At 69.4% G+C, this 55,955-nt stretch carries 52 protein-coding genes (2 of these 52 cut by a window edge); 28 read left to right on the forward strand and 24 right to left on the reverse strand.

Annotated elements, in window-relative coordinates; translation table 11 throughout:
- A protein-coding gene (gene hemC / locus AC1DMS_RS11465; RefSeq protein ID WP_478181014.1) for a hydroxymethylbilane synthase crosses the window boundary here: on the reverse strand, positions 1-72 show its 5' portion. 855 nt of this gene lie to the left of the window's left edge; the window shows 72 of its 927 coding nt (coding positions 1-72); the start codon lies at positions 70-72; the stop codon falls past the left edge of the window.
- An 82-nt stretch (positions 73-154) separates the two neighbouring features.
- Here hemC and ppc point away from each other — a divergent pair, with 82 nt between their 5' ends.
- From ppc to AC1DMS_RS11480, 3 genes are all read left to right on the forward strand, one after another.
- Positions 155-2,998 (forward strand): phosphoenolpyruvate carboxylase, encoded by a 2,844-nt coding sequence (gene ppc / locus AC1DMS_RS11470; RefSeq protein WP_062362804.1) that lies wholly within the window; start codon positions 155-157, stop codon positions 2,996-2,998.
- Positions 2,995-3,570, forward strand: coding sequence for a hypothetical protein (locus AC1DMS_RS11475; protein WP_027729587.1), 576 nt, complete (start codon positions 2,995-2,997; stop codon positions 3,568-3,570). Before ppc ends, AC1DMS_RS11475 begins: the two co-directional genes overlap by 4 nt.
- A gap of 159 nt (positions 3,571-3,729) precedes the next feature.
- Complete coding sequence (locus tag AC1DMS_RS11480) at positions 3,730-4,968, forward strand: MFS transporter (protein ID WP_018903235.1); 1,239 nt, start codon at positions 3,730-3,732, stop codon at positions 4,966-4,968.
- Here AC1DMS_RS11480 and AC1DMS_RS11485 read toward each other — a convergent pair.
- Positions 4,949-5,890 carry a LysR family transcriptional regulator gene (locus AC1DMS_RS11485; RefSeq protein WP_018903234.1) on the reverse strand — a complete coding sequence of 314 codons (942 nt, stop codon included), beginning with the start codon at positions 5,888-5,890 and terminating at the stop codon, positions 4,949-4,951. The genes AC1DMS_RS11480 and AC1DMS_RS11485 overlap by 20 nt on opposite strands.
- A 49-nt stretch (positions 5,891-5,939) precedes the next feature.
- On the opposite strand from AC1DMS_RS11485, the gene AC1DMS_RS11490 reads away from it, so the two are divergent.
- Complete coding sequence (locus tag AC1DMS_RS11490; RefSeq protein ID WP_018903233.1) at positions 5,940-6,473, forward strand: GNAT family N-acetyltransferase; 534 nt, start codon at positions 5,940-5,942, stop codon at positions 6,471-6,473.
- Entirely contained in the window at positions 6,460-7,716 is a 1,257-nt protein-coding gene (locus tag AC1DMS_RS11495) for an MFS transporter (protein WP_478181015.1), read from the forward strand. Before AC1DMS_RS11490 ends, AC1DMS_RS11495 begins: the two co-directional genes overlap by 14 nt.
- A gap of 22 nt (positions 7,717-7,738) precedes the next feature.
- Here AC1DMS_RS11495 and AC1DMS_RS11500 read toward each other — a convergent pair whose 3' ends face one another.
- Genes AC1DMS_RS11500 through AC1DMS_RS11525 form a run of 6 tightly spaced genes read right to left on the reverse strand, consistent with a single transcriptional unit; the run spans position 7,739 to position 14,172 of the window.
- Entirely contained in the window at positions 7,739-9,145 is a 1,407-nt protein-coding gene (locus tag AC1DMS_RS11500; protein ID WP_155247790.1) for an OprD family porin, read from the reverse strand.
- Between the two features lie 13 nt (positions 9,146-9,158).
- Entirely contained in the window at positions 9,159-9,911 is a 753-nt protein-coding gene (locus AC1DMS_RS11505) for a DUF4198 domain-containing protein (protein WP_038106699.1), read from the reverse strand.
- Between the two features lie 5 nt (positions 9,912-9,916).
- Positions 9,917-11,089: an acetyltransferase domain-containing protein gene (locus tag AC1DMS_RS11510; RefSeq protein ID WP_478181016.1), complete on the reverse strand. Its 1,173-nt coding sequence runs from the start codon at positions 11,087-11,089 to the stop codon at positions 9,917-9,919.
- Between the two features lie 55 nt (positions 11,090-11,144).
- Positions 11,145-12,359 carry an AI-2E family transporter gene (locus tag AC1DMS_RS11515; protein WP_027729559.1) on the reverse strand — a complete coding sequence of 405 codons (1,215 nt, stop codon included), beginning with the start codon at positions 12,357-12,359 and terminating at the stop codon, positions 11,145-11,147.
- Entirely contained in the window at positions 12,356-13,102 is a 747-nt protein-coding gene (locus tag AC1DMS_RS11520) for a LytR/AlgR family response regulator transcription factor (RefSeq protein ID WP_027729558.1), read from the reverse strand. Before AC1DMS_RS11520 ends, AC1DMS_RS11515 begins: the two co-directional genes overlap by 4 nt.
- Complete coding sequence (locus tag AC1DMS_RS11525; RefSeq protein WP_026283837.1) at positions 13,099-14,172, reverse strand: sensor histidine kinase; 1,074 nt, start codon at positions 14,170-14,172, stop codon at positions 13,099-13,101. The genes AC1DMS_RS11520 and AC1DMS_RS11525 overlap by 4 nt, the downstream gene beginning before the upstream one ends.
- Before the next feature lie 49 nt (positions 14,173-14,221).
- On the opposite strand from AC1DMS_RS11525, the gene argH reads away from it, so the two are divergent.
- Positions 14,222-15,619 (forward strand): argininosuccinate lyase, encoded by a 1,398-nt coding sequence (gene argH, locus AC1DMS_RS11530; RefSeq protein WP_012746508.1) that lies wholly within the window; start codon positions 14,222-14,224, stop codon positions 15,617-15,619.
- Positions 15,620-15,634: 15 nt separating this feature from the next.
- Positions 15,635-17,113 (forward strand): rhomboid family intramembrane serine protease, encoded by a 1,479-nt coding sequence (locus tag AC1DMS_RS11535; protein ID WP_418146862.1) that lies wholly within the window; start codon positions 15,635-15,637, stop codon positions 17,111-17,113.
- A gap of 13 nt (positions 17,114-17,126) precedes the next feature.
- Here AC1DMS_RS11535 and AC1DMS_RS11540 read toward each other — a convergent pair whose 3' ends face one another.
- A complete protein-coding gene (locus AC1DMS_RS11540; RefSeq protein WP_418146861.1) occupies positions 17,127-18,428 on the reverse strand; it encodes a tetratricopeptide repeat protein in 1,302 nt (433 codons plus the stop codon).
- Between the two features lie 17 nt (positions 18,429-18,445).
- Positions 18,446-18,982: a hypothetical protein gene (locus tag AC1DMS_RS11545; RefSeq protein WP_012746505.1), complete on the reverse strand. Its 537-nt coding sequence runs from the start codon at positions 18,980-18,982 to the stop codon at positions 18,446-18,448.
- Positions 18,983-19,144: 162 nt separating this feature from the next.
- Here AC1DMS_RS11545 and AC1DMS_RS11550 point away from each other — a divergent pair, with 162 nt between their 5' ends.
- A complete protein-coding gene (locus AC1DMS_RS11550; RefSeq protein WP_478181066.1) occupies positions 19,145-19,918 on the forward strand; it encodes an SGNH/GDSL hydrolase family protein in 774 nt (257 codons plus the stop codon).
- 19 nt (positions 19,919-19,937) lie between these two features.
- On the opposite strand, the gene opgC is transcribed toward AC1DMS_RS11550, so the two are convergent.
- Positions 19,938-21,080 (reverse strand): OpgC domain-containing protein, encoded by a 1,143-nt coding sequence (opgC, locus tag AC1DMS_RS11555; RefSeq protein ID WP_478181017.1) that lies wholly within the window; start codon positions 21,078-21,080, stop codon positions 19,938-19,940.
- A 151-nt stretch (positions 21,081-21,231) separates the two neighbouring features.
- Here opgC and AC1DMS_RS11560 point away from each other — a divergent pair, with 151 nt between their 5' ends.
- Entirely contained in the window at positions 21,232-27,270 is a 6,039-nt protein-coding gene (locus AC1DMS_RS11560) for an alpha-2-macroglobulin family protein (RefSeq protein ID WP_478181018.1), read from the forward strand.
- A 22-nt stretch (positions 27,271-27,292) separates the two neighbouring features.
- Here the strand turns inward: AC1DMS_RS11560 and AC1DMS_RS11565 are convergent, their stop codons facing one another.
- The 5 genes from AC1DMS_RS11565 to AC1DMS_RS11585 form a co-directional block, all read right to left on the reverse strand.
- Positions 27,293-27,814: an O-acetyl-ADP-ribose deacetylase gene (locus tag AC1DMS_RS11565; protein WP_478181019.1), complete on the reverse strand. Its 522-nt coding sequence runs from the start codon at positions 27,812-27,814 to the stop codon at positions 27,293-27,295.
- Between the two features lie 13 nt (positions 27,815-27,827).
- Positions 27,828-29,639, reverse strand: coding sequence for a pectate lyase (locus AC1DMS_RS11570; protein WP_478181020.1), 1,812 nt, complete (start codon positions 29,637-29,639; stop codon positions 27,828-27,830).
- Between the two features lie 227 nt (positions 29,640-29,866).
- A complete protein-coding gene (locus AC1DMS_RS11575; protein WP_012746499.1) occupies positions 29,867-30,115 on the reverse strand; it encodes a DUF3297 family protein in 249 nt (82 codons plus the stop codon).
- 43 nt (positions 30,116-30,158) lie between these two features.
- A complete protein-coding gene (locus AC1DMS_RS11580; RefSeq protein WP_018903221.1) occupies positions 30,159-30,617 on the reverse strand; it encodes a ribonuclease HI family protein in 459 nt (152 codons plus the stop codon).
- Positions 30,618-30,630: 13 nt separating this feature from the next.
- On the reverse strand, positions 30,631-31,116 hold the full coding sequence (locus tag AC1DMS_RS11585) for a hypothetical protein (RefSeq protein WP_478181021.1): 486 nt from the start codon (positions 31,114-31,116) through the stop codon (positions 30,631-30,633).
- Between the two features lie 113 nt (positions 31,117-31,229).
- On the opposite strand from AC1DMS_RS11585, the gene mnmH reads away from it, so the two are divergent.
- Genes mnmH through AC1DMS_RS11610 form a run of 5 tightly spaced genes read left to right on the forward strand, consistent with a single transcriptional unit; the run spans position 31,230 to position 34,212 of the window.
- Positions 31,230-32,300 (forward strand): tRNA 2-selenouridine(34) synthase MnmH, encoded by a 1,071-nt coding sequence (mnmH, locus tag AC1DMS_RS11590; RefSeq protein ID WP_012746496.1) that lies wholly within the window; start codon positions 31,230-31,232, stop codon positions 32,298-32,300.
- A 33-nt stretch (positions 32,301-32,333) separates the two neighbouring features.
- A complete protein-coding gene (locus tag AC1DMS_RS11595) occupies positions 32,334-32,759 on the forward strand; it encodes a GNAT family N-acetyltransferase (RefSeq protein ID WP_012746495.1) in 426 nt (141 codons plus the stop codon).
- Positions 32,756-33,250, forward strand: a complete 495-nt coding sequence (locus AC1DMS_RS11600) for an N-acetyltransferase family protein (RefSeq protein WP_478181022.1) — start codon at positions 32,756-32,758, stop codon at positions 33,248-33,250. The genes AC1DMS_RS11595 and AC1DMS_RS11600 overlap by 4 nt, the downstream gene beginning before the upstream one ends.
- Positions 33,251-33,287: 37 nt before the next feature.
- Entirely contained in the window at positions 33,288-33,557 is a 270-nt protein-coding gene (locus AC1DMS_RS11605) for a DUF2277 domain-containing protein (RefSeq protein ID WP_209499794.1), read from the forward strand.
- A gap of 28 nt (positions 33,558-33,585) precedes the next feature.
- A complete protein-coding gene (locus tag AC1DMS_RS11610) occupies positions 33,586-34,212 on the forward strand; it encodes a LysE family translocator (protein ID WP_436287339.1) in 627 nt (208 codons plus the stop codon).
- 18 nt (positions 34,213-34,230) lie between these two features.
- On the opposite strand, the gene AC1DMS_RS11615 is transcribed toward AC1DMS_RS11610, so the two are convergent.
- On the reverse strand, positions 34,231-34,443 hold the full coding sequence (locus AC1DMS_RS11615) for a thrombospondin type 3 repeat-containing protein (protein ID WP_412510498.1): 213 nt from the start codon (positions 34,441-34,443) through the stop codon (positions 34,231-34,233).
- 264 nt (positions 34,444-34,707) lie between these two features.
- Here AC1DMS_RS11615 and pbpC point away from each other — a divergent pair, with 264 nt between their 5' ends.
- The 3 genes from pbpC to AC1DMS_RS11630 all read left to right on the forward strand — a co-directional run bounded on the left by pbpC (position 34,708) and on the right by AC1DMS_RS11630 (position 39,013).
- Positions 34,708-36,945, forward strand: a complete 2,238-nt coding sequence (gene pbpC, locus AC1DMS_RS11620; protein WP_478181023.1) for a penicillin-binding protein 1C — start codon at positions 34,708-34,710, stop codon at positions 36,943-36,945.
- A 101-nt stretch (positions 36,946-37,046) separates the two neighbouring features.
- Positions 37,047-37,736 carry a FadR/GntR family transcriptional regulator gene (locus AC1DMS_RS11625; RefSeq protein WP_012746489.1) on the forward strand — a complete coding sequence of 230 codons (690 nt, stop codon included), beginning with the start codon at positions 37,047-37,049 and terminating at the stop codon, positions 37,734-37,736.
- Complete coding sequence (locus AC1DMS_RS11630; protein ID WP_018903215.1) at positions 37,733-39,013, forward strand: CynX/NimT family MFS transporter; 1,281 nt, start codon at positions 37,733-37,735, stop codon at positions 39,011-39,013. Before AC1DMS_RS11625 ends, AC1DMS_RS11630 begins: the two co-directional genes overlap by 4 nt.
- 27 nt (positions 39,014-39,040) lie before the next feature.
- Here AC1DMS_RS11630 and AC1DMS_RS11635 read toward each other — a convergent pair whose 3' ends face one another.
- Complete coding sequence (locus tag AC1DMS_RS11635) at positions 39,041-39,838, reverse strand: hypothetical protein (protein ID WP_478181024.1); 798 nt, start codon at positions 39,836-39,838, stop codon at positions 39,041-39,043.
- A gap of 122 nt (positions 39,839-39,960) precedes the next feature.
- Between AC1DMS_RS11635 and AC1DMS_RS11640 the strand changes: the two genes are divergently transcribed.
- Positions 39,961-40,551 carry an NADPH-dependent FMN reductase gene (locus AC1DMS_RS11640; protein ID WP_018903213.1) on the forward strand — a complete coding sequence of 197 codons (591 nt, stop codon included), beginning with the start codon at positions 39,961-39,963 and terminating at the stop codon, positions 40,549-40,551.
- 6 nt (positions 40,552-40,557) lie between these two features.
- Here the strand turns inward: AC1DMS_RS11640 and AC1DMS_RS11645 are convergent, their stop codons facing one another.
- Positions 40,558-41,691, reverse strand: a complete 1,134-nt coding sequence (locus AC1DMS_RS11645; protein ID WP_478181025.1) for a pyridoxal phosphate-dependent aminotransferase — start codon at positions 41,689-41,691, stop codon at positions 40,558-40,560.
- Positions 41,692-41,825: 134 nt separating this feature from the next.
- Between AC1DMS_RS11645 and AC1DMS_RS11650 the strand changes: the two genes are divergently transcribed.
- Together AC1DMS_RS11650 and AC1DMS_RS11655 are read left to right on the forward strand one after the other, a co-directional pair.
- Positions 41,826-43,289, forward strand: coding sequence for an aminotransferase-like domain-containing protein (locus AC1DMS_RS11650; RefSeq protein WP_478181026.1), 1,464 nt, complete (start codon positions 41,826-41,828; stop codon positions 43,287-43,289).
- Positions 43,290-43,377: 88 nt separating this feature from the next.
- Complete coding sequence (locus AC1DMS_RS11655) at positions 43,378-44,130, forward strand: SDR family oxidoreductase (RefSeq protein WP_012746483.1); 753 nt, start codon at positions 43,378-43,380, stop codon at positions 44,128-44,130.
- A gap of 21 nt (positions 44,131-44,151) precedes the next feature.
- Here the strand turns inward: AC1DMS_RS11655 and cynS are convergent, their stop codons facing one another.
- Positions 44,152-44,595 carry a cyanase gene (cynS, locus tag AC1DMS_RS11660; protein ID WP_062362876.1) on the reverse strand — a complete coding sequence of 148 codons (444 nt, stop codon included), beginning with the start codon at positions 44,593-44,595 and terminating at the stop codon, positions 44,152-44,154.
- A gap of 78 nt (positions 44,596-44,673) precedes the next feature.
- A complete protein-coding gene (locus AC1DMS_RS11665) occupies positions 44,674-45,099 on the reverse strand; it encodes a nuclear transport factor 2 family protein (protein ID WP_012746481.1) in 426 nt (141 codons plus the stop codon).
- Positions 45,100-45,185: 86 nt separating this feature from the next.
- Here AC1DMS_RS11665 and AC1DMS_RS11670 point away from each other — a divergent pair, with 86 nt between their 5' ends.
- The 4 genes from AC1DMS_RS11670 to AC1DMS_RS11685 all read left to right on the forward strand — a co-directional run bounded on the left by AC1DMS_RS11670 (position 45,186) and on the right by AC1DMS_RS11685 (position 49,422).
- A complete protein-coding gene (locus AC1DMS_RS11670) occupies positions 45,186-45,776 on the forward strand; it encodes a TetR/AcrR family transcriptional regulator (RefSeq protein WP_478181027.1) in 591 nt (196 codons plus the stop codon).
- 21 nt (positions 45,777-45,797) lie between these two features.
- Positions 45,798-46,682, forward strand: a complete 885-nt coding sequence (locus AC1DMS_RS11675) for a LysR substrate-binding domain-containing protein (RefSeq protein ID WP_012746479.1) — start codon at positions 45,798-45,800, stop codon at positions 46,680-46,682.
- 138 nt (positions 46,683-46,820) lie between these two features.
- The gene (locus AC1DMS_RS11680; protein WP_018903208.1) at positions 46,821-47,978 is read left to right on the forward strand and encodes an alpha-hydroxy acid oxidase; all 1,158 of its coding nucleotides are present in this window, start codon (positions 46,821-46,823) and stop codon (positions 47,976-47,978) included.
- A 106-nt stretch (positions 47,979-48,084) separates the two neighbouring features.
- Positions 48,085-49,422 (forward strand): MFS family transporter, encoded by a 1,338-nt coding sequence (locus tag AC1DMS_RS11685; protein WP_478181028.1) that lies wholly within the window; start codon positions 48,085-48,087, stop codon positions 49,420-49,422.
- Between the two features lie 28 nt (positions 49,423-49,450).
- Here the strand turns inward: AC1DMS_RS11685 and AC1DMS_RS11690 are convergent, their stop codons facing one another.
- Together AC1DMS_RS11690 and AC1DMS_RS11695 are read right to left on the reverse strand one after the other, a co-directional pair.
- Positions 49,451-50,821, reverse strand: coding sequence for an alpha/beta hydrolase (locus AC1DMS_RS11690; RefSeq protein WP_478181029.1), 1,371 nt, complete (start codon positions 50,819-50,821; stop codon positions 49,451-49,453).
- Positions 50,821-51,384: a putative glycolipid-binding domain-containing protein gene (locus tag AC1DMS_RS11695; RefSeq protein WP_478181030.1), complete on the reverse strand. Its 564-nt coding sequence runs from the start codon at positions 51,382-51,384 to the stop codon at positions 50,821-50,823. Before AC1DMS_RS11695 ends, AC1DMS_RS11690 begins: the two co-directional genes overlap by 1 nt.
- A gap of 95 nt (positions 51,385-51,479) precedes the next feature.
- Here AC1DMS_RS11695 and AC1DMS_RS11700 point away from each other — a divergent pair, with 95 nt between their 5' ends.
- From AC1DMS_RS11700 to AC1DMS_RS11710, 3 genes are all read left to right on the forward strand, one after another.
- Positions 51,480-52,004: a C4-dicarboxylate ABC transporter substrate-binding protein gene (locus AC1DMS_RS11700; RefSeq protein ID WP_478181031.1), complete on the forward strand. Its 525-nt coding sequence runs from the start codon at positions 51,480-51,482 to the stop codon at positions 52,002-52,004.
- A gap of 10 nt (positions 52,005-52,014) precedes the next feature.
- The gene (locus AC1DMS_RS11705) at positions 52,015-53,472 is read left to right on the forward strand and encodes a TRAP transporter large permease subunit (RefSeq protein WP_062362898.1); all 1,458 of its coding nucleotides are present in this window, start codon (positions 52,015-52,017) and stop codon (positions 53,470-53,472) included.
- Positions 53,473-53,558: 86 nt separating this feature from the next.
- Positions 53,559-54,179 carry a hypothetical protein gene (locus tag AC1DMS_RS11710; RefSeq protein ID WP_412510495.1) on the forward strand — a complete coding sequence of 207 codons (621 nt, stop codon included), beginning with the start codon at positions 53,559-53,561 and terminating at the stop codon, positions 54,177-54,179.
- Positions 54,180-54,200: 21 nt separating this feature from the next.
- Here AC1DMS_RS11710 and AC1DMS_RS11715 read toward each other — a convergent pair whose 3' ends face one another.
- Positions 54,201-55,040: an RNase A-like domain-containing protein gene (locus AC1DMS_RS11715; protein WP_012746471.1), complete on the reverse strand. Its 840-nt coding sequence runs from the start codon at positions 55,038-55,040 to the stop codon at positions 54,201-54,203.
- Positions 55,041-55,148: 108 nt separating this feature from the next.
- Between AC1DMS_RS11715 and AC1DMS_RS11720 the strand changes: the two genes are divergently transcribed.
- A protein-coding gene (locus AC1DMS_RS11720; protein WP_478181032.1) for a Y-family DNA polymerase crosses the window boundary here: on the forward strand, positions 55,149-55,955 show its 5' portion. The gene runs 444 nt beyond the window's last position; only the first 807 of its 1,251 coding nucleotides appear in the window; the start codon lies at positions 55,149-55,151; its stop codon lies off the right edge, out of view.

Here is a 55,955-nt window from a genome sequence, read left to right on the forward strand (position 1 = left end):
TTGCCACAGGGCGAGCCGGCTTTCGCGCGTGGCGATCACGATATTGCTCAAGGCCGCTCCCAAAAAGTACATGTTGAAGACCTCTGGAATGCTAGCATGTTGCGCCGCAACAACGCAGGCGGCGCATTCTTTCTAGACCAGGAAAAACATCGAAATGAAAGCCAGCAAGACTCCTGCGCCGCCCAAGCGCCGGCAAGCCGAAGACCAGCCGCTGATCGACGACATCCGGCTCCTGGGCCGCATCCTCGGCGACGTGATCCGCGAACAGGAGGGCGAGGAAAGTTATGCGCTGGTCGAGAAGATCCGCACGCTGTCGGTGGCTTTCCGCCGCGATGCCGACCAGGCGGCCGACCGCGCGCTCAAGAACCTGCTCAAGGGCCTGAGCGCGGCCGAGACGGTGCGCGTGATCCGCGCCTTCACCTATTTCAGCCACCTGGCCAACCTGGCCGAAGACCGGCACCTGATCCGCCGCCGCACCGAGGCCGAGCGCGCGGGCGAAAGCGCCGACGGCGACCTGCAGACCGCCCTTGCGCGCATCCGCAAGGCCGGCGTCAAGCCCGACGAGGTGGTGGCTTCGCTGGCACGCAGCTACGTGTCGCCGGTGCTCACCGCACACCCGACCGAAGTGCAGCGCAAGAGCATCCTCGATGCCGAGCGCGCCATTGCGCAGCTGCTCACCACGCGCGACGAGATCAAGCTGCGCCAGAGCGCCTACGCGGGCGCCAAGGACGCGCTTACGCCGCTCGAGTTTGCCGAGAACGAAACGCAGATGCGCATCCGCGTCACGCAGATCTGGCAGACGCGGCTGCTGCGCTTTTCCAAGCTCACCGTGGCCGACGAGATCGAGAACGCGCTGAGCTACTACGAAGCCACCTTCCTGCGCGAGATTCCGCGCGTCTATGCCGACCTCGAAAAGGCGCTGGGCCAGGGCGGCGTGCTGCCTTCGGTGGCGCCGTTCCTCCGCATGGGCCAGTGGATCGGCGGCGACCGCGACGGCAATCCCAACGTGACGGCCGAAACGCTCGAATACGCGCTGCGCCGCCAGGCCGAGCTGGCACTGCGCCACTACCTCACCGAAGTGCATTACCTCGGCGGCGAGCTCTCGCTGTCCGCCACGCTGGTGGACGTGTCGGTCGAGATGCAGGCGCTGGCCGCGCGCTCGCCCGACACCAGCGAGCACCGCAAGGACGAGCCCTACCGCCGCGCGCTCACCGGCGTGTATGCGCGGCTGGCGGCCACGCTGCGCGATCTCACCGGCGGCGAGGCCGCGCGCCACGCCGTGCCGCCGCAGAACCCCTATGCGAAGGCCGAGGAATTCCTGGACGACCTGCGCACGGTGGAAGAGTCGCTCGTCGAGAAGCACGGCAGCGTGCTGGCGGCGCCGCGCCTGCGGCCGCTGATCCGCGCGGTCGAGGTGTTCGGCTTCCACCTGGCCACGGTCGACCTGCGCCAGAGCTCGGACAAGCACGAGGCCGTGATCGCCGAACTGCTGGCCACCGCGCGCATCGAGCCGGCCTACGCCTCGCTGGCCGAGGAAGCCAAGCAGACGCTGCTGCTCAAGCTGCTCGACGACGCGCGTCCGCTGCGCGTGCCCGATGCCGAGTACTCGCCGCTGGCGCAGAGCGAGCTCGCGATCTTCGCGGCCGCACGCACCGCGCGTGCGCGCTACGGCGCGGCGGCCATCCGCCACTACATCATCAGCCACACCGAGACGGTGAGCGACCTGCTCGAGGCCCTGCTGCTGCAAAAGGAAGTGGGCCTCCTGCGCGGCGCGATGAACGGCAAGGCCACCTGCGACCTGATCGTGGTGCCGCTGTTCGAAACCATCGAGGACCTGCGCAATGCCGCGCCCATCGTGCGCGCCTTCTATGCGCTGCCGAACATCCAGGCGCTCATCGAGCGCTCGGGCGCCGAGCAGGACGTGATGCTCGGCTACAGCGACAGCAACAAGGACGGCGGCATCTTCACGAGCAACTGGGAGCTCTACCGCGCGGGCATCGCGCTGGTGGCGCTGTTCGACGAGCTCAACAAGAAGAAGGCCAACCCGATCCGCCTGCGCATGTTCCATGGCCGCGGGGGCACGGTGGGGCGCGGCGGCGGACCGAGCTACCAGGCGATCCTCGCGCAGCCGCCCGGCACGGTGCGCGGCCAGATCCGCCTCACCGAACAGGGCGAAGTCATCGGCTCGAAGTACGCCAACCGCGAGATCGGCCGGCGCAACCTCGAGACGCTGGTGGCCGCCACGCTCGAAGCCACGCTGCTGCCGCAGGCCAAGTCGGCGCCCGCCACGTTCCTTTCAGCGGCGGGGGAACTGTCGAGCGCGAGCATGTCGGCCTACCGCAAGCTGGTCTACGAAACCCCGGGCTTCGGCGACTACTTCTTCGGCTCCACGCCGATCCGCGAGATTGCCGAACTCAACATCGGCTCGCGTCCCGCCTCGCGCAACCCGAGCCACAAGATCGACGACCTGCGCGCTGTGCCATGGAGCTTCAGCTGGGGCCAGTGCCGGCTCACCATTCCCGGCTGGTTCGGCTTCGGCTCGGGCGTGGAGCAGTTCCTGGCCTCGGCCGCAACGCCGGCCGCGCGCAAGGAGCGCACTGCGCTGCTGCGCCGCATGTATGCGCAGTGGCCGTTCTTTCGCACGCTGCTCTCCAACATGGACATGGTGCTGGCCAAGAGCGACCTCGCGCTGGCCTCGCGCTACGCCGAGCTGGTGACCGACCGCAAGCTGCGCCAGAAGGTGTTCTCGATGATCGACACCGAATGGCACCGCACCTCCGATGCGCTCACGCTCATCACCGGCGCCAAGCAAAGGCTCGAAGGCAACGCCGAGATGCAGCGCTCGGTGCGCCACCGCTTTCCGTACATCGATCCGCTGCATCACCTGCAGGTCGAGCTGATGCGCCGCTACCGCGCGGGCGAAGGCGGCGAGCGGCTGCAGCGCGGCATCCACATCTCGATCAACGGGGTGGCGGCCGGCCTGCGCAACACCGGATGACGGCCAATGCACCGAAGGGCAATGCCTCCACGATGACCACCATCCAGGCCCGCCGCAGGCTCATCGTCCTCATCCTGCTGGGCCTGGCGGTCGCGGGCGCGATCGTGCGGCACTACGCCGAGCGCGGCACGACCACGCGCGACATCGGCACGCTGCTGATGGTGCTGTGGGTGCCGATCATCGGCAACGTCATTGCCTGGCTCATCGGCAAGCTGCCGCGGCGCGCGGCGCCGGCCGAGCCCGCGGGCTTCGATGCGGCGCGCGCGTTCACGCCCCACTTCCTGGCCGAGCTCAGGCTGCGCCCGCCGGCACTGCCTTCGCACGACGTGCCGCTCGCGCCGGGCGAATACCGCTGCGCGCTGGTGGTCGGCAACGAAGGCTTCTCGGCGCGCTGGTTCGTGCCGCCGGGGGGAGCGCTCGCGCGGGGCAAGCCGCATGCGCTGGACATCGAGCTGCTGTCGCCGCAGACCGCCGGCCCCCGGTTTCCTGCCGGTGCGGCCTTCCGCGTGCTGGTGGGCGATTCGTTCATTGCCGATGGGCGCGTGCTGGAGCTTCGCGCACCGCATATCTAGGGAAGGTGGGGAACGGCAAAAGGGTCGATTGTTCGCCGCCGGGAAACTGACTACTGCCGGCAGGCCCCTTGGTGGCGGGCCTGTCCGCCAGGACACTGGGAAGCCTTTCGCAACAACGTGTCGGTATGCGCTTGCCGACGCGGTCCAGGACCTCTTCCCATGATGAATTCACCCAGCAGCAACCCCTGCATCGACGATCTTGCGCCCGAACCCGCCAGGACCGCCCGCTCCGCCTGGCTGGCGGTCGGCTCGATCGCCGTCGGCACCTTTGCCATGGTCTCGACCGAGTTCATGCCCATCGGCCTTTTGACCGACATCGCCCGCGGCCTGAACGTGTCCGACGGCACGGCCGGCCTGATGATCACCATGCCCGGCGTGCTGGCGGCCTTTGCCGGCCCCGCGCTCATCGTCGCTTCGGGCCGGCTCGACCGGCGCACCGTGCTGATCGCGCTCACCACCTTGCTGATCGCCTCGAACCTGCTGGCCGCCTTTGCGCCCAACTTCGCGACCATGCTGGTCGCGCGCCTGATGCTCGGCCTGTGCGTGGGCGGCTTCTGGACCTTTGCGCCGGCCGCCGCCACGCAGCTGGTGCCGGACGCCTCCAAGGCGCGCGCCATGTCGCTGGTGCTGGCGGGCGTGTCCGCCGCCACCGTGCTGGGCGTGCCCGCGGGTTCGTTCCTGGGCACGCAGTTCGGCTGGCGCGCCTCGTTCGCGGTGACCGGCGCGCTCGCGGCCGCGGTGCTGCTGGTGCAGCTGTGGCTGCTGCCCGCGATACCGCCGGTGCGCGCCATCGGTGCGCGCGACCTGCTCACGCCGCTCACGCGGCGCATGGCGCAGGTCGGGCTGCTCGCGGTGCTGTTCTTCATTGCCGGCCACTTCGCGGCCTACACCTACCTGAAGCCGCTGCTGCAGCAGGTGTTCGGCCTCGCGCCCAACTCGGTCTCGACGCTGCTGCTGGTGTATGGCGCGGTGGGCTTTGTCGGCACCTTCCTCGGCGGCAGCCTGGTGGCGCGCAGCGTGCGCGGCACCACTCTGCTGGCGGCGCTGATGCTCGCCACCGCGCTCCTGCTGTCGACGGTGATCGGCTCCGGCTTCGTGCCCGGCGCGGTGGTGGTCGTGATCTGGGGCGTGGCCTTCGGCCTGATCCCGGTCGCGCTCACGGGCTGGATGATGGAGGCCGTGCCCGACGCGCCCGAAGCCGGCCAGGCCCTGCTCGTGAGCGGCTTCCAGGTGGCAATCGCTTCCGGCGCGCTGATCGGCGGCGTGACGGTCGACAACCACGGCATCTCCAGCGCGATGGTGCTCAGCGGCGTGCTGGTGCTGATCGCGGCGCTGATCGTCGGCACGCTGGGCCGGGCGCGCGGCGGCGCCGCGCTCGCTACTTCTTCGGCCGAGTAGCACGGCTGGCCTGTGCGCCCGCCGCGAGGATCGCATCGAGCACCACGCGCAGGGCCTTGTTGACCGGCTTGTCGCGCCGGATCACCACGGCCAGCGTGCGGTGCATGCGGGGGGCCAGCCGGCTGATCTTCAGGCCCGGGTGCGCGCCGCGGCCCGTCATTGCCATGCGCGGGACGATGCCGTAGCCCAGCCCCGCAGCCACCATTTCCTTCATCGCCTCGACACTGCCCAGCTCCATGACGGGCTGCGGCTGCAGGCCTTCGGCCGCGAACCAGCGGTCGACCAGCTTGCGCGTGTTGGCCGCGGGCTCGAACAGCACCAGCGGCAGCACGGCCAGGTCGGCGGGTGCCACGCGCGCCTTCAGCGGCGCAAGGTCGCTGCGGCCGATGGCGACGAACTCGTCGTCGAGCACCGGCACCACGCTCAGTGAGCGGCCCGCGGCCGGCAGCGTCACCAGCGCAAGGTCGCTGCTGTTCTCCTCCACCTTGCGGACATGGTCGTCGGTGTTGCCGGTGCTCACCACGATGCCGAGCGCCGGAAACTGCTCGCGCAGGCTGCGCAGCACGGCCGGCAAAAAATAGAGGCAGGCGGTGGCGCCGGTGCCCAGCCGCACGCGGCCCGTGATACCGCTCGCATGGTCCGCCAGCGCGTCGATGGCGTTCTCCACCGCGGTTTCGATGTGATGGCTGTGCCGCAGCAGCTCGGCACCGGCCGGCGTGGCCTTGGCGCGCTTGCCGACGCGCTCGACCAGCCGCACCGCGAGCCTGCGCTCCAGCTGGCGGACCTGCAGGCTCACCGCGGGCTGCGTGAGGCCGAGCCGGTCGGCCGCAGCCGAGAAGCTGCCGGTTTCGATCACCAGGCCGAAGGACCGGAGCTGGTCGAGGTTGAGCGTCTTATCCAAAGTATTCCTTATGCCTTGCATCAGTCGGCGAAGCTTCACTTATCGTCTGCGCAGCGTCAAGATCCGCACCATGCCTTCGCCTGTTCAAGCCACCCAAGCTCTCGCCTCCATCGAAATCCTCGACGCCGGGGCGCACCACATGCCTTCGGTACAGGCCATCTACAGCCGCTACGTGCTGCACGACCTGTGCTCCTTCGAGGAAGAAGTGCCCAGCGTCGAAGAGATGCAGGCGCGCCGCGCCGGCGTGCTGGCGCGCGGCCTCCCCTACCTTGTCGCGCTGAAGGACGGCGAGGTGGCCGGCTACGCCTATGCAAGCCCCTACCGCAGCCGCTCCGCCTACCGCCACACGGTCGAAGATTCGATCTACGTCGCAGAAGGCCTGCAGGGCCATGGCATCGGCCGTGCGCTGCTCCAGGAGCTGATCCGGCGCTGCACCGACAGCGGCTTCACGCAGATGGTGGCGGTGATCGGCAACAGCGCCAATGCGGGCTCGCAGCGCGTGCACCAGGGCCTGGGCTTCGAGACGGCGGGCGTGCTGCGCAACGTCGGCTTCAAGTTCGGGCAGTGGGTCGACACCGTGCTCATGCAACGTGCACTGCGCTGAACCGCCCCCCGCGCGCGGATGGCTCGCGCTGCTGTGCGCGAGCCGGCTGCTGCAGGCCATGGTGGTCACCGCCTATTCCGGCGTGCTGCCCTTCATGATGGCCGACTGGCACATGACGGCCGCGCAGGCCGGCTCGATCCAGAGCGCATGGCACGTCGGCTACATGAGCTCGCTGTTCACCGTGGGCCTCCTGGCCGACCGCTACGGCCCGCACCGCGTCTTCCTCATCGGCAGCGCGATCAGCGCATGCTCGGCGCTGGCTTTTGCCGCCTTCGCGCACGGCCATCTTTCGGCGCTGCTGCTTTACGGCCTGGCCGGGCTGTGCGCGGGCGCCTCGTACACGCCGGGCCTGCAGCTGCTCGCGCGCAACGCCGAGCCCGCGGTGCGCGGCCGGGCGATGGGACTCTTTCTTGGTTCGGCGTCGATGGGCTACGCCTTGTCGCTGGCGGTGGTGGCGGCCTTCAGCCACGCCCTGCACTGGCGCTTCGGCCTGCTGGCGGCGGCGGGCTGCACCTTCGCGGGTGCGCTGCTCACGGTGCCGGCACTGCGGCGCATGCGGCCGCCCGCACCGCGCGCCGGCGCAGGAACGCCGCCGCGCGAAGGCACCTGGCATGCGCTGGCCGAGACGGTGCGAGACAAGCCCGCGATGGCCGGCAACTGGGCCTATGCCTTCCACTGCTGGGAACTGATGGCGCTGTGGGCCTGGCTGCCGGCCTACCTGGTCGCATCGGCCGGCGGCGCCGCGCCGTGGCAGGGCGCGGGCATTGCGCTGGCGGCGTTCGCGCACCTGGTGAGCGTGTTCGGCAGCATCGGGGGCGGTGCCGCGTCCGACCGCTTCGGCCGCGCACGCATCATGATGGCCGCCACGCTCATGAGCCTGTGCATGTCCTTCGCGTTCGGCTGGATGTGGACCTGGCCGCTGTGGCTGCTGGCCGTGATGGCCGCCCTCTACAACCTGCTCGCGATTGCGGACTCCTCCGTCTATTCGACCGCGCTGGCCGACGTGGTGGCGCCGCACCGGCTGGGCGTGGCGTACTCGGTGCGCTCGGTGATGGGCTTCGGCGCGGGTGCGCTGAGCCCCTGGGTGTTCGGCCTGGTGCTGGACTGGGGACAGACGCGCTTCGGCTTCGGCAGCACGTACAGCTGGGTGGCGGCATGGAGCTCGGTCGGGCTCGGCGCGCTGCTGGGGCCGTGGATGATCGTGCGCTTCGGCCGGCTGGAGCGCGCGCGGCGTGCGCGCTGAACTTCGCCGGCGTCTCGCACCATCAGCTCCCGATCGGATATTCGACGGCCACGCGGATCTGGCGGGCGTCGAGTTCGGCCTGCGCCTTGTTGCTGCGGTGCTCGCCATAGCGCAGCAGCAAGGCCAATCCCTTGGCCGATCCGGCCTGCACCGTGTAGCGCAGCCAGAGGTCGCGCTCCCAGTGCCGGCCGTCCTTGCCGTAGCCCAGCCAGGCATAGCCGCCGCGGGCGGGCACGCGGCTGCCGTCGATGCCGCTGCCGCGGATGTAGGCGGCGCCCATCGCGAGTCCCGGCGCGCCCCAGCTTGCGGCATCGACTTCGTAGCGCAGCTGCCACGATTGCTCGTGCGGCGCATTGAAGTCGGACAGCTGCGCGGCATTGCCGAGCCAGATGGCACCGCGCGTCAGGTAGTCGAAGGGCGTGTCGCCGTCCACCTTCTGCCAGCCCACGCCCATGCGGTGGGGGCCGTGCCTGTAGGTGGCCATGAGGCTCGCGGTGGTGTTGTCGATCGGGCCGGCCAGCGCGCGGCCGGTGTCCTTGCTGTGATAGAGCTGCAGGTCGAAGGCCAGCGCGCGCTTCGGGTCGAGCGGCATCGCGTAGGAAGCGCCGAGGTAGCCGGTGCGCCAGGTGTCCTTCAGCCGCCCGAGGTAGGCCGAGAGCGAAAGTGCGGGCGCCGCCTTCCACGTCGCGCCGGCAAAGTCGAAGGCATCGCCGCGCGGCGACTTCGGGTCGAGGTAGTTGACGACCAGCGGATTGGCGGTGCCGCGCGCGTTGCGGTCGGCCGAGCCGGTGAAATGGCCGGCCTGCAGTGTGAGCTTGTCGATCTCGTGGCTCGTGAGCAGCCAGCCGCGCATGGTCTCGGGCAAGAGGCGCGTGTCGGAAGAACTGAAGATCGGCGCCTTGACGCGCTGCTCGCCCACCTTCAGGACCGTGGAGGAGATGCGCACCTTCAGCGCCGCACCGCCGCGCGCAATGCCGTCCTGTGCGTAGCCCTGGCGGTCCACCGGCAGCATGCGGACCTTGCCGACGCGCAGGTCGTCGCCCGAGAGCTTGTGCGCAAAGTAGGCGTGCGCATCGGCGCCGAAGCCGACCACGCCGTGCGTGAAGCCCGACTCCACCGCGCCCATGAGGCCGTAGCCCCATTCCTGCGCGTAGTCGCTACGCCTGGCCTTGGGCAGCACGGCATTGCGCCCGCCGTTGCTCCTGCCGCCGTCCAGGTAGTCGCGGCGTTCATGGACGGTGCGGTTCAGCAGGCTCCATCGCGTGTCTTCGACGAAGCCTCCGGTGGCTTCGGCAACCGGGGCTTCGGCACCGGCCGCGGCACCGCCGAGCATCATCAGTGCGGCGCCCCAGCAGCGTCGCCCGGCCCTCGGGAAACGCCGGCACGGGGCCGGACGGGCGGCGGGGAATGCCGATTGCGTGCGGATCATGTCCTGCCCCTCCTCATTCCGGCGCATGCGCGAGCCGGAACGACAGCGTGGCCAGGTGCTCGACCTTGTCGGTGGCGGCGGGATCGTCCGCGGGCGCATCGAGCCTGGCGGCGATCACGTTGAGTCCCTGGTTGCGCACCGGCAGCGTGACCGTGCCGTCGGCGGCGGTCAGCACCGCTTCGCCATCGGGGTCGTTGACGAAGTCGGCCAGCACCGGCACGCCGGCAGCGGGCTCGCCGCGGTAGAGCACGCGCAGGCGCAGCGGTTCGCCGCGCATCGCGGGCAGCGCGGCATCGACCGGCACGATCTGCAGCGCATGGCCAGGCAGCCCTCCAAGCGGCCGGGCCAGCGGCGCGCGCAGATGCACCGCGTATTTGAAGTTGTGGCCGCTGGCCGAGGCGCCCGGCACCTCGCCCTTGGGCTTCTTGAACCACTGCCCGCTGGCTGCCTTGGTCCAGATGCCGTTGTCCAGCACGGCAGCGACGATGGCGGGCTGCTCGCGCAGGTCGACCAGCGCGAGCTTGCCGGCCGCTTCGAGCGCGGTCTGCACCGGGCGGCCCGCCGCGTCGTAGCCGGCCACCGCCTTGATGAGCGGCAGGCGCTTGGCGGCGTCGAGGTCGTCGCCGCCCTCGCCGTAGATCAGGGCCAGGTCGCCCGAGCGCTGGGCAAACCAGATGCCGTGGGCCTGGGCCGCCGCCGACACGGCCCACAGCAGCGAAGCCGCGACGGCGCCGCGCAGCATGGGGTTGTGAAGAAGGAATGCCATGGCCATCACAGGTACTTGAGCCAGGCGATGTCGCGGCGCCGCGCCTTCAGGCCGGCGAAGGCGCGCACCGCGGGGTACAGCGCAACGGCCAGCACGGCCGCGGCGGCCCACACCATCCACATCGCATCGAAACCGAAGAGCGCCCCCTGGTTCCGGCCCCAGGCCGCTTCGGCGCCGAGATAGAGGAACTTGAGCACGTACAGGTGCAGCACGTAGAAGAACATGGGCGCGGCACCGAACACGGCCAGCGGCGCCAGCCATGCCGCACCCTGCCGGCGCTCGAACGCGCGCAGCAGCAGCAGGCCGACGCCGAGCGTCAGCGCAACGAACAGCAGCGAGGGCGGGTACTTGGTGATGTTGAGAAAGCCCATCCAGCTGGCCAGGGCGGTGTCGCCGGCCGTCCAGGGCTTGTCGCCATACACGTCGAGCAGCCGCAGCAGCACGAAGCCGGCCAGCAGCCCCGCGCCCCAGCCCAGCAGCCGCCGCTGGCGCTGCGCGGCATCGGCGCCGGCCGCGAACCATGGCCCGGCGGCGTAGCCCAGCGCGATCACGCCGATCCATGGAAGCAGCGGATAGGAGGTGCGCAGCTTCAGTGCAGCACCGGGCAGTTCGATCCAGCCCCGGTCATGCAGGATGGCCCAGGGCACGTGCAGTGCATGGCCCACGGGAAAGTGCAGGCCGTCGAGCAGGTTGTGCCCCGCGACCAGCACGATGCCCAGCACGATGAGGACCTTGCGCGGCAGCCATACCAGCGCCGCCAGCGCCAGCATCGACAGGCCGATGATCCAGATCACCTGCAGGAACACCTTGGCCGGCGGGAACTGGAAGGTCCATGCGAAGTTGATGACCGTGACCTCCAGCAGCACGAGGAACAGGCCCCGCTTCCACAGGAAGGAGGAAGCCGCCGCGCGGCCGCCGGGCTGCTTCGCGGCATAGAGAAAGGCCGACAGCCCGGTCAGGAACACGAACACCGGCGCGCACAGGTGGGCCAGCAGGCGGCTGAAGAACAGCTCGGGCGGCGTCTCGGCCGCGACCATCGGGTCGGGCACCTGGTGGTGCAGGTAGAAAGTCTCGCGCACGTGGTCCAGCAGCATGAACAGGATCACGAGGCCGCGCAGGGCATCGATGGAAAGCAGCCGGGCGCGGGCCGGCATGGAAGGAGGCGGGATCTCAGGCATGGCATTATTGGGAATGAATTCCCAATAATGTAGCGCACCGGAAATTCCGCGCCGGCTATTCCCCGAGCAGCTCCCCGATCGGCTGCAGGTCTTCGACCCGGTCGCAGATCGACTTGATCACCATGGTGATCGGAATGCCCAGCAGCAGCCCCCACACGCCCCAGAGCCAGCCCCAGAAGATCACGCCCACAAACACGGCCACCGGGTTCATGCGGCTGGTGCGGCTGGTGAGCCAGGGCATCAGCAGGTTGCCCACCAGCGTGTGGATGGCAAGCGACACGCCGCCCACCAGGATGCCCATCTCCAGGCTGTTGAACTGCAGGAAGGCCACCAGCCCGGCGGCCACCATGACGATCACCGAGCCGACGTAGGGAATGAGGTTGGTCACGGCCGCGATGATCCCCCACACGGCGGCGCTCTCGACCCCGATGGCCCAGAAGGCGAGGCCCGTGGTCACGCCCACCAGCGCGCTGATCAGGATCTGCACCAGCAGGTAGCGTTCGATGTTGCGGGTGATGTCGTCGAGCACGTGCACCGTGACCTTCTTCTTCTGCAGGCTCGGCCCGGTGATCTTGATCAGCTTGCGCCGGAAGGTGTCGCCGGAGCACAGCGCGAAGTAGGTCAGGAAGGCGACCAGCGTGAGCTGCCCGATCGCCTCGAGCAGGCCGACGGTGCCGCTCAGCAGGTAGTCGCGCACGTTGAAGGACGGCCGCTCGATGACCACGCGCGCAACGCCCTTGCGGGCCGCGACGCGCGCGGAGTTTTCCTCGGCCGCCTTTTCAAGCTGCGCGGCCGCCTGCTGCACGCTTTCGAGCGGCGTGGCGTTGGCGCTCCTGCTCCGGCGCATGGCCTGCCCCAGTTTCTGGGCCGCGATGGGCAGCGATTCGGCCAGTTGCGTGGCATTGCCCGAAAGCGAATAGCCGGTCCAGCCCAGGCCGCCGAACAGGCCGACGAGGATCAGCGCGGCGGCGATCCAGCGCGGCAGCCACAGGCGGTGCAGCCGCTCGACCAGCGGCGACAGCGCGTAGGTCAGCAGCAGGCTCAGCATCAGCGGGATGAAGACGGCCTGGCCCCATCGCAGCGCGAAGACGCTGGCCAGCACGGCCAGCACCACCAGCGAGGCGCTGCGCACGTCGACCGGCATGTGCAGCAGCAGGCGTTCGGGCTCCGGCCGCAGCTCGGGCGGCACGGCTTCGGGCGGGGACTCCAGCACGGGTTCGGGCGGCACCTCGGCCGGGGCATCGCCGGCCGGTTTGTGGTCATCTGTCATCGCGCTTCCTTCAGCACTTCGCGCACTGCCGCCAATTGTCGCCGCGACACCGCCACGGGTTCGGGAATCGCGTCGAGCCGCAGGGCCCAGCCTTCGGCGTCTTCCCCGTCGTCGTATTTCTCGAGCGCGCGGATGGCCGAGCGCGCCACCAGCGCATTGCGGTGCACGCGCAGGAAGCGGGTGGGATAGCGCTCCTCGAATTCGTTCAGCGAGCCATCCAGGATGTGGCTGCGCGTGGCGGTGCGCACCGTGAGGTACTTGTACTCGGACTTCAGGTAAAGCACCTCCGACAGCGGGACCCGCTCGGCGCGGCCGCGGTCCTGGATGAGCACGCTTTCCTGCAGCGCGTCGGCCTGCAGCGCGCGCCGCTCCTTCAAAAAACGCTCGGCCTTCTGCAGCGCCTGCTGGAGCCGCTCGGCGCGCACCGGCTTGGTCAGGTAGTCGACCGCATCGAGGTCGAAGGCGGTCACGGCATGCGCCGCGTGGGCGGTGACGAACACCACCGCCGGCGCGTCGGCCCGCCCGCGCAGGGCGCGCGCCACCTCGATGCCGTCGATGCCGGGCATGTGGACGTCGAGCAGCACCAGGTCCAGCGCCATGCCCGCGAGATGCCGCTGCGCCTCGGCGCCCTGGGCGGCCTCGGCCACCACTTCGGCGGCGGGCGAGCGGCAGTCGCGCAGCAGCGTGCGCAGGCGCGAGCGGGCCAGGGCTTCGTCGTCAACGATCAGGGTCTTGAGGGTCATGATTCGGCGGGAATGGCAATGCGCACGCGGTAGTTCTTCTGGTCCATGCCGGCGCTGAACTGCATCTGCATGTCGTGCAGCAGCCGCAGCCGGTCGCGCACGTTGGCCAGCGCAATGCCATGGCCGCGCGGCAGGGGCTCGTCGGCCCAGCGCAAGGGCGGCAGGCTGTTGACCACCTCGATCACCACCACGCTGCCGCGGCGCTCGGTGCGGATGCGCAGCTTGGCGCCCTCGGGGCTGGGCTCCACGCCGTGCTTGATGGCGTTTTCGACCAGCGGCTGCAGCAGCAATGGCGGCAGCCGCGCGCTGCTGGCCGCGGCATCGAGGTCCCAGCGGATGCGCAGCCGGTCGCCGAAGCGCACCTGCTCGATGGCCAGGTAGCGCTCGGCCAGCGCAATCTCGTCGGCCAGCGTGCCCGATTCGCCCGGGTCGGCCAGCGCCTGGCGGAACAGCTCGGCCAGGTCTTCGAGCATGGTCTCGGCCTTGGCTGGCTCCTCCCGCACCAGCGCAATGGCGCTGTTGAGCGTGTTGAACAGGAAATGGGGGCGGATGCGCGACTGCAGCTCTTCCAGCCGGGCCGTCATGGCGGCCGGCGTCTGGCCGCGCGCGCGCAGCACCATCGCCGCCATCACCATGCCCGCGACGAAGGCGCCCGCCACGGCGCTCGCGAGCCAGGGCGCCGTGCCCAGCACGCCGGTCAGCCGCAACAGGCCGCAGCCATAGAGCGAGGAAACGGCACCCAGCGCGGCGCCGGCCGCGTACTGCGCCTGGCGCGGCAGTCGCCCGAGCGGCTTCTTGAGCCCGCAGGCCGCCACCAGCCACAGCAGCGTGGCGGGCAGCGCGCCGCCCGTGACAGTGGCGGTCTGCACCAGCCATTCGCCGGGCGAAGCCGACACGAACAGCGTGGCGGCCGCCACCAGCGCCTCCACGAACAGCACCGCGCGCAGCACCACCCCGATCTGGCAGGCGTCGAACAGCCCCGGGCTGCCGCGCGCGGCCAAACGCCCTCTTTCCGGCGGGGCCGGGGGCGTGGGGGTGGAGGTGGCCGATAAAATCGCCGGATTGCGCATCACTGATACATCGGGTAACCAACCCATTATTGCCTCTACCACGGCTCCCATGACTCAAAACCAACTCGACAAGAAATCCGAAGCCTGGTCGGCCCTGTTCTCCGAACCCATGAGCGACCTCGTGAAGCGCTACACCGCGAGCGTCTTCTTCGACAAGCGCCTGTGGCAGGCCGACATCGAGGGTTCCCTGGCACATGCCGGCATGCTGGCCGCGCAGGGCATCATCGGCAAGCAGGACCACGCCGAGATCGAGCGTGGGATGGCGCAGATCCGCGCTGAAATCGAATCGGGCGCCTTCGAGTGGAAACTCGACCTGGAAGACGTGCACCTGAACATCGAGGCCCGGCTGACCCAGCTCGTGGGCGACGCCGGCAAGCGCCTGCACACCGGCCGCAGCCGCAACGACCAGGTTGCCACCGACGTGCGCCTGTGGCTGCGCGGCGAGATCGACCTGATCGCCGAGCTGCTGGTGGCGCTGCAGCTGTCGCTGGTGGACATCGCCGAGAAGAACGTCGAGGTCATCCTGCCCGGCTTCACGCACCTGCAGGTGGCGCAGCCCGTGAGCTTTGGCCACCACATGCTGGCCTACGTGGAAATGTTCAGCCGCGACGCCGAGCGCCTGCAGGACGTGCGCAAGCGCGTCAACCGCCTGCCGCTGGGCGCCGCGGCGCTGGCCGGCACCAGCTACCCGCTCGACCGCGAACTGGTTGCCAGAACGCTGAAGATGGACGGCGTCTGCCAGAACAGCCTGGACGCCGTGAGCGACCGCGACTTTGCGATCGAGTTCACCGCCGCGGCCAGCCTGTGCATGGTGCACGTGAGCCGCATGAGCGAGGAACTGATCCTGTGGATGAGCCAGAACTTCGGCTTCATCCAGATTGCCGACCGCTTCACCACCGGCTCTTCGATCATGCCGCAGAAGAAGAACCCCGACGTGCCCGAACTCGCGCGCGGCAAGACCGGCCGCGTGGTCGGCCACCTGATGGCGCTCATCACCCTGATGAAGGGCCAGCCGCTGGCCTACAACAAGGACAACCAGGAAGACAAGGAGCCGCTGTTCGACACCGTCGACACGCTCAAGGACACGCTGCGGATCTTTGCCGAGATGATCGGCGGCATCACCGTGAAGCCCGAGGCCATGGAAGCCGCCGCGCTGCGCGGCTACGCCACCGCCACCGACCTGGCCGACTACCTCGTGAAGAAGGGCCTGCCCTTCCGCGACGCGCACGAAACCGTGGCCCACGCCGTGAAGGCCGCCACTTCGCACAAGGTCGACCTCGCGGAGCTGCCGCTGGCCGTGCTGCAGCAGTTCAACCCGAACATCGAGAAAGACGTGTACGACGTGCTGAGCCTGCGCGGCTCGCTCAATGCGCGCAACATCCTCGGCGGCACCGCGCCGGCCCAAGTGAAGGCGCAGATCGCGCGCCACCGGGCCCGGCTGGCCTGACGCCCAAGGCCCCGCTTGTTCTACGCCATCCCGCTCGAGAACAAACCGAGCTGGCGCAATCCACCGTGGATGACGGTGCTGCTGATCCTCGTGAACATGATCGTGTTCTGGGGGCCGCAGCGCAGCGAGGAAAAGGCCGAGGAGCGCGCGGCCCGCTACTACGTGAACAGCGTGCTGCCCGAGCTGGAGCTGCCGCCTTTCGTGGAGTGGCTCGAGAAGACGGACCCCAGGCGCGGCAAGCAGGCGCGGCGCATGCTGCCGCACGAGGAAACCCATCCGCAGCTGCTCGACAGCCTGCAGAACGACAGCAAATTCCTGCAGAAGCTGCAGGCCGGCGAGGTCATCACGCCCGCGAACCCGCGCCATGCCGAATGGAAGCGCGACCGCCAGCAGTACGAGGCGATGCGGCCGGCGTCCTTCACCCAGCGCTGGTCGCTCGACCATGACAAGGGCGCCGAGCCCAAGCCCTGGACCTGGATCACCGCGGCCTTCCTGCACGCCGACACCGGCCACCTGCTGGGCAACATGCTGTTCCTCTTCCTGTTCGGCTTCTCGGTCGAACTGGCGCTGGGGCGCGGCACCTACCTGGCCTTCTACCTGCTCGGAGCCGCCGGCTCTTCGCTGTTGTCTGGCTGGGCCTATGCCGGCAACGGCGGCCACGGCCTTGGCGCCTCGGGTGCGATCTCGGCGCTAATGGGCATGTACGCCGTGATGTACCGGCTGCGGCGCATCCGGTTCTTCTACCAGCTCTTCTTCTATTTCAACTACGTCACGGCGCCTGCCCTCCTGCTGCTGCCGGCCTGGATCGCCAACGAGCTGATGCAGCAATGGTGGGGTGACCAGAGCGTCGGCTACATGGCGCACCTGGGCGGCCTCCTGACGGGCGCTGCGCTGATGGCCGGTGCCATGTGGCTGGGCCGCGTGAAGGCGCCCGAGACCGTGAAATCGGAAATGGCGACCGACGACGACCGCTTCGAACAGCACGTGGCCGCCGCGCGCAAGCTGTCGGCGGCAATGAAGTTCGAGCCCGCCTGCGCCGAGTGGCGCGCCGCCGCCGCCTTGCGCCCCGGCGACACCGACACGCTGCGCGCCTGGTTCAACACCGCGCGGCTGCAGCCCGCGGGCGAAGATTTCCACCAGGCCGCGCGCCGCATCTTCCGCCTGCCCGCCACCGACCCCGACACCCTGGCCCTGCAGCACGCCAGCTACACCACCTACCTCGACCAGGCGAAGCCCGGCGCGCGCCTCCCGCCCGACGACATGGCCCGCCTGGCGCGCCGCTTCACGCGCGTGCGCCAGTTCCAGGATGCCGACAAGCTGTGCCGCGTGCTGCTGAAGACCGCGCCCGACCATCCGGAGCTGGCCGACACGCTGTCGGTCTGCGCCAACGGCCTGCTGCATGCCGGCGAGCGCGACATGGCCGTCGGCTGGCTGCCGCACCTGCTGCGGATCGCGCCCAACGACATGGTGACGCGCGCCCTCGAGCGCGCCTGACCGCGGCTGGAGATCAGGCCGCGGGCCGCAGCAGCCAGCGCACTTCCTGCGTCTGCTCGCTGTCCGGAAAACGCGATTCGAGCGTCGCCAGGATCGGCTGCGCCATGTCGGCGCGGCCGAGCCCCTGCACCAGCACCCGGGCCGCCAGTTCGTAGGCCTGCGGAATGGCTGCATGGCCGCGAAAGCGCCGGTCGAAACCCGACAGCAGCGCCAGCGCCGCATGCGCATCGCCATTGCGCCATTCGGCCTTGGCCAGCGTCATGACCGTGGGGGCGTCGTCGAGCGCAAAGGTCTTGTCCTTTTCGCGGCAGGCCTTGAAGACCTTGAGCGCCTCGGATGCCAGGTCGCGCCGCAGCAGCAGCGGAATGAAGCGGCGCGCCTGGTCGAGCAGCGTGGACGCCTTCTCGGGCGCGAGCAGCAGCACGCGGTGGTAGCGGCGCTGCGCCGCCAGGTCGTCGGCCGCCGCCACGCGCTGCGCCTCGTAGGCGACGCCAAGCGCGCCGGCCACGTCGCCGTCGGTGATGAGCTGTGCCACTTCGGCATCGGTGCGCTGCGCGGCGATCTGCTCGGGCGTGCGGCGGTCCACCGGCGCGCCGTCGTCCACGCCGCCGCCGGGCAGGAGGTCGATGCCGAAGGCGTCGTGGTGCTGGTACATCACGTAGCCCAGCAGGCTCGCCATCACCCAGCCGAAGTAGATGAACGCGAAATTGGCGATCGGCAGCATGATGAGGCCGTCGATCATCGGCAGCAGCATGCCGATGGCAATCTGCGCACCCGCGCTCAGCAGGAACAGGAAGAAGCACAGCAGTGCATAGGGCCAGCCGATGATGCGCATCGCATCCATCACGTAGCCGGGGTTCATGGCCTGGAAGAAGCTGCCCGACTGCACCAGCACGATCACCGCGGCCGGAAAGGTGAACGACACCACGAACACCGCGACCGTGCCCAGCACCGGTTCGTACCAGGCGAGCCAGCCGATCAGCGCGCCCTGCACCACCGAAATGGCAAACAGCTTCCAGGGCAGGTTGACCCAGTCTTCGTTCAGCTCGCGCGGAAAATCGGCCGAGCGCCAGATGCCGCGCGATCCGAGCGCCGTGACCTTGAAGCCGTAGCGGCTGGCCGCCAGCACGATGCCCAGCTCGATCACGACCAGCGACAGGCCGGGATGCAGGAAAGGAATGGCCTCGAACAGCAGGCTGCAGAACGCGAGCACCAGGCCGTACATGAACGGCCGCAGCTGGAACGGAAACGCGAAGAAGCTGTTGAGGCGGTGCCAGAAAGGCGGCGGGGGCGGGAGCGATTCCTTGATGCGCATGATGGCCTTGCCCGCGGCTACTTGAAGAAGTCGCTCTGGCTCATGGCGCCGCGCCCGCCCAGGCGCACCACCGTGACGCCGTCGCCGTGCACGAGCCGCATCTGGCCCAGTTCGCGCTCCAGCCGCTGCGTGAAGCTGCTCTTGAACTGCATGGCCGCCTCGCCCATCTTCAGCACGCTGGTGCCTTCGACGGTGGCGCTCTTGCGGTCGCTTGCCACGTCGATGCTGTCGATGTGGTACTCGTACTCGATGGTGAGCATGCCGCCCATGCGCTCACCCACCGACTCGAACATCTTGAAGGACTTGCGGATGCCGTCGCAGGCCTGCTCGCGGTCGCTGGTGGTCTCCTGCGTGCGGCCCATCATGATCGTCTTGTTCTGGATCACGGCCTTCTTGCTGAGCTGCTTGCACAGCTGCTCGGCATCGCGCGAGTAGATGGCGTGCGCCTCTTTCTCGTAGTACTTGCGCACCATGGCCTCGTCGAGCTTGCGCCCGCCGATGAAAAAGTACCACGCGCCCACGCAGAGCGCGACGACGATCGCTATTTGCTTCATTTCCCCGCCCGCACGCCCGTGCGCCCCGCTCCGATTTTGCGGGGCAGTATACGTTGCGGGATGTTTCTTGAGGGGCTTCGGGCGGGGACTGGATGGCTGCGCTCCATGCCCCACAATCCGCAGATACGATCCGATCAGCGTTCCGCCTTTCCGATGCCTTCGATGAAAACCGCGCTGGCCGCCGCGCTGCTGCTGACAACCGCACTCGCCTCGCAGGCCCAGAACCACAATGCCGTGCTGCCCTACGAGTCGCTGGACGGCACGGCGGCCGATGCGGCCGCCTCCTCCTCCGAATACCTGGCGGCCAAGGCGCGCTGGCACAACGAGCTGGCCGCCTTCTTCCGGGCCGACCAGCAGCAGTTCCCGGCGCCCGGCGGCGTGGTGTTCGTGGGCAGCTCCACCGTGCGCATGTGGAAAAGCCTCGCGCAGGATTTCCGCCAGGTGCCCGGCATCGTCAACCGCGGCTTCGGCGGCTCGACCCTGGCCGACTGCAGCCTGTTCGCGCGCGACCTGGTGGTGCGCTACCGGCCGCGGCAGGTGCTGGTGTACGCCGGCGACAACGACCTGGCCGAGGGCCGCACGCCGCTGCAGGTGCTCGAGAGCTTTGCGCGCTTTGCCAATGCGGTGCGCGCGGAGCTTCCGAACACGCGCATCAGCTTCATCTCGATCAAGCCGAGCCCCTCGCGCGAGCACCTGATGCCGCAGATCCGCGAAACCAACAACGTGATCTCGGCCTACCTCAACCGGCTGCCCGACAGCGAATACATCGACGTCTTCACGCCCATGCTCGGCGCCGACGGCCGGCCGCGGCCCGAGCTGTTCAGGAGCGACCGGCTGCACATGACCGACGAGGGCTACCGGCTCTGGCAGTCGGTTATCGCCAGCCACTTGCCAGGGGCCGCGCCAGTCGCGGCGCCGGCGGCCGCCCTGCCCTGAGCGGCGCTCCCGGCCAGGCTCAGGCCCGCGCGGTCTCCGTCGGCACGTCTTCCGCCGGCGGCGGCAGGTCGGCCCCGCGCGTGAAGCGCGCCACCGCGTACATGCCCGCGAACACCGCCAGCAGCAGCAGGCCGTCGCCCCACCAGGGCCGGGCGGTCTGGCTGTCGCCGTAGAAGGCCAGCACCAGCAGCACCGCCACCAGGTGCGCGCAGAACACCGGCAGCGAGGCCGCGCCCATGGCCTCGAGCCAGTGCAGGCGAGGAATCCTGCGCATGAGCCCGGGCCCGAAGCGCACCGCCAGGATGCCCAGCGCCACCAGGTTCACGAGGCGCAGCGGCCCGAGCTGCCACTTGTCGAACAGCAGGTTCATCTCCACGTCGCCGCCGAACGGCGCCTGTCCGTTGATGCCGTGGTGGCGCCACCAGAAGCCGTAGAGCGCAATGGCCAGCGCGGGCATCCACAGCCAGGCCGGAAAGCGCAGCGGCCGCGCGCCGGGCAGGTTGCGGCTGGCGCCGAGGCACAGGCCGGCAAACCACAGGAACTGCCAGGCGTAGCTGTTGAAGGCGCCCATCTCGTGGAATGGCACCGGCAGGCCGAGGTGGTGCACCGCCAGCCCGTAGATCCATTCGCTCAAGTCGAACTGCGCGAGCGCCCACAGGGTGACGCTGGCGGCCATCACCAGCGTCCAGCCGTGGCGCATGGCAAAGGCCAGCACCCAGGGGCTCATCAGCATGAAGAAGATGTACATCGGCAGGATGTCGAGAAGCGCGGGCTCGTAGATCAGCAGCAGCCCGAAGAGAAAGCCGTCGCGCGGCTCGGCCAGGTAGTAGGACACCAGGTTCTTCACCGCCGGTTGGTCGATGTGCAGCCCGAGCGCGGCAATCACGGTGAACAGGAACAGCAGGATCGCCGCCTGGCACAGGTAGACCTTGAGCACGCGCCGCCAGAAGGCCTGGCGCATCGGGTCGACGCCGCGCACGTAGCCGATGCGGCTGTAGACCAGCCCGGCCACGAAGGCCGACAGCAGCACGAAGCCTTCGGCGGCCGAGACGAAGCCGAAGGGCTGGCCCAGCGGGTCGGTCAGGCGGGTGGGCAGGTGGGTGACGGTCATCAGCACGAGCATCAGCCCGCGCAAGGCGTCTATTTCCCAGTAGCGTTTCATCGGTCGGCGGCGAGGTCTTGGTGGCGGTCCGCGCGGCGCACGCACGACAGTGCCGATTGTATGAAGAGCGGCCAAGGCATATGACGACTGGCACTGCCGGAGCGCCATTCAAATCGGCTACGCTGCGCGCTGCTTCCAGGTGGAGAAAAAATTGAAAAGAACCATTCCAGCATTGCTTCTGGCCGGCAGCGCCTTGCTCGCCGTCCCGGCCCTCGCCCTCCAGATCACCAGCCTGACGCCGCAGGGCGAAGTGGCGCGCGTGCGCCAGGTGGTCGCCAAGTTCGACCAGCCCGCGGTCAATTTCGGCGATCCGAAGGCGCCCGCGCCGCTTGCCGTGAGCTGCACCGACGCGCAGGCCGGCAAGGGCACCGGCCGCTGGACCGATGCAAAAGCCTGGGTCTACGATTTCGAGAACGACCTGCCGCCCGGCGTGCGCTGCACTGTCACGCGGATTGCCGGCTTCAAGCCCGCCTCGGGCGGGGAGCTGACCGGGCCGGAACGCTATCAATTCAATAGCGGCGGACCGTTCGTGCGCAACCACATGCCGGGCAGCTATGGGCGGATCGACGAGCAGCAGATGTTCGTGCTCGAGCTCAACGGCGCCGCCACCGTGGAGAGCGTGCGCCAGAACGTCTGGTGCGCGGCCGACGGCATCGGCGAGCGCATTCCCGTGCGGCTGCTCGAAGGCGAGCAGCGTGCCGGGCTCCTCAAGGCCTTCGGCCGCGAGGCGGAAGCCGCCAAGGACCCGCTGCGCTTCATCGCGCTGCAATGCAACCGCACGCTCACGCCGGGCAGCAAGGTGCAGATCGTCTACGGCAAGGGCGTGGCCACGCCCTCGGGCGTGGCCAACAACGTCGAGCGCCGCCTGAGCTTCCAGGTGCGCGAACCTTTCGCGGTGTCTTTCAGCTGCGAGCGCGAGAACGCCCAGGCCGCCTGCCTGCCGCTGCGGCCGATGCAGCTGCAGTTCAATGCGCCGGTCACGCGCAAGATGGCTTCGCAGATCCAGCTCAAGGGCGGCGGCAAGTCGATTGCCGCCACGCTCGAGAACGACGGCGGCACGCCGAGCGAAGACGACGTCGTCAGCGCCGCGAGCTTCAGCCCGCCGTTCGCCGAGGACACCAAGTTCAGCATCGAGCTGCCCGCCAAGTTCGAAGACGCCTCGGGCCGGCCGCTGGCCTCGCCCGGCAGCTTTCCGCTGAAGGTGGCCACCGGCGCGATGCCGCCGCTGGCCAAGTTCGCGGCCTCGCCCTTCGGCGTGGTCGAGCGGCTGGCCGAGCCCGGCACGCCGGCCATGATGCCGGTGACCGTGCGGCGCGTGGAACCCGCGCTGATGGTGCAGGCGCTGACGCCCGGCAAGGTCAGCGACATGAACCCGAAGACCGACGCCGAGATCATCGCGTGGTTCCGCAAGGTGCGCCGCTACGACGAATACACCGTGAGCCGCGAACAGGCGCGCAAGGACGTCAAGGGCGCGCTGCCCGCCGTCATCGAGACCAGCGAGCGCACCCATGTGCAAAGCCGCATGCTGTCGCTCCTGGCGGGCCAGCCGGGCGTGAAGGCGCTCGACATGCCCAAGGCCGAGAGCGGCGATCCGCGGCCCTTCGAGGTCATCGGCATTCCGCTGACGCCGGGCTTCCACGTGCTCGAGATCGCTTCGCAAAAGCTCGGCGATGCGCTGCTCGACGAGCGCTACGGCGCCAACCGCACGATGTATGTGCGCACCACCGCGCTGGCCACCAACCTGGCGGTGCACTTCAAGCTCGGCCGCGAGAACTCGATGGCCTGGGTCACCACGCTCGACAAGGGCAAGGTGGTGCCGAACGCCGAGGTGCGCGTGTCCGACTGCCGCGGCGTTGCCGTCGCATCGGGCACCACCGACGCCAACGGCATCGTCAACCTCACGGGCATCGCACCCGATGCGCCCAACTGCAACGGCCCGGACGAATACAACGCGGGCGCCTGGTTCGTCAGCGCCCGCGCCAAGGACGACAAGGGCGTGGAAGACCTCGCCTTCACCTGGAGCGACTGGCAGCGCGGCATCGAGCCCTGGCGCTTCAACGTGCCCACCAGCCTGCAGGCCGAGCCCGACCGCGTGGCCCACACCATCTTCGACCGCACCCTGCTGCGCGCCGGCGAGACGGTGTCGATGAAGCACCTGATCCGTACCCAGACCAGCAAGGGCTTCGGCCTGCCCGAGAACCGGCCCGACACGCTGGTCATCACCCACACCGGCAGCGGCCAGCGCTTCACGCAGCCGCTGGCCTGGCGCAAGACGCCGACCGGCGGCCTGAGCGCGGAGAACAGCTTTGCCATTCCGCCGGCCGCCAAGCTCGGCGTGTACGAAGTGATGCTGCGCAGCGGCAAGGGCAAGGACGCGAACAGCGGCAATTCCGAGGAAGAAGTCGAAGTCGACGACGAAGGCGGCTACAACCGCAGCTTCGCCACCGGCCAGTTCCGCGTCGAGGAATTCCGCCTGCCCGTGCTCGAAGGCCGCATCGCGCCCACCGACAAGAAGCCGCTGGTGAGCGTGGCCTCGGTGCCGGCCGAGGTGCAGATCAACTACGTGGCCGGCGGCGGCGCCGCCAACCTGCCGGTGCGCGTGTCGGCCATGGTGCGCGGCAAGAGCCTCGGCTTTGCCGACCACGAGGCCTTCAGCTTCAGCCCGCCGCGCGTGCAGGCCGACAGCTCGCAGGCACCCGCCGCGGCGGCGGCCGACACCGCGGGCGCCGAGGAAGACATCAACAGCGCCAGCGACACCCGCGTGATCGCCGACAAGCTGCCGCTCACGCTCAACAAGGACGGCGCCGGCAAGCTCACGATCGACAAGGTGCCCAAGGTGAAGGCCGCGCGCGAGCTGCTGCTCGAAGCCACCTATGCCGACCCGAACGGCGAGGTGCAGACCATCCGCAGCACGCAGACGCTGTGGCCCGCCTCGGTGATCGCCGGCATCAAGACCGAAGGCTGGGTCTCGACCAGCCAGAAGCTCAAGTACCAGGCGCTCGCGCTCGACCTCTCGGGCAAGCCGCAGGCCGGCGTCACGCTCAACGTGCGCGCCGTGGCGCGCATCACCACCACCAGCCGCAAGCGCATGGTGGGCGGCTTCTACACCTACGACAACAAGACCGAGACGAAAGACATCGGCACCGTCTGCAGCGGCAAGAGCGACGCGCGCGGACTGCTGCTGTGCGAATCCGAGCTCAAGGAAGCCGGCGAGGTCGAGCTGGTGGCCAGCGCCACCGACAGCGAAGGCCGCGACAGCCGCGCCGCCAGCTCGGTGTACGTGACCAAGCAGGGCGAACTCTGGTTCGGCGGCGAGGACAACGACCGCATCGACGTGCTGCCCGAGAAGAAGAGCTACCAGCCCGGCGAGATTGCCAAGTTCCAGGTGAGGAGCCCCTTCCGCTTTGCCACTGCGCTGGTGTCGGTGGAACGCGAGGGCATCATCGAGACCCACGTGGTGCAGCTCGACGGCAAGGACCCGACCGTGAGCCTGCAGGTCAGGCCCGAGTGGGGGCCGAACGCCTACGTGAGCGTGCTCGCGCTGCGCGGCCGGCTGCGCGAGGTGCCGTGGTACAGCTTCTTCACCTGGGGCTTCAAGGCACCGCGCGAGTGGTGGACCGCCTTCTGGTACGAAGGCAAGGAATACGTCGCGCCCACCGCAATGGTCGACCTCAGCAAGCCCGCCTACCGCCTCGGCATGGCCGAGATCCGCGTCGGCACGCGCGCGCACCAGATCGACGTGACCGTCACCAGCGACAAGCCCAGCTACCCGGTGCGCAGCAAGGCGCAGATCACCATCTCCGCCAAGCTGCCCGACGGCAAGCCCGCGGCGGGCGCCGAAGTGGCGCTGGCCGCGGTCGACCAGGCGCTGCTCGAGCTGATGCCCAACGACAGCTGGAACCTGCTCAACGCGATGCTGCAGCGGCGCAGCTGGGGCGTTGCCACCTCCACCGCGCAGATGGAAATCGTCGGCCGGCGCCACTACGGGCGCAAGGCCGTGCCCGCGGGCGGCGGCGGCGGCAAGGGCCAGACGCGCGAGCTGCTCGACACCCTCCTGCTGTGGAACCCGAAGGTGGTGCTCGACGCCAACGGCCAAGCCGTGGTGACGGTGCCGCTCAACGATGCATTGACCACTTTCAAGATCGTGGCCGTGGCCGACTCGGGCACCAGCCTGTTCGGCACCGGCCAGGCCAGCATCCAGGCCACGCAGGACCTGCAGATCATCAGCGGCCTGCCGCCGCTGGTGCGCGAGGACGACCAGTTCCGCGCCCAGATCACGCTGCGCAACACCACGCAAAAACCGATGAAGGTGGAGGCTGCGCCGCGCGCCACGCTGCTCACGCTCCCGCCGCAGACGGTGGACATCCCGGCCGGCGAAGCGCGCGAAGTCGCATGGACCGTGACCGCGCCCGCGCAGCTCGCGCAGACGCGCGCCGAAGCCATCCTGTGGGAGATCGAGGCGAAAGACACCATCGGCGGCGCGCGCGATGCGCTCAAGGTGCGCCAGCGCATCATCCCGTCGGTGCCGCTCACGGTGCAGCAGGCCACGCTGGTGCAGCTCGACGGCCCCTTCACCATCGACGTGGCACCGCCCGCCGACGCCCTGCCCGGCCGCGGCGGCCTGAAGCTGTCGCTGCAACCCAAGCTGGCCGAGGGCCTGCCGGGCGTGCGCGACTGGTTCGCCAACTACCCGTTCATCTGCCTCGAGCAGAAGACCAGCAAGTCGGTGGGCCTGCGCGACGCGAAGATGTGGCAGGGCGTGATGGCCCAGTTGCCGACCTACCTCGACAGCGACGGCCTGGCCAGCTACTTTCCGCCGCGCGACGGCGAATCGAACCGCGGCAGCGACATCCTCACCTCGTACCTCTTGGCGGCCACGCACGAGGCGGCGGCGCTGAACCCCGCCTTCGCGCTGCCCGACGCGGCGCGCGCGCCGATGGAGTCGGGCCTCATCGCCTTTGTCGAAGGCCGCATCCAGCGCGAGTTCTGGAGCCCGCGCAAGGACCTGGACGTGCGCAAGCTCGCCGCGCTCGAGGCCCTGTCGCGCTACGGCACGGCCAAGGGCAGCATGCTCGGCAGCATCACCATCGCGCCGAACCAGTGGCCCACCAGCGCGGTGATCGACTGGCTCAACATCCTGAAACGCGTGCAGGACGTGCCGCAGCGCCAGCAGCGGCTCGATGAGGCCAACAACGTGCTCAAGGCGCGCCTGTCCTACCAGGGCACCAAGCTCATCTTCAGCACCGAGCAGGACGACTACTGGTGGTGGCTCATGACCAACGGCGACGTCAACACCGCGCGCCTCCTGCTCAGCGTGATGGACGACCCGGCCTGGAAGGACGACATCGGCAAACTGGCCAACGGCTTCATCGGCCGCCAGCAGAACGGCGCCTGGCACACCACCACCGCCAACCTGTGGGGCGGGCTTGCGCTCGAGAAGTTCTCCAAGGTGTTCGAGAGCACGCCGGTGGCCGGCGTCACGGCCGCCACGCTCGGCGCCGTGAAGGCGCAGGTCGACTGGCGCAGCGTCGAGCGCGTGAAGACCACCGACGCGGCCGGCGCGCCCAACCAGAGCACCTTCTTCGGCGCGCCCGCGTCGCCCGGCAACCTGAAGAACAACAGCATGTTCCTGCCCTGGGCCGCATCGCCCGCGGGCACGCCGGTGCGCGACACGCTGCTGGTCACGCAGCAGGGCAGCGGCAAGCCCTGGCTCACGATGCAGTCGATTGCCGCGGTGCAATTGAAGGCGCCGTTCGCCGCCGGCTATGCGATCAAGAAGACCATCACGCCGGTCGAGCAGGCCACCGCGGGCAAGTACACGCGCGGCGACGTGCTGCGCGTGACCGTCGAGGTGAACGCCAGCACCGACATGACCTGGGTGGTGGTGAGCGACCCGATCCCGGGCGGCGCCACCATCCTGGGCACGGGCCTTGGCCGCGACTCGCAGATCGCCACGCAGGGCGAGCGCAAGTCGGGCGCCGGCTGGCTGGCCTTCGAGGAGCGCAGCTTCGAGGCCTTCCGCAGCTACTACGAGTACCTGCCCAAGGGCGTGGTGAAGATCGAATACACCGTGCGCCTCAACAACGTGGGCGACTTCGCGCTGCCGCCGAGCCGCGTCGAGGCGATGTACGCGCCCGAGATGTTCGGCGAGACGCCGAATGCGCGCGTGAAGGTGGAGGCGGCGAAGTAAGAAAAGAAGTGGCGGGGCCTGCTTATGCCGGCCCCGCCGCCGCAAGCGCCGCTTCGTACACCGCCAGGTCCGCGTCCGAGAAGCAGCAGAACGTGGTCTCCTGCACGCTGGCACTCGCGGCCAGCGCCGATCGGACCGTGGCCACCGCAATGGGCGCCGCGAGCTCGATCGGGTAGCCGTAGATGCCCGTGCTGATCGAGGGGAACGCAATAGTGCGAACGCCGTGCTGCTCGGCGATTTCCATCGACTTCCGGTAGCACGAGGCCAAGAGCTCCGGCTCGCCGCTCGCACCGCCGCGCCAGACCGGCCCGACGGTGTGGATGACGAAGCGGGCCGGCAGCCGGTAGCCCCGGGTCAGCTTGGCGTCGCCGGTCTTGCAGCCCGACAGCAGGCGGCATTCATGCAGGAGCTCGGGCCCCGCCGCGCGGTGGATGGCGCCATCGACGCCGCCTCCGCCGAGCAGCGAGGAATTGGCCGCATTGACGATGGCATCGACCTGCAGCGTGGTGATGTCGCCGCGGATGGCACGAAGCGCTTTCTGCATGATCCAGGACAGATTAGGCGACCGGCGCGGTGAATGCAATCAGCTTGCCCATGTTGGCGACGAAGCTCGCGACCGTGATGCCCTGCGGCTGCTCCTTCTTGACGTAGGGCTCGATCAGCGGCGGGTCCGCCGGGTCGTAGGGCGAGGTGTCGAACACGTCGCCCACATGCTTGCTGCGGTAGGCATCGCCCGTGTACGGCGTGGAAGGCCCATCGCCCTTGTAGGGGTTGGTCACGGCCGACAGCGGCGCGAGCCAGTAGCCCTTGGGGTCGAGCTTGTCCATCACGGCCGCGGCATCGGCGGCGCTCACCACGGGGGTTGTCATCACGCGGTCGGCGAACAGGTCGGCAAAGTCCACTTCGCGCAGCGAAAAGTACTTGGGCAGCGGCCGCTGCTCGCCATGGCGCAGCGGAGAAGCCGCCACCATCTGCTGGACCGCGGCGTCGCTCATGCCGTTGAGCTGGGCGTAGGTCTGGCGCATGCCCGCAATGTCGATGGCGCGGCCGGCCGAGTAGTGGCTGGGCGTATTGCGATGGTCGTGGTCGACGTAGTAGGCGCCGTTGTGGATGTTCGAACCGTAGCGGTGCACGAAGCGCGGCTGGTTGGTGCCGAGCTCCACGAAAGTGGGATGCGTGCGGCCCTTGAGCAGCGGATTCTCCGCAATCATGGTGTCGGTGAGCTTGCAGCTGTCCAGCCAATCGAGCGCCTCGGGCACGCGCGCCAGGTAGCCGCGGTCGCCCGTCAGGCGGAAATAGTTGAACAGCTGCTGCACGTTGGTCTGCGTCGTGTGCGTGGCCAGCGACCGCGGCTCGTAGCTGCGCGCGCCGGCGGGCGCCCCGGCCAGGCGGCCGTTCTGGTCCGTGGCCAGGTGCTGCAGGCCCCAGCCGGCCTGCGGCCCGGGCTGCTGCATGCGGCGCAGGCAGTCCATCGCGCGGGTGATGTGCGGCACCAGGCTCTGGTCGCCGAGCGCCACCACGCACATCAGCAGGAACTTGATGTTCTCGCCCGCCACGTCGTCGTTGAAGGTGACGTGGCGCGTGTAGTCGCCGTCTTCCATGCCTGCGGTCGCGCCCGAAGGCAGCTGCTGCGGGTTGGGCAGCGGCATCGACGAGATCGCATCGGGCGAGGGCGGATAGCGCTGCGGCCAGCCGCCGTCGGCCACGCCGGAGCTGAACTGCGCCTGCGTGACGAAGCCGATGGCCTTCTGCAGCGCCGCCAGGAAGCGCGCATCGCGCTTTTCCAGGTACATGCGCAAGAGGAACTGCGACGACACCGCCGTGCCCGCATCGTCGAAGGTGGCGTTGCCGTAGTAGTGCTGGAACTCCTCGAGCCGCCAGCCGTTGGCGCCCACGGTGGCGTACCACTCGCGCAGCGAGGCTTCGCCGGCAAAGTCGTGGATGTAGTTCCAGCCGCCCGCCGGATGCTGCGCCTCGACCAGCGCGAGCGCGGTGCGCTCGGCGGCGCTGTAGAAGAGTTCGTCGCCCGTGGCATGGTAGGCATCGAGCATGCAATGGCCGGCGGTCGGCGTGCCGGGCGGCTGGATCCAGCACATGGTGCGGCGCGCCTCCATTTCGCCCCAGATGGTGGAGAAGTCGGGCAGGTAGGCCCAGACGTAGCCGCCGCGATAGGACACCGTCTCGTCCATGAAGCCCGCGGCGCGCCGCATCGCCTTGCGCGCCAGTGCCTCGGTGCTCGGCGGAGGTTCGGGCGCGGGTGCCGGCGGCGGCACCGGGAACGGCGGGAAGCCGGGGCCGTCTCCCCCGCCGCCGCACGCGCTCAGCGCCAAGGGGGAAAGTGTCGAAATGACGAAGTTCCTGCGTTTCATCTTTTGTCTCCAGTTAGGCAGCGGTTGAGCCGCTTTGGTACTTTTCAACTCATACGATGTCCGATGAGTCGCTGGAATTCTGCCATTTTCGATGGTTTTCGAATCCAGTTGTACGACAACTAAAGATGCAAGAACGCCGACTTTTTTGTGTTGAATCGTTCGTTTCATGGCCGAGCGGAGCGCCCGGCGGGCTCGGGCACTGCGCATGTGCCCGGTGCTGCTCAGCCTCAGCGGTAGAACGCCTCGACCCTGCCCTTGAGCTTGAGCAGCAGCGGCTTGCCCTTGCGGTCCACCGTCTTGCCCGCGGGCACCTTGATCCAGCCTTCGCTGATGCAGTATTCCTCAACGTCGAGGCGTTCCTTGTCGTTGAAGCGGATGCCGATGTCGTGCTCGAAGACAGCCGGCACGTGGTGGGGGCTGCGCGGGTCGGTGGACAGGTGGTCGGGAAGAGGGGGAAGAGGATTGGCTTCGGTCATGCCGCGGATGATATGGCCTCTGCCCCGCGCCCCCGGGCCGCACCTACCGCCGCGTCTTCTGCGTCTTCTTCTTCGCCATGCGGGCCGCCGGCTTGGGCCCAACGCCCAGCGAGGCGCGCGCGAGCGCATCGGCCTCGTGGTTGCGGTGCCGCGGCACCCAATGCAGGCTGGCCTCCTCGAACGAGCCGAGCAAGGCGCGGGCATCCTCGAACAACCCGGCCATGCGCGCGATCGGCCGGGCGCCAGGCGTGCCGAGCTGCTCGACGAGGATGCTGTTGTCGGTATAGGCCTGCACCACGGTCGCGCCCCTGGCCTTGAGGTCCTCGAGCGCGAGGGTCAGCGCCCTGAGTTCGGCTTCGTTGTTGCAGCCCGTCGCATGGCTGGCCAGCGAGAGGGTGTGGCGGGTGCCGTCGGGCTCGGTGATGACCGCGCCGGCGCCCATGCGGCCGGGGTTCGGCATCGCGCTGCCGTCGCAGTACACGGTCCAGTGGGGGAGTTGCATCGGCTGCGTCGATTCAGCAGTTGTTGCGCTTGATGCCCGCGAGGTTCTGGCAGGGCCGCTGGCCCGGAGGCGGTCCCGGATCCTGCGGGCGCGGAGGCCGTGGCGGGCGAACAATCGGGCGGCCGGGGTCGTAGTACGGGTCGGGACCCCAGCTATAGACCGGCGGCGATTCGGGCGCGGGGCGCTGCGGCTCGCCGACATTGCGCGGAATGATGGCCGGGCCCTGCGGCGCGTTGCTGGCCGCGGGCGGCGGCGGTGGTGGTGGCGGCGTGTATGCCGGCCGGCGCGCTTCTTCGGGGGAAGCGGACGGCGTCACCGTCAGCGGTTCGGTGATGGGCACCTGGCGCGAGAGCCGGCTGCCGGCGGGGCAAGGGCCGTCGGTGTAGACGATGCCTCCGCCCGCATCGGTGCAGCGCACCACCTCGGCCGCCTGCGCACCCATGGCCGCGGCGGCCGCGCCGAAGAGGAAGACAGGAATGAACAGAACCGATGTGCGCATCATGCGACCTCCGCCGTTGGCAGCCGAAGACGACAGTGTCTCCCCTGCCCTGCATTCTGGCCGGGTTTCTACAATCGAAGGTTGTCCGCTCCTTCCTCCAACCGCACCAGGCCATGACCGTATACAACCCGCGCCACCAGCCCACGCGCGTGGCCGACCTGCACCGCTTCGACACCCTCATCGACGCGCGCTCGCCCTCCGAATTCGCGCTCGACCACATTCCCGGCGCCATCAACTGCCCGGTGCTCGACGACGAGGAGCGCCGCATCGTCGGCACCATCTACAAGCAGACCGGCGCCTTCGAGGCGCGGCGCGTGGGCGGCGCCATGGTGGCGGCCAACCTCGCGCGGCACCTGCGCGAACGCTTTGCCGAGCAGCCCGCGAACTGGCGCCCGCTCGTGTATTGCTGGCGCGGGGGCTTGCGCAGCGGCTCGATGGTGACCTGGCTGCGCCTGGTCGGCTGGGACGCGCAGCAGCTCGCCGGCGGCTACAAGAGCTATCGCCAGCACGTGCTGGCGCAGATCGAGGCCACGGTGCCCAGGCTCCGGCTCAAGGTGATCTGCGGCGCCACCGGCAGTGCCAAGACGCGCGTCCTGCAGGCGCTGGCCGCGCGCGGCGAACAGGTGCTCGACCTGGAGCACTGCGCGAGCCACAAGGGCTCGCTGCTGGGCGCGCTGCCCGGCGTGCCGCAGCCCTCGCAAAAGCAGTTCGAGACGCGCATCGCCACCTGCTTCGATGCGCTCGATGTGTCGCGCACGCTCTACGTGGAAGGCGAAAGCGCGCGCATCGGCCGGCTCTCGGTGCCCATTCCGCTGGTCGCGCACATGCGCGCGGCCGACTGCATCGAGGTGCAGGCCGACGCGGCCGCCCGGCTCGACTACCTGCTGCGCGACTACGCCTACCTGGGCGACGACCGCGCCGCGCTGGCGGGCCAGCTCGACAGGCTCAAGGAGATGCAGGGCAAGGCGGTGGTGCAGCGCTGGCAGGAATGGGCGCTCGCGGGCAACCTGCCGCAGCTCTTTGCCGAACTGATGGCGCTTCACTACGATCCGCACTACGAACGCTCGCAGGCGCGCCATTTCGAGAAGTGGCCGCTGCGCCAGCAGGTGGCGGCGCCCGACCTGACCGACGCGGGCATCGACGCGGTGGCGGAGGCCATCCTGCGGTTGAACGCCGCAGGGTAGCGGGCACATTCACGGCAACGGCAAGGCAGGCTCATGACACTCGAATGGCGCGATTCGCTCGAAGGCCTCGACTGGGACGAACTCTCGCGGCTCTATCAGGCCGCACCGCTGGGCAACAAGCAGCCGGGCGGCCTGAAGCTCGTGTTCGGCAACAGCATGTTCAAGTGCCTGGTGTTCGACGCGGGACGGCTCGTCGGGGCGGGCCGCGCGATGGCCGACGGGCTCGACTGCTCCTACATCTGCGACGTGGCGGTGCACCCGAGCCACCAGGGCATCGGCCTGGGCAGGCAGATCGTCTCGCGGCTGCTGGAACTCTCGCGCGGGCACCGCAAGATCATTCTCTATGCGGTGGCCGGCAAGGAGCCCTTCTACGAGAAGCTCGGCTTCAGGCGCATGAAGACCGCGATGGCGATCTTCGAGAACCAGGCGCAGGCGGCCGAGCGCGGGCTGATCGAGTGAACCATTCCGTCGTCGCCACCGAAGAGCACCACTTCGAAAGCCTGCACCAGGCGCTCGACGTGGTGGCGCGCGAACGGAAGTACCTTGCGCTCATGCAGGCGCCGCCCTGGGAACAATCGCTGGCCTTCTACCGCAGCGTGCTGGCGGCGGGCTTTCCCCATTTCGTGGCGGTGAATGGCAGCGGCAAGGTCGTGGGCTGGTGCGACGTGTCGCCGGTCTTCGGTCACTCGAGGGCCCACATCGGCCTGCTCGGCATCGCGCTGCTGCCCGAGGCACGCGGGCTCGGACTCGGCGCCAAGCTGCTGCAGGCGGCCATCGACAGGTCATGGGCGCGCGGCCTCACCCGCATCGAGCTTGCCGTCCGCGCGGACAACCTGAATGCGAAGGCGTTGTACGAGCGCTTCGGCTTCGAGCACGAAGGCCTGCTGCGCCGCGCAAGCCGGGTCGACGGCATCTACCACGACGCCCGCGCGATGGCGCTGCTTCGCTAGACTGAAGCATCCACTGCATGCAACCGGAGAGCGCCCCATGTGCAGAAGCATCAAGACCCTCTACAACTTCGAGCCTCCCGCCACCGAGCAGGAGATCCGCGCCGCCGCGCTGCAGTTCGTGCGCAAGCTCAGCGGCTTCAGCGTGCCGTCCAAGGCCAACCAGGAAGCCTTTGAACGCGCGGTCGACGAGGTGTCCGCGAGCGCCGCACGGCTGATCGGTTCGCTGGTCACCACCGCCGAGCCGCGCGACCGCGCCATCGAAGCCGAACGCGCAAAGGCCAGGTCGGCCGCGCGCTTCGGCACCTGACTGCCAACTGCATTTTTCTGGAGAACCCATGCCGATCGAACTCTGGCTCGCCTTCGTCGCCGCATCGTCCGTGCTGCTGATCATTCCCGGGCCGACCATCCTCACGGTGATCAGCTATTCCATGTCGCACGGCCGGCGCGCCAACGTGCCGCTGGTGGCCGCGGTGGCGCTCGGCGATTCCACCGCGCTGGTGGTGTCGCTGCTCGGCCTGGGCGCGCTGCTGGCCGCGTCGGCGTTCTGGTTCACGGTGGTGAAGTGGGTGGGCGGGCTGTATCTGCTGTACCTCGGCATCAAGCTGCTGCGCGCAGGCATCGGCGGCGCCGAAATCGCGGCGCCCGCGGCGCCCGATTCGCGCTGGCGGCTGTTCGCCAACACCTACCTGGTGACGGCACTCAACCCCAAGGGCATCGTGTTCTTCGTGGCGTTCCTGCCGCAGTTCCTGAGCCCCGCGGCCGACATGACGCGCCAGCTCTGGGTGCTGGCCGTCACCTTCGTGGCGATGGCTGCGCTCAATGCCACGTTCTATGCCGTGTTCGCGGGATCGGCCCGCAAGCTGCTGTCTTCGCCGCGCGCGCAGCGGCGCTTCAACCTTGCGGGCGGCTCGCTGCTGAGTGCGGCGGGCGTGTGGGCGCTGCTCGCGCGCCGGCCCGCCTGAGGCGCGCGGCGGCCAGGCTCAGCGGTAAGGATTGTTCGGGTTGCGGTCGTAGCGGTTCGGTATGCCGTCGCCGTCGCGATCGCGGTCATAGCGGTTGGGCACGCCGTCGCGGTCGCGGTCTCCGTAGCCGTAGTGCGGACGCGGCGCCGGACGGTCATAGGGTGCAACAACGCAGCCGGCCAGCACGGCCGATGCGGCAAGCACAAGGGCCAATGTCTTCGTCATCATCATTTGGTTTCTCCTTGGAGTTGTAGGAAGGCGGCTCGCCTCGCGCAAGCCGGCAACTGCATTGAAGGCCATCTGCGTCTCGGCTGCGTATCCGCCATGAGGCCGGGACGTGAAGTTGGTTACCGGATGTGGAACATGCTGCGGACTTTGGCGCCAAGTTCCTGCGGCCGCAGGCGGCGGCGCACCCGTTCGCAAGTAGGTGCAGTTCCCGTGGCCGCTTCACCGAGAATGGCGCCGCCACGCCGCCGATTTCCGCTTTCCACCGCCATGCCCCGCCCGCCCTTCCCCGCCAGCCGCAGCCGCCTTGCCGCAGCGCTGGCAGCCATCGCCTGCACGCTGCCGGTTGCTGCCGGCGCCGTGAGCTTCGACGAGGTGAAGCGCGAGTTCCGCCCTTCCGACACCGCGGTGCTCGACCGCAACGGCGAGCTGCTGCAGCGCGTGCGCACCGATGCCAGCGTGCGGCGCGGCCAGTGGGTGGCGCTGGCCGATGTTTCGCCCGCGCTGCGCATGGCCATGGTGCTGAGCGAAGACCGGCGCTTCTACGAGCACAGCGGCATCGACTGGCGCGCGGTGTCGTCCGCCGCCTGGGGCAACCTGTGGAACACCCGCACGCGCGGCGCATCGACCATCACGATGCAGCTGTCGGGCCTGCTCGACGAAGACCTGCGCCGCGCCAACAGCGGGCGCAGCTTCACGCAGAAGATCGGCCAGACCGTGGCAGCCGCGCAGCTGGAGCGCAGCTGGCGCAAGGACCAGATCCTGGAGGCCTACCTCAACACCGTGCCCTTCCGCGGCGAGATCGTGGGCATCGACGCGCTCTCGCGCACGCTGTTCGGCAAGGCGCCCAGTGGCCTGGACGCGCGCGAGGCCAGCGTGGCCGCGGCACTGGTGCGCGCGCCCAACGCCAAGCCCGCATTGGTGGCGCAGCGTGCCTGCGAGGTGATGCGCGCGATGGAGCCGGGGCAGAAGATCGATTGCGATGCGCTCGACATGTTCACGAGCGCGGCGGTGCAGCGGCGGGCCTTCGATGCGACCGAAGGCATTGCGCCGCATGCGGCGCGGCGAGTTCTGAAGGAACTGCGCGAGGCCGGCGAAACGGCCGCGCCGCCCTCGCGCCAGGCAGCAGCCGGCAAGGAGGCCGCCGTGCGGACCACGCTGCGCGCGCCGCTGCAGCGCTTTGCGCTGGCCACGCTGCAGCGCCACCTGAAGGAGCTGCGCGGCCGCCACGTGGAAGACGGCGCGCTCGTGGTGCTCGACAACGCGAGCGGCGAAGTGCTCGCCTGGGTCGGCTCCTCGGGCCCGCTGAGCCAGGCGGCCGAGGTCGATGCGGTCACCGCGCTGCGCCAGCCCGGCTCCACGCTCAAGCCGCTGCTCTATGCGCAGGCCATCGCCGAGCGGCGGCTCACGGCGGCTTCGCTGATCGACGATTCGTCGGCGCAGATCAGCACCGCGAGCGGGCTCTACATTCCGCAGAACTACGACCGCCAGTTCAAGGGGCCGGTATCGGCGCGCACCGCGCTGGCCGCCTCGCTCAACGTGCCGGCCGTGCGCACGCTGGTGATGGTGTCGCCCGAATCGTTCGCGCGCCAGCTGCGCGCGGCCGGCCTGCCGCTGCGTGAAAGCGGCGACTACTACGGCTACAGCCTGGCGCTGGGCAGCGCCGAGGTGTCGCTGCTGTCGCTCGCCAACGCCTATCGCATGCTGGCCAATGGCGGGCGCTACGGGCCGCCCACCCTGATGGCGCGGCCTCCCGTGCCGGCGCCGGCTGCGCCCGTCCTCGATCCGCGCGCGGCCTTCATCGTCGGCGACATCCTGTCCGACGCGAACGCACGCACGCGCACCTTCGGGCTCGACAGCATTCTTTCCACGCGCTTCTGGACCGCCGTGAAAACCGGCACCAGCAAGGACATGCGCGACAACTGGGCCGTGGGCTGGTCGCAGCGCTACACGGTCGGCGTGTGGGTCGGCAACGCGAGCGGTGCGTCGATGTGGGACGTGAGCGGCACCAGCGGCGCGGCCCCGGTGTGGGCCGAGGTGATGCGCTTCCTGCACGCGCGCGAGCCGAGCCGCGCGCCCCGGCCGCCGGCCGGCCTGGTCGAGGCGCAGGTGGCGTTCGGCCCCGGCGCCGACGGCAATCCGCTCGAGGCGGCGCGCAGCGAATGGTTCCTGCAGGGCACGGAGCAGCCGCTCTTCGCGCTCGACAGCGCCGGCACGCCGGCAGGCGCCGGGGCCGCGCCGCGCATCACCGCGCCGGCCGACGGCACCATCATCGCGCTGGACCCCGACATTCCGCCGCTGCACCAGCGCGTGCGCTTCGAGTCCGAAGGCCGCGGCGTGCAATGGCGCATCGACGGCAAGCTGTTTGCGCGCGGCAACAGCGCGCAGTGGCTGCCGTGGCCCGGGCGCCACGTGATCGAACTCGCCGATGCCACCGGCAAGGTGGTCGACCAGCGCAAGCTCGAAGTGCGCGGCGCGGGCGTGGTCGCGAAAAGCGCGCGCCGGTAGACGCGCCGGCGGCCACCCGAATCCCCCTGCTTTCGACTGCGGCATTGCAGTCGCGCGAAAATTCATCCAATGATTGAATGAATTAGGTCTTTCTTATTCATATGCTCCTCCAAGCCCCCCGAACCTCCCTGGCCGACAGTGCCGCCGACAGCATCCGCGCCGAGATCGCGGCCGGCCGCTGGACCGTCGGATCGCGCATTCCGATCGAGCCGCAGCTCGCGCAACTGCTCGGCGTGAGCCGCGGCACCGTGCGCGAAGCGGTGAAGACGCTGGTCTCGCGCGGCTTGCTCGAAGTGCGGCAAGGCTCGGGCACCTATGTGCGCTCGGGCTTCGACCCGTCGGCCAGCCTGCAGAAGATGCGGCGCGCAAGCCTGCGCGACCAGTTCGAGGTGCGCCGCGCGCTCGAGGTCGAGGCCGCGCGGCTGGCCGCCGTGCGCCACACCGCCAAGGACCTGCGCAACCTGAACAGCCTGCTCAACAAGCGCGGCGTGCCCGACGCGAGCGACGGCGGCGCGGGCTTCATCGAGCGCGACCTGGCCTTCCACCTGGCCATCGTCGACATCTCGGGCAACCTCGCGCTGGCAGAAACCTGCCGCTTCATTGCCGGCTACATCAAGGAAACCATCGCGAGCACGATGGGCACCAGCCTGCCCGAACCCGACACGGCTGCGCACACCGCCATCCTCGAGGCCATTGCAAGCCGCGACCCCGACCGCGCCGCCGAGGCGGTGCGCGCCTTCATGTCGCCGATGATCGACGCGCTGGCGCAAGACGCCGAGCCTGTCCGATGAGCGCGGTGGCATTCCGGACGGCCCGCGCTGCCGACGAACTGCTGATCGACGCCGAGGCCGACAGCACGCCCGCGCCGCGCCCCACGCCGGCGGCCGGCCTGGGCCGGCGCATCCTGCTGGGTGCGAGCGTGGTGCTGATCGCCTTCAACCTGCGGCCGGTGTTCGCCAGCCTGTCGGTGGTGCTGCCGGAGATCATCGCGGCCACCGGACTCTCGGCCACCGCCGCGAGCCTGCTGACCACGCTGCCGATCGTCTGCTTGGGCGTGTTCGCGCCGCTGGCGCCGGGCCTGGGCCGGCGCTTCGGCACCGAGCGCACGCTGCTCGCCTGCATGGTGCTCATCCTCGTGGGCACGCTGCTGCGCGGCACCGGCAGCATCCCGCTGCTGTTCGTGGCCTCGGCCATCGCGGGCAGCGGCATCGCGGTGTCGAACGTGCTGCTCTCGGGCCTGGTGAAGCGCGACTTCGCCAGGCAGGCGGCGCTGATGATGGGCCTCTACACCATGGCGGTGTGCGGCGGCGCGGCCAGCGCGGCGGGCCTCACGGTGCCGCTCGAACATGCGCTGGGCGGCGGCTGGACCTATGCGCTGGCGATGTGGGCGGTGCCCGCGTTGCTGGTCACGCTGATCTGGGCGCCGCAGGCGCTGCCGCTGAAACCGGTGGCCAGCGAATCGGGCTTCACGGTGCGCGGGCTGTGGCGCGACCGGCTGGCCTGGCAGGTCACTTTCTTCATGGGCCTGCAATCGGCACTGGCCTACACCGTGATGGGCTGGCTCGCGCCCATCCTGCGCGAACGCGGACTCGGCGGCGAAACGGCCGGCTACGTCGTGTCGCTGGCGGTCATGACGCAGGTCGTGACCTGCCTCATCGTTCCCGCAGTGGCCGTGAGGCTGCGCAACCAGCGCGGGCTGGCGGTGGTGCTGGCCGTCATCACCGTGGCCGCCATGCTGGCGATGCTGTTCGCACCGCTGGGCGGCGTGTGGCTGTGGGCCGTGCTGCTGGGCATTGCTCAGGGCGGCACCTTTGCGCTGGCGCTCACCTTCATGGTGCTGCGCTCGCCCGATTCGCACGTGGCGGCGCACCTCTCGGGCATGGCGCAGGGCGTGGGCTACGTGGTGGCTGCCTGCGGGCCGCTGGTGGCGGGCCTGCTGCACGGCTGGACCGGCAGCTTCCGCGCGTCGTCATGGCTCTTCATCGGGCTGGGCATTGCGCTGGTGATGGCGGGCCTTGGCGCGGGGCGCTCGATGCACGTGGGCGCGGTGACGGTTCCGCGGCACTGAGAAGAGAAGAGCGCGCGGCGCTGCCGCCTACTGCGGTCCGCCGCAGAAGCTCGCCCTTTCGGTGGTCCGGGCCGTGAAGTGCAGGCGCGTGGTGGTGGTCTCGCTGGCCGGCGTGTTCTGTGGCCATTCGCTCTGCAGCCAGGTGTACTGCCAGGCGTAGGCTCCACCCGGGCTCGCGGGTTCGCCGTAGCTGATGCGAAGGCTGCCGCTGCTTTCGTCGTGGCAGTGCTTCGACTGCTTGTATTCCTTTTCGCTGAAGCAGGCGCGGACCATCTTCGAGCACGAAAAAGGAATGCCTTCATGCACGGCGCGGCTCGCATCCTCGAGCGGAACGAAGTCGGCCTTGCTGAACGAAGCACCGCCGCCCGAGTACATCTCCGACATGGTCTGGAGCACCGCCACGGCCCACTGCCCTTCGGCCAGCGGATAGAGCGCCGGCGCCAGCGAAATGCGTGCGTCCGCGGTGGCCGGGTCGGCCGCCTTCTTCAGCAATGCGGCCGCATAGCCGCTGAAGTCGTGCAGGCGGTTCAGCTGCCACGCGCCTGTGCCCGCGATGCGCTTGACGCGCGCCATGGCCAGCGGCTCGCCCGAGAACACCGCGTAGTCGCCCGCTGCGCCGCCGCGCGGCCGGTACAGGCCCAGCGCCTGCGGATCGCAGGGCTGCGGCAACAGCGCACAAAGCTGCGCGCGCCAGTCCGCATCGAGCGACTCCGGCTTCTTGACCGCATCGAAAAGCTGCGCCGACGGCGCGGCGCCCGCAGGCCCCGCAAGCAGCAGGGCGAACATCGGCAGGGCGGCGGTGCGAAGAATGGGCAGCGGGTTCATGGACCGGCATGGTAGCCAGCCCGCCCGGAACTTGCTGCAACCAATTGCGGTGCGGGCGGGTCGATGCTGTAGCCTTCGTTCGTTCATTCACGCGGGCCATTCCGGCCTCGAACGGAGCAGAGATGGCTGACAGGATCCTGGTGTTCTATGGCTCGTACCGCTCGGACCGCATGGGCATCCGCCTGGCCGACTACCTGGTGGCGGGCCTCGATGCGCGCGGCGCCGAGGCCGAACTGATCGACGCCAAGGCCGTCGGCCTGCCGATGCTCGACCGCATGTACAAGGAATATCCCCCCGGCACCGCGCCCGCGGCGATGGAAGCGCTGGCGCAGAAGATACGCGGCGCGGATGCTTTCGTCTTCGTGACCGGCGAATACAACTGGGGCCCGCAGCCCGGCCTGAAGAACCTGACCGACCACTTCCTCGAGGAATGGTTCTGGCGCCCCGCCGCCATCGCGAGCTATTCGGCCGGCCGGTTCTCGGGCGTGCGCTCGGGCACCGTGTGGCATTCGGTTTTGTCGGAGATGGGCATGGTCGTGGTGTCGAGCACATTGGCCATCGGCCCGATCTCGCAGACGCTCGATGCGAGCGGCAAGCCCACCGGCAGCGCGGGCGAATCGCTCGATCGCTCCTTCGGAAGGTTCGCCGACGACCTGGCATGGTGGACCGAGGCGGCACGCGCGCAGCGGGCGCGCAAGGCGCCGCCTTATTGAGCGGCCCTAGGCACCCGCCTTCGCAGCCTCCATCAGCGCCACCGACACGCACTCCAGCGCAATTGCCAGCTGCGTGAGCGTCGGCAGGCCGAATCCCAGCCGGAACACCAGCGGGTTGTCGCCGAACCACGGACCGGGCGCGACGCGCGTGCTGTACCTGGCCAGCGCCGCATAGAAGCGCTCGACGGCCGCGGCGTCGAAGAGCTCGCGCCTGAGCCGCATGCAGCACAGCGCCCCGGCATCGGGCCGCACCCACTCGATATGGCTGGCGTGGCGCGACACCCAGGCCTCGGTGAGCTGCAGGTTTTGCGCGAGGAGCTTGCGACGCTCGCCGATGATCCGGTCGCGCTGCCTGAACACGGCCAGCGCAAGCGCCTCGTCGACCGGCGAGCACGAGATCACCGTGCTGAACTTCGCCGTGACCAGCGCCTGGCGCAGCGCTGTGTCGCGCGTGATGGCCCAGCCGATGCGCAGGCCCGCCGAACCATGGCACTTGGACAGCGAGGACACCGAGATCACCCGGTCCCCCAGCCCGGCAGCAGGGGGCACCGCGGCATCGTCGCCATAGGCCGCCTCGCGGTAGGTCTCGTCGATCACGAGCCAGGCCTTCGGCGCATGTTCGGCCAGCATCGCCACGATCTCGCGCAAGGTCTGCGCCGGAATCGCGACGCCCGATGGATTCTGCGGCGAGGCCAGGCTCAGCACCCTGGTCTTCGGGGAAAGCAACTGGCGCAGCGCGTCCAGGTCGATGCGGTAGCCGGTGTCGAAGCCGAGCGGCAGCGCGCGCGTGGTGGCGCCAACGGCGGCCAGCGCGTTGCGCGCCAACGGGAACACCGGCTCGGCCACGACGGCTTCGTCGCCCGCCTGGCACAGCGTGAAGGCGATCAGGAACAGCGCGTGGGCACCGCCGACCGTGACCACCACGTCGTCGGCCTCGACGCCATGCTCGTTCGCGATTTCCTGGCGCAGGGCGGGGCTGCCGGCCGCGGTGCCGTAGTCCAGCGAAAAATCCGCATCCTCGCCGAAGGCCATGCCCGCCAGCTCCGACAGCCGCACGCTCGGCCCCACGCTTTCGGCAAGGTCGAAGCGCGGTGCCTTGCTGACGAGGGAAATGATTTCGTTGTCGGGAAACCGTGCCATGAACTGCCGCTTGATCCGTTGCTGTCGATGGCTCCGATGTTGCAGTTTCATGACCGGCGATAACAGCCACACTTTTCTGAAATTTGGTGCAGTACAGTTGGGTGCAGTGCCATCCACGCCAGCAGGAGTGATCCGTGTCGCAATCTCCCCGGTTCCGCTATGAAGAAATTGCCGATTTCGTGGCCGGCCTGGCCGGCCGCGGCACGCTGAAGCCGGGCGCGCGGGCGCCGTCGCTGCGCGAGATCAGCACGCAGCAGCGCACCAGCCTGAGCACCGCGGTGCAGGCCTACCGCCTGCTCGAAGACCGCGGCATCCTCGAAGTGCGGCCGCAGTCGGGCTACTACGTCGCCAAGCCGCCGCCCGCGCTGCCCGTGCCCACCACCGCGCGCCATTCGATCCGGCCTGCCAAGGTGGAGCTCTCGGGCCTGATGCTCGACCTGCTGAAGCACGCGTCGGACGAAGCCTTCGTGCCGCTCGGCTGCGCCATTCCCAACCAGCGGCTGCTGTCTTCCTCCAGGCTCGACCTCGTGCTGGCCCGCACGGCCCGCGTGAAGGGCAGCCAGTGCAACACCTACTCGCCGCCGCACGGCGAGATGTCGCTGCGGCTGGAGATCGCGCGCCGCGCGCTGCGCTTCGGACAGGCGCTGGCACCCGACGACATCGCCATCACCTGCGGCTGCACCGAGGCGCTGGCGCTCGCGCTCGATGCGGTCACGGAGCCGGGCGACACGGTCGCCATCGAGTCGCCGACCTACTTCGGGCTGCTGCAGGTGCTGCGCGCAAAGAGACTGAAGGTGGTCGAGCTGCCGACCGATGCGGACACCGGCGTCGCGGTCGATGCGCTGCGCGAAGTCGTGGCCTCGGGCAAGGTGCGCGCCTGCGTGCTGGCGTCGAGCTTCAGCAATCCGCTCGGCTGCACCATGCCCGAAGAGAACAAGCGCGCCGTGCTGCGCATCCTGGCCGAACACGGCGTGCCGCTGATCGAGGACGACGTGTACGGCGACGTCCATTTCGGCGAGGAGCGGCCCCTGCCCTTCAGCGCGCTCGACACGCACGACAACGTCATCTATTGCGGCTCGTTCTCCAAGACGCTCGCGCCGGGCTACCGCATCGGCTGGATCGCCACGCGCCGCCACATGGCCCGCGTGCTCGAAACCAAGTTCGCCACCAGCCTGGCGACGCCGGTGCTGACGCAGGTGGCGCTCGCCACCTTCCTGTCGAACGGCGACTACGACCGCCACCTGCGCCGCGTCCGGCGCGAGTTCGCCGACACGCTGGCCCGCATGACGCGGGTGATCGAGCAGGCGTTCCCGCCGGGCACCAAGGTGTCGAGGCCGGCCGGCAACTTCGTGCTGTGGGTCGAACTGCCCGAGCCCGCGGACACGCGGCTCCTGTTTGCGCAGGCGCTGGAGAAACGCATCTGCTTTGCGCCCGGCGTGGTGTTCTCGGCCAGCGGCAAGTACGCCCACTGCCTGCGCCTGAGCGGCGGCCACGGCTGGGACGCGCGCATCGAGAAGGGCCTGCGCACGCTCGGCGCCATGGCGGTCCGGGCCGCAGGTCTTGCAGGATCAGGCAAGAAGCTTGTTCGATCCGGATAACGCCCGGAGCCGCATCCGCGCGAGACTTGCCTCCATGCCCGGCGCAGCGTTGCGCCATGGTCCACACCCATCGCACGAGGAGAGTCTCATGAGCGCAATCCAGGAAAAAGTCGTCCTCATCACGGGCGCAAGTGGTGGCATTGGCGCGGCGGCCGCGCGGCTCCTGGCGCGGCGCGGCGCCAAGGTGGTGCTCGGCGCGCGCCGCACCGACCGGCTCGAAGCGCTGGCCGAGGAAATCACCGCCGCCGGCGGCACCGCGCACTTCCAGCGGCTGGACGTCACCTACCGGCCCGACGTGGAAGCATTTGCCGAATTCGCACTCGAAACGCACGACCGCATCGACGTGCTGGTGAACGCCGCGGGCGTGATGCCGCTGTCGCCGCTGTGGACCCGCAAGGTCGACGAATGGGAGCTGATGCTCGACGTCAACCTGCGCGGCGTGCTGCTGGGCATCGCGGCAGTGCTGCCGACGATGCAGGAACAGGGCTGGGGCCACATCGTCAATGTGGCGCCGGTGCCCGCACAGGGCGTGTCGCCCAACTCGGCCGTGTATTGCGGCACGCAGTACGCGGTGGACGCCATCTCCGAAGGCCTGCGGCAGGAGCATGCGGGCAAGCTGCGCGTGACGGTGGTGCGCCCCGACGTGAGCGAAGCGGACAGCACGCTGGCCGACCGCATCGCAGCCTGCAGCAGCTTCGAGCGCATGGTCACGCGGCGGCGCATCGCGGTGCCCGCGGAGGCCGTGGCCCGCTCGATTGCGGGCGCCATCGAGGGCAGCAGCATCTCGGCCCCGCGGCGCCCCGCGTGGCGGCCAAGGCCGGCCGAGCACGCGGCGTTCTGAGGTTCGTTCCGAGGGACCGCGTCAGTAGGTCTTGTAGGGCAGGAACTTGCCCGACAGCACCACGTTGACGCGGTCGCCCTTGGGGTCGGCCTGGCGCTGGATGTCCATGCTGAAGTCGATCGCGCTCATGATGCCGTCGCCGAATTCTTCGTGGATCAGTTCCTTGATGGTGGTGCCATACACGCTCACCACCTCGTACCAGCGGTAGATGAGCGGATCGGTCGGCACCGGCGTGGGCAGCGAGCCCTTGTAGGGCACCACCTGGAGCCACTTCTGCTCTGCGGCCGTGAGGCCGAAAATCTTGCCAACGACCTTGGCCTGCTTGTCGTCGAGCGTCATCTGGCCAAGGCAGGCGGCGGTGGTCCACTCCTTGGAGAGGCCGACCTTCTTTGCCACGTCGGCCCACTGGATGCCCTTGGACACCTTCACGGTGATGATTTTCTCGGTGACGTCGTTGCGGTTCATGCGGGTTTGCTCCTGATGGGGTGTGTCACCAGCAGCAAGCAACAGCCGTGCCGGGCGATCGGCATCGGACGGCGGCCCTCATACGCGTTCCCAGCGGAACTTGCGCTCCGACTCGGCAATGGGCTGGTCGTTGATGCTCGCGAAGCGCCGCTGCATCAGGCCGTTCTCGGCGAATTCCCAGTTCTCGTTGCCGTGGCTGCGGAACCATTGCCCGGCCGCGTCGTGCCATTCGTACTCGAAGCGCACCGCGATGCGGTTGTCCATGAAAGCCCAGAGCGACTTCTTCAGGCGGTAGTCGTGCTCGCGCTCCCATTTGCGGGTGAGGAATTGCACCACCTGCTCGCGGCCGTTGACGAAGTCGGCGCGGTTGCGCCATTCGGTGTCGGGCGTGTAGGCCAGGCTCACGCGCACCGGGTCGCGCGTGTTCCAGGCGTCTTCGGCGGCCTGCACCTTCTTCGTTGCGGTTTCGAGGGTGAAGGGAGGCAGCGGCGGGCGGGATTCCATGGCGGTCTTTCGTTGAAGGAAGGGATGGCGAAGGCCCGCAATGTGCCACATGTAGACAGACCTGTCTACATGCCTACAATCGCCCCATGGACATCTCCGCACTGCCCGCGCGCGAGCGCATCCTGCTCACGGCGCACGACCTCTTCTATGCCGACGGCATCCGCGCCACCGGCATCGACCGCGTCATTGCTGCCTCGGGCGTGACCAAGGTCACCTTCTACCGGCACTTCCCGTCGAAGGACGACCTGGTGCGCGCCTTTCTCGATCACCGGCATGCACGATGGATGGCCTGGTTCGTCGATGCACTGGGGCGCCGCGGCGCGCACGAACGCGCCGGCAATGCCGGGGCCCTGCTGCTGCTCGCCGACGCGATGGCCGAATGGTTCGCCGACCCGGCCTTTCGCGGCTGCGCCTTCATCAACGCGGTGGCCGAGGTGGGCGGCAGCGTGGAGGGCGCCGCCGAGCGCGCGCGCGAGCACAAGCGCGAGATGGTGGAGGTCATTGCCGGCCTGCTGCCCGCGGCCTTGCCCGCGCGCATGGCGCTCGCCCAGGCCGCGGCGCTGGGTGTGGACGGCGCCATCGTCAAGGCGCAGATGGGCGGCGCCGCGCTGGCGCGCGAAGCCGTCGACGACCTGCGGCGCCTGCTCGAGGCACTGGCCGCCACGCTGCATCGATAAGATCGCTCCCGGAAAACACCCATGGCATCGACGCGACTTCCCTCCACGCAGGGCCTGCAGGCCTTCGAGGCCGTGGCGCGCCTGCGCAGCGTGAACATTGCAGCGGAAGAGCTCAGCGTCACGCCCAGCGCGGTGAGCCACCGCATCCGCCAGCTCGAGACGCTGCTCGAACTCAGGCTTTTCACAGGCAACGACTTCGGCCTGAGCGCCGACGGCGTGGCCTACCTGGCCCGCGTGCGCGAGGCCATTGCGGCGCTGCAGCGGGTGCCTGGCCGCGAGCCCGCATCGCAGGTGCGCCGGCTGCGGGTGGCAGTGACGCCCACCTTCTCCCGCCAGATGCTGCTGCCCCGGCTCGCGCGGTTTCGCGATGCCTATCCGAACATCGAGCTGATGCTGCAGGTGACCATGCCGGTGCGCAACATGACGGCCGAAGAGGCCGACCTGGAACTGCGCTTCGGCACCGGGCCTTTTCACGACCGCGAGTTCTGCCAATTGCTGGCCGATGACGTCGCGCCCGCCTGCAGCCCGGCGTACCTGCAGCGCCACGGGCCGTTCGACGGCTTTGCGACCGATGCCGAGGCCTCGCGCGTGCAGCTGCTGCGCACGCCGCTCGAGTCGTGGCGCACCTGGTTCAAGGCCCGCGGCATCGGCCTGCCGGAACCGGCCACGGGCCACCAGTTCAACGACCTGGGCCTGGCGCTCGATGCCGCGGCCGAAGACTTCGGCGTGGTGCTGATGCACCTGAAGCTCGGCAGCGCCTGGCTGGAGAACGGGCGCCTCGTGCGGCTTTCGGCAGAGAGCGTGCCCTCGCCCAACGCCTACTTCCTGTGCTGGCGGCCGGGGGCAATGGAGCGCTGGGAGTGCGCGACCTTCGTCGAATGGCTGCGGCAGGCGCTGCGGGACTGACTGAATTCTTTTCAGGTCCGGCCCGGGTATTTTTCAGATCGGGGTCCCATTCGGACGCCACACTCGGCCCGCGGCGGAGCGTGCCCATAATCCCCGCTCGCGCGATCGAACAACAGAGACTACCCAGGAGACTCCCCCGTGGCCGACCTTTCCAAGATCACCTGCATCGAAGACCTGAGGGTGATCGCCAAGCGGCGTGTGCCGAAGATGTTCTACGACTACGCCGATTCCGGCGCGTGGACCGAAAGCACCTACCGCGCCAACGAGAGCGACTTCCAGAAGATCAAGCTGCGCCAGCGCGTGGCCGTGAACATGGAGGGCCGCTCCACGCGCTCCACCATGATCGGGCAGGACGTTGCGATGCCGGTGGCCATTGCGCCCACCGGCCTCACGGGCATGCAGCATGCCGACGGCGAGATCCTGGGCGCGCGCGCGGCCAAGGCCTTCGGCATTCCGTTCACGCTCTCGACCATGAGCATCTGCTCGCTCGAGGACATTGCCGAGCACACCGGCCGGCACCCGTTCTGGTTCCAGCTCTACGTGATGAAGGACCGCGACTTCATCGAGCGCCTGATCGAGCGAGCCCGGGCCGCGAACGTGTCTGCGCTGCAGCTCACGCTCGACCTGCAGATCCTCGGCCAGCGCCACAAGGACATCAAGAACGGCCTGTCGACACCGCCCAAGCCGACCATCGCCAACATGATCAACCTGGCGACCAAGCCGCACTGGTGCCTGGGCATGCTCGGCACCAAGCGCCGCACCTTCGGCAACATCGCGGGCCATGCCAAGGGCGTGAAGGACCTGTCGTCGCTGTCGTCCTGGACGGCCGAGCAGTTCGACCCGGCACTGAGCTGGGCCGACGTCGAATGGATCAAGAAGCGCTGGGGCGGCAAGCTGATCCTCAAGGGCATCATGGACGTGGAAGACGCGCGCCTGGCCGCCGCGAGCGGCGCCGACGCTCTCATCGTCTCCAACCACGGCGGGCGCCAGCTCGACGGCGCGCCCTCTTCCATCGCGGCACTGCCCGCCATCGTCGATGCCGTGGGCCGCGAGATCGAGGTGTGGATGGACGGCGGCATCCGCAGCGGCCAGGACGTGCTCAAGGCGCGCGCGCTCGGCGCCCGCGGCACGCTGATCGGCCGCAGCTTTCTCTACGGCCTGGGCGCCCACGGCCAGGCCGGCGTGACGCGCGCGCTGCAGATCATCCACAAGGAACTCGACATCACCATGGCCTTTTGCGGACGCACCGACATCGAAAAGGTGGATTCGAGCATCCTGCTGCCGGGTAGCTTCTAAACCCCTCGGGCATCAGGCTTGCGGCGCTGGCTGACAGCGCGCATATGCGCGGGTGCAGAAAATGTTGCTTCCAACAACATCGCCTGTACGGGCGGCACAACGCATCATGAGCGCAGCCACTTCCAATCCGGGGAGCTCATCGGCCCTCGCATCACCACCCCCTCCCCACTACACGGCAGAAGAAAAACGCCACCGCATCTTCTCGATCATGGCGGCCTCGTCGGGCAACCTGGTCGAGTGGTTCGACTTCTACGTGTATGCCTTCTCGGCGCTGTATTTCGCGTCGTCGTTCTTTCCCAAGTCGGACCCGACGGTGCAGCTGCTGAACACCGCCGGCGTGTTCGCGGCGGGCTTCCTGATGCGGCCGATCGGCGGTTGGCTGTTCGGGCGCATTGCGGACAGGGTCGGGCGCAAGACCTCGCTGCTGATCTCGGTGTCGATGATGTGCGGCGGCTCGCTGGTGATTGCCTTCCTGCCCACCTATGCGCAGATCGGTGCCTGGGCGCCTTTCCTGCTGCTGGTCTGCCGCCTGTTCCAGGGCCTGTCGGTGGGCGGCGAATACGGCACCACCGCCACCTACATGAGCGAGGTCGCGCTGCGCGGGCAGCGCGGCTTCTACTCGTCGTTCCAGTACGTCACGTTGATTGGCGGGCAGCTGCTGGCGGTGCTGGTGATCGTGGTGCTCGAGCAGCTGCTCACCGAAGCCGAGCTCAAGGCCTGGGGCTGGCGCATTCCGTTCGTCATCGGCGCGGTGGCCGCGGTGGTGGCGCTGCTGCTGCGGCGCACGCTGCACGAGACGCAAAGCGCCGAAGCCAAGGCCAACAAGGAGGCCGGCAGCATGACCGGGCTCTTCAGGCACCACATGCCGGCCTTCCTGACGGTGCTGGGCTTCACGGCCGGCGGCTCGCTGATCTTCTACACCTTCACCACCTACATGCAGAAGTACCTGGTGAACACGGTGCACCTGCCGATCAAGACCGCCAGCTACGTGATGACCGGCGCGCTCTTCCTCTACATGTGCATGCAGCCGCTGTTCGGCGCGCTGTCGGACCGCATCGGGCGGCGCAACAACATGCTGCTGTTCGGCGGGCTCGGCGCGCTGGCCACGGTGCCGATCCTCACGGCGCTGCAGCACACCACCAACGCGGTGGCCGCCTTCGCGCTGATCATCGCGGCGCTGGCGATCGTGAGCTTCTACACCTCGATCAGCGGCATCGTGAAGGCCGAGATGTTTCCGCCCGAGGTGCGCGCGCTGGGCGTGGGCCTGGCCTACGCCGTGGCCAACGCGATCTTCGGCGGCTCGGCCGAGTACGTGGCGCTGGGGCTCAAGTCGCTGGGCCACGAATCGGCCTTCTTCTGGTACGTGACTGCGATGATGGTGATCGCCTTCCTCGTGAGCCTGCGGCTGCCGCGGCAGGCGAGCTACCTGCACCACGACCACTGAGCCTGCGCCGCTTGCTGCCTCGCCTCGCTCAAGGAGCCCGCACGGGCACGCGGGTTTCGAGCGCCGGCGCCTGCCATTCAGGCTTGATGTGGCAGCCGTTCCTGCCGTCGGTGCCGTAGCGCGGCATCAGCGCCGCGCAGCGCTGCGCCAGGCTCGCGGGCGTGGGCTTCTCGCCCTTGTCGATCCAGTCCATCAGGGCTTCGAAGAGCGCCGGGTATTCCGAATCGCTCAGGTAGCTGTGCTCGCGCTCGGCGCTGAAGCTCTGCACCAGCGTGCCGCCCGTGCCCGCGGCATCGCGGATGCGCCGGTAGGCGTTCTCGAGCTCGACGAAAGCGGTGGGGTCGTCGATGGCATGCAGCGCCACGGTGGGCAGCGCGGTGCGGCCGGTGGGCTGGCTGTCGGCGGCGAGCGCGCCCTTGGCCTGCGGGTCGGCCGCATAGCGCGCCACGCCGGCATTCAGCGCCGCATCGTCGACCGAGCCCTGGTAGGCCGCGCCGATGTTGCCGAAGGGGTTGCGTCCGCCCAGGCGCTGCTGCACCAGGTCCTGGAACAGCCAGGTGGCCCAGTTCAGGTGCCCCGGCAGCGAGCGCTCCTGGATCTTCACCACCGACAGGATGGTCTTGAGCCGCGCGGCCTGCTCGGGCGTGCGCTGCGCCGCGGGCAGGCCGACGCCGGTGCATTCCTTGACGCGCGCAGCCAGCTCGGCGCGCGTGAGCTTCGAGTCCATCGGCAGGCCCTGCCACAGCGGGTATTGCGGCTCGTCGGGCTTGGGATGGTTGCGGCACACGTACTGGTAGACCACGCGCAGGTCGAGCCGGAAGTCGTAGGCGCTGTTGCCGCCGCCGAGCACGCCGCTGGTGAGCAGCAGGCCGTCGTACGGGCTCTTGGCATCGCCGGCCGGTGCATAGAGTTCGGCCGCCTTCGCGGCCACGCCCGCGCCGTAGCTCTGGCCATGCAGCAGCGTACGCCGCGGCGGACCGAAGCGCTGCACGAAGATGCGGCGCAGGCGCTCGGTGTCTTCCGCGGCCATGGTCACGCCGTAGCCGCCGCGGCGGTAGGTGGAGCCGGCCCATGCGTAGCCGGCCTTCACGGTGACGGCCCAGCGCTTCAGGTCTTCCTCGCTGCGCTCGAGCCTGGGCGGGCCGGTCTCGGGGCCGCCATGGGCGTGCATCACGAGCACGCGGTTCCATGCCTGCGGAATGGCGATCCAGTAGAGCGCGCCGGCGCCATCGGCACCGGTGTAGCAGCGCGTTTGCGCGGGCACCGGCGCCGGGCAGGCCGCGGGCCTGGGGCCCCAGGCGGCGGCCTCGGCCGACAGCGCGGCCATGGTGCCGAGCAGCGTGAAGGCGAAGGTGCGAAGAAGTGGTTTGCTGTGGGTCATCAATGCCGTGGCGACCATCAGGCTTCGGCGCTCCAGAGGCCCGGGTAGTCGCGCACGAAGCCGTCCTGCGTGACGCGCAGGGTGGCCGCGTAGTCAAAGCGCTTGGCCTCGTAGGCATAGGCGTCGTCCGCGGTTCGCTCGTAGCGCTGCATCAGCTCGCTGAGCACGCCGCCGCCGTCCAGGTCGACCCAGGCGGCCGGCGCATCGGCGCCCTCGCCCTTTGCCAGGTTGAGCCGGCGCAGCTGCAGCAGGTTGGTGGCGGGCGTGAAGCCCAGGTCGAGGTCGGTGCAGTGCGACAGGTCGGGCACCGCCTCGTCGTTGAGTTTCCAGTGGCCGCGCGCATCGCGGGCAATGGCCAGGTCGATGGCGCCGCCGCCGAGCCAGCCGCGCACGGTGCCCCACTGCGTGTGCCAGTGCAGGTCGCAGCGCACGCGGTAGTGCAGCTGGCCGATGCGGCCGTCCTCGAGGCGGAACACGGCGGCGCCGTCGAGCTGCCACGCGGTCGCGTTGCGCTCGAGCCGGCAGGCGTCATGGCCCGGTGCATCGAGCCTGCGCCACAGGATGGAGGAAACTGTCTGCATGGCGCGGATGATGGCACCGGCATGCCGCCGAGCGCAAGCCGTGCCCTTTTTGCCGCAGGTGGCGGTCAGGTTGCGGCGATAGGGTTGCCCGCGACATGACGCTCCCGCCGGAACATCCCAAACCGACCGATTCGCCTTCAGCGCCGCCATCGCTGCGCGTGCTGGACCTGATCGATCGCGCCGCGATGCCGCTGGCCATTGCGATCGCGCTGCTGCTCTTCGTGCAATGGCCGCTGCGCGACCTGACTCGATCCGGCAGCGGGCCGACGCAGGCCAACGATCTCGCGCAGTGGCTGTTCGCGCTCTACGTGGCGGTGGCGCTGCGGCATGCCGGACGGCGCGGCGCGCACCTGGTGGCGCGGCCCGACCTCGCGGCCGACACCACGAGCCGCATCGCGCGGCTGCGCCGCATCGGCGCGGCACTGTGCGTGCTGCCCTGGGCGCTGTTCCTGGTCTGCAGCGCCGCGGTGCCGGTCGCGGATGCGGTGACGGCGCTGGAACGCTTTCCCGACACCTTCAACCCGGGCTACTTCATGATCAAGGTTGCGCTGCTTCTGCTCGCGGCGCTGCTGGCGGTGCAGGGCGCGCTCGACCTCTGGTGCGAGCGGCGGCGGTCGTAAAGGCAACGCCATGGCATGGACCGGACTCGCCCTGCTTGCGCTGGCCCTGGTGCTGATGATGGCCACCGGCTGGCCGACCTACGCCGTGCTGCTCGGCGTATGCTCGCTGGGCGCTGTTGCGGGCCTCGCGCTCGGTGCCTTCGACCTGGCGCTCCTGCAGAACCTGCCCTGGCGCATCGTCGGCCTGCTCGAGCACGATCTGCTGCAGGCGCTGGCGCTGTATGGGCTGGTCGGTGCGCTGCTCAACCGGCTGGCCCTGGCCGAGCACCTGTACACCGGCCTGCGCAAGGTGCTCGCACGCATCACACCGCGGGCCGCGCCCGAACTCGCAGGCATGCTGCTGGGCCTGATGCTCGCACCGATGAACGGCTCGGTCGGCGCCAGCCTGCTCACCCTGGCGCGCACCGCGGGCGAGGGCTGGGCGCGCGAGGGAGTGCCCCCGGCCCAGCGCACCGCACTCGTGGCCCTCACCAGTACGCTGGGCGTGAGCGTGCCGCCCTCGCTCGTGCTGCTGCTGCTCGGCGACGCGATGCTGCGCGCCCACACCGAAGGGACGAACATGGCCCGCGAGCTGGGGCTCCCGACGGCCGCCGCCGGCGCCGCGAACCGCATCGTCAACACGCAGGACATCCTGCAGGCGGCACTGGTACCCGCCGCCGTCCTGCTGGCCGGCTGGCTCGCGGTGGCGTGGTTCGGCGCACGGCGCAAGCCGCGGCCGCCGGTGCAACGGGAGCCATTGAACCGGCGCGAGGGCTGGACGCTGCTGCTCGTGCCCCTGCTGATCGGCACACTGCTGGTGCTGGTCACGCTCGGCAAGGTGCGCGCGGTCGAAGGCGCGGCCGCGGCCGGTGTGCTGCTGCTCGGCTGGGGCCTGGCGTCGCGCCAGCTCACGCGCCCGGTGCTGTGGCAGGTGCTCGACGATGCCATGGCGCTCACCGGCGCGCTGTATGCGCTGCTGGTGGCGGCCACCACCTTCTCTCTGCTGCTGCGCGGCTTCGGCACCGACGGGCTGATTGCACGGCTCGTGCTGTCGCTGCAGGGCCACCCTATGGCGGGATTGGGCGTGGTGCTGGCCGTTCTGCTGGCCTTCGCCTTCGTGCTCGATGCCTTCGAGCTGATCTTCCTGATCGTTCCCATCGTGATGCCGCCCGTGCTCGCACAGCTCGACGATGCAGCATGGATCGCCGAGCTGACCCTGCTGGTGCTGCAGGCGGGCTTCCTGCTGCCGCCCTTCGGCTATGCGCTGGTGCTCGCGCGCGGCCAGGTCGCGCCGCGGCCGCCTGCGGCCGCCGTCGCGCGCGCGCTCGCGCCTTACCTCGCGGTGCTCGCCACCGTGGCCGCGCTGGTGATGGCGCTGCCCGTGACCACGCGCTGGCTGCGCACTTCGCCGACTGCGCTGGCGCCGGCCGAGCAGATGAGCGACGAAGCGCTGGACAAGCTCATGCGCGACATGGTGCCGCCGCCCTGAGAAGAATGCGCGCCGGACATGCCGCAGAGTGCGCGGCTGCGCCTCGGGCTAACATCGTCCGCCCGACCATTCAGAGGAGCGCGCAAGTGGAACCCTGGTTCGCCGAAGCCAAGCCGATCAACTCGCTGGAGCCCGAGATCGCATTTCATTTGTGGGACGAGTTCCATCCCGTGCGGGACCGCCCGCCCGAGCCGCTCGCGCTGCCGGAATTCCCGCGCGCCGAGCGCCTGCGGGTGAGCGTTCCGGAGGCCATCGGGCACGAGGCGGAGCTTGCTGCCTACTACGGCCGGGTGGCTGCACTGGCCCGGCAGCGCGGGCTGAAACTCCAGCAGGTGCGCCAGTATTTCTGGATGGATCTGCGGCTGGACAACGAGGATGCGGACGTGCACCTGTCCTTCCCCTGGTACGACACGTTCTCTTCCATGGACCACTTCCTTGCCGCCGTGGCGGGGCACGACGAAGGCATGGTCTATGCCGACCAGGACCAGGGCTGGGCGGTGGAGGCCTGGGCCCGCAACGGCACGCTCTACATCCGCGAAAGCGACCCCGATTCCGACGCGACCGTCCAGGCCGCAGCGCTGCCCCGGGCCGGCCTGCAGGCCCGCATTGCCCCGCTGCGCGAGCGCACCACCAGGCTGCTGGCCCGCCTGGCCGAAGAACTCGGCGCCGACGTGTGGACGACGGGCGAAGCCCCGTCCTTCCTGTAGGCGCTCGCGGCGCCGCGCGGCTCAGATCGGATAGGCCGTGAGGATGTAGAACGGCTTGCCGTTGTAGGTTTCCATCTTGAGGATGATCCGCACGCCGGAGAGGTCGTTGACGGCGGTGCTGCCGAACTGCACGCCCCGCCCCACCACGTAGCCCAGCACGTGCTCCAGCTCCGGCGACTTGCTGCCCGCGGCCGCCCCGCGCGACCAGGCGCGCACCGCGGCGGCGTTGGCGCGCAGCGTCTCGGTGATCGCGCGTTCTGCAGTGGCCAGGTCGGCAAAGGTGGACACCGCCCGCGGGCCCGGCCGGGTGGCGGTTCGCACCCTGGCCAGCAGCTGGGCATCGGTCTGCCCGACGTGGCGCGCCATGGTGTGGCCGCCCAGCCGCGATCCCGCCGCGGCCTCATGTTCCACCAGCCGGATGCGGCCGCCGCGCATCACGGCGACGATGCGCGCAGCGCCCAGCCCCGAAGCCACCACCAGCGGCACCGCCACGTCCACCGCAAGCCCGATGCCATCGGCGGTTTCACGCGAGGCGCCCAGCGCCTCGGCCGCCGAGCTGGCGGTGACGGCGGTGGCGGTGCGCTGCGGGGTGCCGGTCCAGACCTGGCGGCCCGAGGTCGCCAGGGTGTCGAAGCCGTGCACGCCCAGCACCACGCAGCCGGCCTTGGTCACCATCGTGGGCTCGGGCGCGACGCACAGGATGCCGGCGCCCACCAGTTCCACCACGCCGCCCACCAGCCCCACCGTGCCCCAGAGCCGGTTGCTCAGGCTCGCGGATTCGGGCACGTCCTCCCCGCCCAGAACCGCGGCCATCTGCACCGGCGTCAGCGCGATGGTCATGCCTTCGACTTCGTCATCCATGCCAGATTCCTTTCCATGCCACCGGAGGGCCAGCCTGCAAATCGGCCGCATTCTTGCACGCGGCCGCCCGGCAGGCGAACATCGCCCGGCCGCGAGACAATCCATGCCGTGAGCTCCCCGACCGTTCCAACGCCCCCGATCCGCCGCATCGCCCACCTCGACATGGACGCCTTCTACGCGTCGGTCGAGCTGCTGCGCTATCCGCAGCCCAAGGGCCTGCCGGTGGTGATCGGCGGCGGGCGGCGCAGCGTGGACGAGGCGATCCGCCACGTGCCCGAGGGCGGCACGCTGGCCGACATTCCGGTGGAGGCCTTTCCGCGGCTGAGAGACTACGTGGGCCGCGGCGTGATCACCACCGCCACCTACCCGGCGCGGCAGTTCGGCGTGGGCTCGGCCATGGGGCTCATGAAGGCCGCCAAGCTGTGCCCGCAGGCCATCATCCTGCCGGTGGATTTCGAGGAGATCCGCAAGTATTCGCGCACCTTCAAGCAGGTCATCAGGGAGGTCGCGCCGCTGATGGAAGACCGCGGCGTGGACGAGGTCTACATCGACTTCACCGATGTGCCCGGCGGCCAGCGTGAAGGCGGCCGATCGCTCGCGCGGCTCATCCAGAAGGCCATCCTCGACGCCACCGGCCTCACCTGCTCCATCGGCGTGGCGCCCAACAAGCTCATCGCCAAGATGGCGAGCGAGTTCAACAAGCCCAACGGCATCTCGGTGGTCTACGAAGACGACCTGCAGACGCGCATCTGGCCGCTGCCCTGCCGCAAGGTGAACGGCATCGGACCCAAGGCCGACGAGAAGCTCAAGCGCTTCGGCATCGAGACCGTGGGCCAGCTCGCGGCGCGCGAGCGCGACTGGCTGATCCAGAACTTCGGCAAGTCCACGGGCGCGTGGATGCACGAGGTGGCCTGG

The organism is Variovorax sp. 05T418 (genome assembly GCF_056396385.1).

Coding starts and splice junctions, on each gene's coding strand:
- AC1DMS_RS11480 (WP_018903235.1), top strand. CDS start 3,730: ATGATGAATTCACCCAGCAGCAACCCCTGCATCGACGATCTTGCGCCC.
- AC1DMS_RS11705 (WP_062362898.1), top strand. CDS start 52,015: ATGGCATGGACCGGACTCGCCCTGCTTGCGCTGGCCCTGGTGCTGATG.
- AC1DMS_RS11575 (WP_012746499.1), bottom strand. CDS start 30,115: ATGACCGAAGCCAATCCTCTTCCCCCTCTTCCCGACCACCTGTCCACC.
- AC1DMS_RS11510 (WP_478181016.1), bottom strand. CDS start 11,089: ATGCCTGAGATCCCGCCTCCTTCCATGCCGGCCCGCGCCCGGCTGCTT.
- AC1DMS_RS11675 (WP_012746479.1), top strand. CDS start 45,798: ATGGCATCGACGCGACTTCCCTCCACGCAGGGCCTGCAGGCCTTCGAG.
- AC1DMS_RS11540 (WP_418146861.1), bottom strand. CDS start 18,428: ATGCGCATCAAGGAATCGCTCCCGCCCCCGCCGCCTTTCTGGCACCGC.
- AC1DMS_RS11550 (WP_478181066.1), top strand. CDS start 19,145: ATGAAAACCGCGCTGGCCGCCGCGCTGCTGCTGACAACCGCACTCGCC.
- AC1DMS_RS11490 (WP_018903233.1), top strand. CDS start 5,940: ATGCCTTCGCCTGTTCAAGCCACCCAAGCTCTCGCCTCCATCGAAATC.
- AC1DMS_RS11640 (WP_018903213.1), top strand. CDS start 39,961: ATGGCTGACAGGATCCTGGTGTTCTATGGCTCGTACCGCTCGGACCGC.
- AC1DMS_RS11645 (WP_478181025.1), bottom strand. CDS start 41,691: ATGGCACGGTTTCCCGACAACGAAATCATTTCCCTCGTCAGCAAGGCA.
- AC1DMS_RS11565 (WP_478181019.1), bottom strand. CDS start 27,814: ATGCAGAAAGCGCTTCGTGCCATCCGCGGCGACATCACCACGCTGCAG.
- AC1DMS_RS11630 (WP_018903215.1), top strand. CDS start 37,733: ATGAGCGCGGTGGCATTCCGGACGGCCCGCGCTGCCGACGAACTGCTG.
- AC1DMS_RS11520 (WP_027729558.1), bottom strand. CDS start 13,102: ATGACCCTCAAGACCCTGATCGTTGACGACGAAGCCCTGGCCCGCTCG.
- AC1DMS_RS11690 (WP_478181029.1), bottom strand. CDS start 50,821: ATGGTCGCCACGGCATTGATGACCCACAGCAAACCACTTCTTCGCACC.
- opgC (WP_478181017.1), bottom strand. CDS start 21,080: ATGAAACGCTACTGGGAAATAGACGCCTTGCGCGGGCTGATGCTCGTG.
- AC1DMS_RS11585 (WP_478181021.1), bottom strand. CDS start 31,116: ATGCGCACATCGGTTCTGTTCATTCCTGTCTTCCTCTTCGGCGCGGCC.
- AC1DMS_RS11625 (WP_012746489.1), top strand. CDS start 37,047: ATGCTCCTCCAAGCCCCCCGAACCTCCCTGGCCGACAGTGCCGCCGAC.
- cynS (WP_062362876.1), bottom strand. CDS start 44,595: ATGAACCGCAACGACGTCACCGAGAAAATCATCACCGTGAAGGTGTCC.
- mnmH (WP_012746496.1), top strand. CDS start 31,230: ATGACCGTATACAACCCGCGCCACCAGCCCACGCGCGTGGCCGACCTG.
- AC1DMS_RS11655 (WP_012746483.1), top strand. CDS start 43,378: ATGAGCGCAATCCAGGAAAAAGTCGTCCTCATCACGGGCGCAAGTGGT.
- AC1DMS_RS11505 (WP_038106699.1), bottom strand. CDS start 9,911: ATGGCATTCCTTCTTCACAACCCCATGCTGCGCGGCGCCGTCGCGGCT.
- AC1DMS_RS11605 (WP_209499794.1), top strand. CDS start 33,288: ATGTGCAGAAGCATCAAGACCCTCTACAACTTCGAGCCTCCCGCCACC.
- AC1DMS_RS11665 (WP_012746481.1), bottom strand. CDS start 45,099: ATGGAATCCCGCCCGCCGCTGCCTCCCTTCACCCTCGAAACCGCAACG.
- ppc (WP_062362804.1), top strand. CDS start 155: ATGAAAGCCAGCAAGACTCCTGCGCCGCCCAAGCGCCGGCAAGCCGAA.
- AC1DMS_RS11685 (WP_478181028.1), top strand. CDS start 48,085: ATGAGCGCAGCCACTTCCAATCCGGGGAGCTCATCGGCCCTCGCATCA.
- AC1DMS_RS11515 (WP_027729559.1), bottom strand. CDS start 12,359: ATGACAGATGACCACAAACCGGCCGGCGATGCCCCGGCCGAGGTGCCG.
- AC1DMS_RS11595 (WP_012746495.1), top strand. CDS start 32,334: ATGACACTCGAATGGCGCGATTCGCTCGAAGGCCTCGACTGGGACGAA.
- AC1DMS_RS11715 (WP_012746471.1), bottom strand. CDS start 55,040: ATGGATGACGAAGTCGAAGGCATGACCATCGCGCTGACGCCGGTGCAG.
- AC1DMS_RS11570 (WP_478181020.1), bottom strand. CDS start 29,639: ATGAAACGCAGGAACTTCGTCATTTCGACACTTTCCCCCTTGGCGCTG.
- AC1DMS_RS11580 (WP_018903221.1), bottom strand. CDS start 30,617: ATGCAACTCCCCCACTGGACCGTGTACTGCGACGGCAGCGCGATGCCG.
- AC1DMS_RS11635 (WP_478181024.1), bottom strand. CDS start 39,838: ATGAACCCGCTGCCCATTCTTCGCACCGCCGCCCTGCCGATGTTCGCC.
- AC1DMS_RS11615 (WP_412510498.1), bottom strand. CDS start 34,443: ATGATGATGACGAAGACATTGGCCCTTGTGCTTGCCGCATCGGCCGTG.
- AC1DMS_RS11500 (WP_155247790.1), bottom strand. CDS start 9,145: ATGATCCGCACGCAATCGGCATTCCCCGCCGCCCGTCCGGCCCCGTGC.
- AC1DMS_RS11610 (WP_436287339.1), top strand. CDS start 33,586: ATGCCGATCGAACTCTGGCTCGCCTTCGTCGCCGCATCGTCCGTGCTG.
- argH (WP_012746508.1), top strand. CDS start 14,222: ATGACTCAAAACCAACTCGACAAGAAATCCGAAGCCTGGTCGGCCCTG.
- AC1DMS_RS11525 (WP_026283837.1), bottom strand. CDS start 14,172: ATGCGCAATCCGGCGATTTTATCGGCCACCTCCACCCCCACGCCCCCG.
- AC1DMS_RS11695 (WP_478181030.1), bottom strand. CDS start 51,384: ATGCAGACAGTTTCCTCCATCCTGTGGCGCAGGCTCGATGCACCGGGC.
- AC1DMS_RS11485 (WP_018903234.1), bottom strand. CDS start 5,890: ATGCAAGGCATAAGGAATACTTTGGATAAGACGCTCAACCTCGACCAG.
- AC1DMS_RS11670 (WP_478181027.1), top strand. CDS start 45,186: ATGGACATCTCCGCACTGCCCGCGCGCGAGCGCATCCTGCTCACGGCG.
- pbpC (WP_478181023.1), top strand. CDS start 34,708: ATGCCCCGCCCGCCCTTCCCCGCCAGCCGCAGCCGCCTTGCCGCAGCG.
- AC1DMS_RS11545 (WP_012746505.1), bottom strand. CDS start 18,982: ATGAAGCAAATAGCGATCGTCGTCGCGCTCTGCGTGGGCGCGTGGTAC.
- AC1DMS_RS11475 (WP_027729587.1), top strand. CDS start 2,995: ATGACGGCCAATGCACCGAAGGGCAATGCCTCCACGATGACCACCATC.
- AC1DMS_RS11700 (WP_478181031.1), top strand. CDS start 51,480: ATGACGCTCCCGCCGGAACATCCCAAACCGACCGATTCGCCTTCAGCG.